This is a genomic window from Tolypothrix tenuis PCC 7101 (assembly GCF_963874875.1).
Classification (GTDB): domain Bacteria; phylum Cyanobacteriota; class Cyanobacteriia; order Cyanobacteriales; family Nostocaceae; genus Aulosira; species Aulosira tenue.
The window spans coordinates 4,492,171-4,549,841 of the sequence record NZ_CAWNJS010000001.1; the positions used below are offsets into that span (position 1 = coordinate 4,492,171).

39 protein-coding genes and 1 pseudogene (1 of these 40 running past the window's edge) are annotated in these 57,671 nt (G+C 40.2%); 16 read left to right on the forward strand and 24 right to left on the reverse strand.

Going from position 1 to position 57,671, the window contains the following annotated elements:
• Positions 1–528 precede the first annotated feature (528 nt).
• The 3 genes from AACU25_RS18080 to AACU25_RS18090 all read right to left on the reverse strand — a co-directional run bounded on the left by AACU25_RS18080 (position 529) and on the right by AACU25_RS18090 (position 2,183).
• The gene (locus AACU25_RS18080; RefSeq protein ID WP_096577913.1) at positions 529–744 is read right to left on the reverse strand and encodes a hypothetical protein; all 216 of its coding nucleotides are present in this window, start codon (positions 742–744) and stop codon (positions 529–531) included.
• A 314-nt stretch (positions 745–1,058) separates the two neighbouring features.
• Positions 1,059–1,850 carry a Nif3-like dinuclear metal center hexameric protein gene (locus tag AACU25_RS18085; RefSeq protein WP_096577915.1) on the reverse strand — a complete coding sequence of 264 codons (792 nt, stop codon included), beginning with the start codon at positions 1,848–1,850 and terminating at the stop codon, positions 1,059–1,061.
• A 201-nt stretch (positions 1,851–2,051) separates the two neighbouring features.
• Positions 2,052–2,183: a hypothetical protein gene (locus tag AACU25_RS18090; RefSeq protein ID WP_321206825.1), complete on the reverse strand. Its 132-nt coding sequence runs from the start codon at positions 2,181–2,183 to the stop codon at positions 2,052–2,054.
• A gap of 436 nt (positions 2,184–2,619) precedes the next feature.
• On the opposite strand from AACU25_RS18090, the gene AACU25_RS18095 reads away from it, so the two are divergent.
• Positions 2,620–2,862, forward strand: a complete 243-nt coding sequence (locus AACU25_RS18095; RefSeq protein WP_096577917.1) for a hypothetical protein — start codon at positions 2,620–2,622, stop codon at positions 2,860–2,862.
• A 610-nt stretch (positions 2,863–3,472) separates the two neighbouring features.
• Positions 3,473–5,701, forward strand: coding sequence for a photosystem I core protein PsaB (gene psaB / locus AACU25_RS18100; protein ID WP_096577919.1), 2,229 nt, complete (start codon positions 3,473–3,475; stop codon positions 5,699–5,701).
• Positions 5,702–5,825: 124 nt separating this feature from the next.
• On the opposite strand, the gene AACU25_RS18105 is transcribed toward psaB, so the two are convergent.
• The 8 genes from AACU25_RS18105 to AACU25_RS18140 all read right to left on the reverse strand — a co-directional run bounded on the left by AACU25_RS18105 (position 5,826) and on the right by AACU25_RS18140 (position 17,212).
• The gene (locus AACU25_RS18105; RefSeq protein ID WP_096577921.1) at positions 5,826–6,776 is read right to left on the reverse strand and encodes a sensor domain-containing diguanylate cyclase; all 951 of its coding nucleotides are present in this window, start codon (positions 6,774–6,776) and stop codon (positions 5,826–5,828) included.
• A 63-nt stretch (positions 6,777–6,839) separates the two neighbouring features.
• Positions 6,840–9,077 (reverse strand): TOMM precursor leader peptide-binding protein, encoded by a 2,238-nt coding sequence (locus AACU25_RS18110; protein ID WP_096577923.1) that lies wholly within the window; start codon positions 9,075–9,077, stop codon positions 6,840–6,842.
• Positions 9,078–9,488: 411 nt separating this feature from the next.
• Positions 9,489–10,010, reverse strand: coding sequence for a tail fiber domain-containing protein (locus AACU25_RS18115; protein ID WP_096577925.1), 522 nt, complete (start codon positions 10,008–10,010; stop codon positions 9,489–9,491).
• Positions 10,011–10,191: 181 nt separating this feature from the next.
• Positions 10,192–10,731 carry a tail fiber domain-containing protein gene (locus AACU25_RS18120; RefSeq protein WP_096577927.1) on the reverse strand — a complete coding sequence of 180 codons (540 nt, stop codon included), beginning with the start codon at positions 10,729–10,731 and terminating at the stop codon, positions 10,192–10,194.
• Positions 10,732–11,344: 613 nt separating this feature from the next.
• Positions 11,345–14,008 carry a two-partner secretion domain-containing protein gene (locus AACU25_RS18125; protein ID WP_096577929.1) on the reverse strand — a complete coding sequence of 888 codons (2,664 nt, stop codon included), beginning with the start codon at positions 14,006–14,008 and terminating at the stop codon, positions 11,345–11,347.
• A gap of 443 nt (positions 14,009–14,451) precedes the next feature.
• A complete protein-coding gene (locus AACU25_RS18130) occupies positions 14,452–15,561 on the reverse strand; it encodes a precorrin-8X methylmutase (protein ID WP_096577931.1) in 1,110 nt (369 codons plus the stop codon).
• 3 nt (positions 15,562–15,564) lie between these two features.
• Positions 15,565–16,107, reverse strand: coding sequence for a hypothetical protein (locus AACU25_RS18135; RefSeq protein ID WP_096577933.1), 543 nt, complete (start codon positions 16,105–16,107; stop codon positions 15,565–15,567).
• On the reverse strand, positions 16,094–17,212 hold the full coding sequence (locus tag AACU25_RS18140) for an AAA family ATPase (RefSeq protein WP_096577935.1): 1,119 nt from the start codon (positions 17,210–17,212) through the stop codon (positions 16,094–16,096). The genes AACU25_RS18135 and AACU25_RS18140 overlap by 14 nt, the downstream gene beginning before the upstream one ends.
• Positions 17,213–17,466: 254 nt before the next feature.
• Here AACU25_RS18140 and AACU25_RS18145 point away from each other — a divergent pair, with 254 nt between their 5' ends.
• The 7 genes and pseudogenes from AACU25_RS18145 (at position 17,467) to AACU25_RS18175 (ending at position 27,060) form a co-directional block, all read left to right on the forward strand.
• Complete coding sequence (locus tag AACU25_RS18145) at positions 17,467–19,389, forward strand: heavy metal translocating P-type ATPase (RefSeq protein WP_096577937.1); 1,923 nt, start codon at positions 17,467–17,469, stop codon at positions 19,387–19,389.
• A 1,125-nt stretch (positions 19,390–20,514) separates the two neighbouring features.
• Positions 20,515–23,457: a beta-phosphoglucomutase gene (pgmB, locus tag AACU25_RS18150; RefSeq protein ID WP_096577939.1), complete on the forward strand. Its 2,943-nt coding sequence runs from the start codon at positions 20,515–20,517 to the stop codon at positions 23,455–23,457.
• A gap of 328 nt (positions 23,458–23,785) precedes the next feature.
• Complete coding sequence (locus tag AACU25_RS18155; RefSeq protein ID WP_045873910.1) at positions 23,786–24,133, forward strand: slr0373 family blue light stress response protein; 348 nt, start codon at positions 23,786–23,788, stop codon at positions 24,131–24,133.
• Between the two features lie 96 nt (positions 24,134–24,229).
• A complete protein-coding gene (gene ycf46, locus AACU25_RS18160) occupies positions 24,230–25,750 on the forward strand; it encodes a stress-responsive protein Ycf46 (RefSeq protein WP_045873909.1) in 1,521 nt (506 codons plus the stop codon).
• 146 nt (positions 25,751–25,896) lie between these two features.
• Complete coding sequence (locus AACU25_RS18165) at positions 25,897–26,247, forward strand: DUF1257 domain-containing protein (RefSeq protein WP_015136553.1); 351 nt, start codon at positions 25,897–25,899, stop codon at positions 26,245–26,247.
• A gap of 136 nt (positions 26,248–26,383) precedes the next feature.
• Positions 26,384–26,503: pseudogene (locus AACU25_RS18170) on the forward strand (gluconolactonase); the annotation flags it as partial.
• Positions 26,504–26,505: 2 nt separating this feature from the next.
• Positions 26,506–27,060 carry a putative antibiotic biosynthesis monooxygenase gene (locus AACU25_RS18175; RefSeq protein ID WP_190445919.1) on the forward strand — a complete coding sequence of 185 codons (555 nt, stop codon included), beginning with the start codon at positions 26,506–26,508 and terminating at the stop codon, positions 27,058–27,060.
• A gap of 222 nt (positions 27,061–27,282) precedes the next feature.
• Here AACU25_RS18175 and AACU25_RS18180 read toward each other — a convergent pair whose 3' ends face one another.
• The 3 genes from AACU25_RS18180 to AACU25_RS18190 form a co-directional block, all read right to left on the reverse strand.
• Positions 27,283–29,460, reverse strand: a complete 2,178-nt coding sequence (locus tag AACU25_RS18180) for a glycoside hydrolase family 10-like protein (RefSeq protein ID WP_096577943.1) — start codon at positions 29,458–29,460, stop codon at positions 27,283–27,285.
• Positions 29,461–29,664: 204 nt separating this feature from the next.
• Positions 29,665–30,876 (reverse strand): alpha/beta hydrolase fold domain-containing protein, encoded by a 1,212-nt coding sequence (locus tag AACU25_RS18185; RefSeq protein WP_096577946.1) that lies wholly within the window; start codon positions 30,874–30,876, stop codon positions 29,665–29,667.
• Positions 30,877–31,045: 169 nt separating this feature from the next.
• Positions 31,046–31,309 (reverse strand): aldehyde dehydrogenase family protein, encoded by a 264-nt coding sequence (locus AACU25_RS18190; protein ID WP_190445920.1) that lies wholly within the window; start codon positions 31,307–31,309, stop codon positions 31,046–31,048.
• 404 nt (positions 31,310–31,713) lie between these two features.
• On the opposite strand from AACU25_RS18190, the gene AACU25_RS18195 reads away from it, so the two are divergent.
• The 3 genes from AACU25_RS18195 (at position 31,714) to AACU25_RS18205 (ending at position 35,338) form a co-directional block, all read left to right on the forward strand.
• On the forward strand, positions 31,714–32,475 hold the full coding sequence (locus tag AACU25_RS18195) for an LmeA family phospholipid-binding protein (RefSeq protein WP_096577950.1): 762 nt from the start codon (positions 31,714–31,716) through the stop codon (positions 32,473–32,475).
• Between the two features lie 80 nt (positions 32,476–32,555).
• On the forward strand, positions 32,556–34,250 hold the full coding sequence (gene crtO, locus AACU25_RS18200) for a beta-carotene ketolase CrtO (RefSeq protein WP_096577952.1): 1,695 nt from the start codon (positions 32,556–32,558) through the stop codon (positions 34,248–34,250).
• A gap of 362 nt (positions 34,251–34,612) precedes the next feature.
• Positions 34,613–35,338, forward strand: a complete 726-nt coding sequence (locus tag AACU25_RS18205; RefSeq protein WP_096583857.1) for a class I SAM-dependent methyltransferase — start codon at positions 34,613–34,615, stop codon at positions 35,336–35,338.
• Positions 35,339–35,741: 403 nt separating this feature from the next.
• Here the strand turns inward: AACU25_RS18205 and AACU25_RS18210 are convergent, their stop codons facing one another.
• Entirely contained in the window at positions 35,742–36,920 is a 1,179-nt protein-coding gene (locus tag AACU25_RS18210) for an MFS transporter (RefSeq protein WP_096577954.1), read from the reverse strand.
• A gap of 346 nt (positions 36,921–37,266) precedes the next feature.
• Here AACU25_RS18210 and AACU25_RS18215 point away from each other — a divergent pair, with 346 nt between their 5' ends.
• Both AACU25_RS18215 and AACU25_RS18220 read left to right on the forward strand, forming a co-directional pair.
• A complete protein-coding gene (locus AACU25_RS18215) occupies positions 37,267–38,286 on the forward strand; it encodes a hypothetical protein (protein WP_096577958.1) in 1,020 nt (339 codons plus the stop codon).
• Positions 38,287–38,457: 171 nt separating this feature from the next.
• A complete protein-coding gene (locus AACU25_RS18220; protein WP_096577960.1) occupies positions 38,458–39,033 on the forward strand; it encodes a Uma2 family endonuclease in 576 nt (191 codons plus the stop codon).
• 220 nt (positions 39,034–39,253) lie between these two features.
• On the opposite strand, the gene AACU25_RS18225 is transcribed toward AACU25_RS18220, so the two are convergent.
• On the reverse strand, positions 39,254–40,024 hold the full coding sequence (locus AACU25_RS18225; RefSeq protein WP_096577963.1) for a hypothetical protein: 771 nt from the start codon (positions 40,022–40,024) through the stop codon (positions 39,254–39,256).
• A 148-nt stretch (positions 40,025–40,172) separates the two neighbouring features.
• On the opposite strand from AACU25_RS18225, the gene AACU25_RS18230 reads away from it, so the two are divergent.
• Positions 40,173–40,499 carry a hypothetical protein gene (locus AACU25_RS18230; protein ID WP_096577965.1) on the forward strand — a complete coding sequence of 109 codons (327 nt, stop codon included), beginning with the start codon at positions 40,173–40,175 and terminating at the stop codon, positions 40,497–40,499.
• A gap of 226 nt (positions 40,500–40,725) precedes the next feature.
• Here AACU25_RS18230 and AACU25_RS18235 read toward each other — a convergent pair whose 3' ends face one another.
• The 5 genes from AACU25_RS18235 to AACU25_RS18255 all read right to left on the reverse strand — a co-directional run bounded on the left by AACU25_RS18235 (position 40,726) and on the right by AACU25_RS18255 (position 46,726).
• On the reverse strand, positions 40,726–42,099 hold the full coding sequence (locus AACU25_RS18235) for an alkaline phosphatase family protein (protein WP_096577967.1): 1,374 nt from the start codon (positions 42,097–42,099) through the stop codon (positions 40,726–40,728).
• Between the two features lie 15 nt (positions 42,100–42,114).
• On the reverse strand, positions 42,115–43,341 hold the full coding sequence (eboE, locus tag AACU25_RS18240; protein ID WP_096583859.1) for a metabolite traffic protein EboE: 1,227 nt from the start codon (positions 43,339–43,341) through the stop codon (positions 42,115–42,117).
• Positions 43,342–43,768: 427 nt separating this feature from the next.
• Positions 43,769–44,704 carry a UbiA-like protein EboC gene (gene eboC, locus AACU25_RS18245; RefSeq protein ID WP_321206765.1) on the reverse strand — a complete coding sequence of 312 codons (936 nt, stop codon included), beginning with the start codon at positions 44,702–44,704 and terminating at the stop codon, positions 43,769–43,771.
• Positions 44,705–44,808: 104 nt separating this feature from the next.
• Positions 44,809–45,717 carry a TatD family hydrolase gene (locus tag AACU25_RS18250; RefSeq protein ID WP_096577969.1) on the reverse strand — a complete coding sequence of 303 codons (909 nt, stop codon included), beginning with the start codon at positions 45,715–45,717 and terminating at the stop codon, positions 44,809–44,811.
• Positions 45,718–45,844: 127 nt separating this feature from the next.
• A complete protein-coding gene (locus tag AACU25_RS18255; protein WP_096577971.1) occupies positions 45,845–46,726 on the reverse strand; it encodes an EboA family metabolite traffic protein in 882 nt (293 codons plus the stop codon).
• Positions 46,727–47,252: 526 nt separating this feature from the next.
• On the opposite strand from AACU25_RS18255, the gene AACU25_RS18260 reads away from it, so the two are divergent.
• Positions 47,253–48,458 carry a 3-dehydroquinate synthase gene (locus AACU25_RS18260; RefSeq protein ID WP_096577973.1) on the forward strand — a complete coding sequence of 402 codons (1,206 nt, stop codon included), beginning with the start codon at positions 47,253–47,255 and terminating at the stop codon, positions 48,456–48,458.
• 363 nt (positions 48,459–48,821) lie between these two features.
• Here the strand turns inward: AACU25_RS18260 and AACU25_RS18265 are convergent, their stop codons facing one another.
• The 3 genes from AACU25_RS18265 to AACU25_RS18275 form a co-directional block, all read right to left on the reverse strand.
• Entirely contained in the window at positions 48,822–53,090 is a 4,269-nt protein-coding gene (locus AACU25_RS18265) for a non-ribosomal peptide synthetase (RefSeq protein WP_096577975.1), read from the reverse strand.
• 110 nt (positions 53,091–53,200) lie between these two features.
• The gene (locus AACU25_RS18270; protein WP_096577977.1) at positions 53,201–56,482 is read right to left on the reverse strand and encodes a non-ribosomal peptide synthetase; all 3,282 of its coding nucleotides are present in this window, start codon (positions 56,480–56,482) and stop codon (positions 53,201–53,203) included.
• 63 nt (positions 56,483–56,545) lie between these two features.
• On the reverse strand, positions 56,546–57,671 hold the 3' portion of the coding sequence (locus AACU25_RS18275; RefSeq protein ID WP_096577979.1) for an acyltransferase family protein. It continues 20 nt past the right edge of the window; only the last 1,126 of its 1,146 coding nucleotides appear in the window; its start codon lies beyond the right edge, outside the window; the stop codon is at positions 56,546–56,548.

The following is a 57,671-nucleotide window of genomic DNA, read 5'->3' on the forward strand; positions in this document are numbered from 1 at the left end:
CCTTTTTAAACAACGTAGTTAAACCTTTCAAAATCTGGGTGTGCCCCCAGTGCATAATACCCGAAAGAGCTAGTTTGACGGTTTCGCTTTTCTACCTGTGTTAACCCCAAGCAAAGGGAATTTTGGGTAATCAACTAGTAGTGACTGCGCTGGTGAAACTAAAACTCTATCAGGGGAATTCAGCAAATGTATTCTTCATAGAAGTCATACAATTCGGGATTTATCCTCACTAGGTTAATCCTTGCTGATGAGTTCTTTCTACCATTATGTAATAATAGATACTCCGAAACAAACATTGATTGCGGTTGTTTGAGTTGCCTACTTGTAGTCATTGGCATTGCTGGGAAGTCCGGGAACTCGGCTGTACTTTTACCCCTATGTATTTGATCTTAACTCATTCTCTTGCTGACCTGAACGGTTTTAGACAACAACAGCCCAAGAGTTTTTGAGTTTAGGGCTTTTTGACTGAGGTGACGTGTCCCGCTTTGGAGCAACTATGCAACGCCAAAGTCAACTGTTGCAAGAGTATCAGCAAGATTGATTCCCTAAGGGAATTTCTATGAGTAATTTTGAGGATGCTTCTCGTTTAACTCTACCCCCACGAACTGCATCATATAAAGCGGCAAGGGCTACCAAATCATCCGACTGATAAGACTTTGTCGCTAGCACTTGATGGAGTAGACCTTCAGATTCAACACTAAGGTATCCAGTTTGGAAAGCAGATTCAACAAGTGTGCGAATCATAATAATTAGGTCATATTATGCAATTTGTTACCTCCAGTATGGAATATTTGCTGATTTTACTAATTGATATCTGACAGCAGGTATTGTGATTATAATTACATAAAAATGTGATCTCCGTCATCGAGAATCTGCATCTTGTCCGATTCTGTGACAGCCGATTTTATTAATAAAAGTACGGATTAGAATACATACTTCTGTTGTACTCAACTGGCAACCGGACAAAAACTTATGATAGTTAAATATACATGATTTTTCAGTATTTGCCACATGAAAGCTAACAAGCTTAATTATATTAAGGAATAATAATATACATATTATTCAGGGAAAAATTCGCGGAAATCCTCATCATGTTGGCTTAACTCTACCCAATCGAGATTCAAAGACCGTAATTTCTGGGTCAAGCGATCGCAAGCTGGGCGTTCAGTCGCGTAATGTCCCGCATCAATTAAAATGAGGCCGCGATCGCGACTTTCTTGAAATTGATGAAATTTACAATCGGAAGTGAGATAAGCTTGGGCATGAGTTTTCAGCACAGCCGAAATATAGCTAGCACCCGAACCCCCCAAAACCGCTACCCGGGAGATTTCTTGGTGTAAATCAGCAGTTGGGGAAACAATCAAGCTTTTGGGAGCAAGTTGGTGGTGGATTACTGTCAGTAATTTTTCTAAGGTGATTACAGGCTGGAGATTTCCGACTCGACCGTACCCTAAACCATTTTGCGTAGGTACTATAGGGGTTGAATCTTGGAGTTCGAGAATTTGAGCCAAAACATCAGCAGTCCCATCCTGTACTTGATCAAAATTGGTATGGGCGCTGTAAATGCCAATATTATGCAGAAAAGCTAATCGCACCATATCCGCGATCGCTTCTCCAATACGAAAAGATTTAGGCGGGCTAAAAATTAGGGGATGATGGGCAAAAATCAGATTAGCATTACTGGCGATCGCTTCTTGCATGACCGCCAAAGTTGGCGTTAAACATACCAAAACCCTAGCGGGTTCTTGTAAAATTCCAGGTTCAACCTGCCAACCACAATTATCCCAACTTTCGCACCAAGCAGGATTTGCCCATTCTTCAAACCAAGTAATTAAGTCAGCAATTCTCATTAAATCTTAGTAGCCACAAAGTGAGCTAATTATTTTATGCCTAATTAAGACACCATAAAACTGTGCCTTAAATAATATTTAATGATTAGCCAACCCTGGAAAACTTCGATAAATCATAAAAAAAACCTCAGCTACCAAGCTGAGGTGATGGGGAGAAAACCAAATAACGATGAGAGATGATGATACCGAGGTCAAAAAATATTAGCTGACACCCAAAGCCACCAATATTAAGGTACTGACAAGCAATGTAACGAATCCTGCTTTTAGTGCATAGCGGCGTTGTTTCTCTGGATCGCAGTCAGCAGTGTCTTCTCCATTACTGTTGGTATACATAAGATTTTTATAAATATTAACTTATGTAAATAAATCTAACTGGATTGTTACAATCAGTCAACAGTACATAACATTAAATAAATTAATATTATATATAAGTATTACTTATGTATAATAAAGTTCAAAGTCCAATTTTTGACCGTTGACTCTGGAGGGACAGTTCACTCAACTCAGGAAACCTCCCTTCCTTCGGATACTAGAGTGCCACTCCCGAAGATATTTGTGCTAGTTGCGTCAGTCGGGATATCAGCTAGAGAAATAGCGCGCAAACTGACAGTAAAAATGTTCTTCCAGAACCTCTTCACTTCACATTGATTCATCCCTTAAGAGTAACTCCATATTAACTTAAGGTAATTCTTCGGATTGATGTTCTTATAGGTAAATATTTGGAAATATGGCAGGAGATTTAGTCACAAATTCATAGTGAAAAAAATTTATGAAATCTCAAGAAAATCCATCAATCAGGGCGGAAAATAACTATTCATCGCTTGAGAATACACCTGACTATATGAATAGCCAAAAGCCAAGTAAATCTGAGCCTATAACTCAGGTACAAAAAGAAAATGTCATTACTAGTGAAGATTTACCTAACCGTCGGTTTCGTTATGGTTTTCCTTTGATTATATTGGCGATTCTAATATTTGTTGCTGCTCTTTACTACGGAATTATCAACCCATAGTTGAACAAGTTTTAAGCAGTGCTGGAATAGGGAATAGGGAATAAAAAATCCTGTTTGCTATTCCTTAATGCTTGCAAAGATGGCTGAAAACTACAATGCAGCAAGTTTCTAATAAATACCAATTCACAAAACTGTTAATTTTGCGCTCAATACTTGTTGCATTGAGGAGCAAGATAAAGAAAAATTTTGTACATTTTCTCTGAAATCTTTGCTGCAACAAAATTTACAATTCATAACGCCATTCTAGCGTGGCTATAGTTGTCAAACGATTGTTACAAATCGTTAGAGTTAGCTGCATAAAATGGTGACATTTCAGTTGTATTGGAAACTACAAATCGATGTAATGTTAATCTCCTCCCATAGTGTGATGGAAATAACCGCTAATAATTTTTTGATTACTCCTATGTGCAGTAATTGCATCACACTGCCCAGGGATTTAAACCTGGGGATGACACTTGTTTGCTCCTGATGTTCGCCAGCTTTTCTATTCGATCAACCTCCAATTGAAGGCAGAAAGAATGAAAGGATGTCTATTCAATTACTTCTGTATTGCTGACTTGGTAGAAGCAGCAATTTGAAAGAGAGTTTAGGGAGGAAGTGATTAAGGTACATGGCAAGAAAATATCCTAAATTTAGCCAGGATCTCGCCCAAGATCCGACTACGCGTCGGATTTGGTATGCGATGGCTCAGGGTAATGACTTTGAAAGCCATGATGGTATGACTGAGGAAAATCTTTACCAAAAGATTTTCGCGACTCACTTCGGTCATGTGGCAATCATATTTCTATGGGCTTCCAGCCTCCTGTTCCACGTAGCCTGGCAAGGTAACTTTGAACAGTGGATTAAAGATCCGCTGCATATTCGCCCGATCGCTCATGCGATTTGGGATCCACACTTTGGTAAAGCAGCAGTAGATGCCTTTACCCAAGGTGGTGCTAGCAATCCAGTAAACATTGCTTATTCTGGGGTATACCACTGGTGGTATACCATCGGGATGCGGACAAACAATGACCTCTACATGGGGTCAGTGTTTTTACTGTTATTAGCAGCATTATTTTTGTTTGCTGGTTGGTTACATCTACAACCAAAGTACCGTCCTAGCCTTGCTTGGTTCAAGAGTGCTGAACCTCGCCTCAATCACCACCTGGCTGGTTTGTTTGGTGTGAGTTCGTTGGCTTGGGCTGGTCACTTAATTCACGTTGCAATTCCCGAATCTCGTGGTGTTCACGTTGGTTGGAGAAATTTCCTCACCACCTTGCCTCATCCTGAGGGTTTGACACCTTTGTGGACAGGTAACTGGGGTGCCTATGCTCAAAATCCAGATACACCTGGGCATTTGTTTGGTACATCCCAAGGTGCAGGAACTGCAATATTGACTTTTTTAGGTGGCTTCCACCCACAGACAGAATCACTGTGGTTGACTGATATGGCTCATCACCATTTAGCGATCGCTGTGATTTTCATCATCGCCGGTCATATGTACCGGACTAACTTTGGACTGGGTCACAGCATCAAAGAGATGCTTAACTCCAGAAATTTCTTTGGTATCGAAACTGAAGGACAATTTAACCTGCCACACCAGGGGCTATATGACACCTACAACAACTCGCTGCACTTCCAGCTGTCTATTCACTTAGCAGCCCTAGGTACAGCAGCTTCGTTGGTGGCGCAGCATATGTACTCCCTGCCTCCGTACACCTTTATAGCGAAGGATTACACCACGCAGGCAGCGTTGTACACCCATCATCAATATATTGCTGGATTCTTGATGATTGGTGCCTTTGCCCATGCCGGCATTTTCTGGATACGGGATTACGATCCAGAGCAAAACAAAGGCAATGTCCTCGATCGCGTACTCCAACATAAAGAGGCGATTATCTCTCACCTTAGTTGGGTATCGTTATTCCTGGGCTTCCATACCCTGGGTTTGTACGTGCATAACGATGTCGTAGTTGCCTTTGGTACTCCAGAAAAGCAAATTCTGATTGAGCCGGTATTTGCTCAGTTCATTCAATCAGCGCATGGTAAAGCACTCTATGGCATGAATGCCTTACTATCTAACCCAGATAGTATTGCTTACACAGCTTGGCCTAACTACGGTAACGTCTGGTTATCAGGCTGGTTGAGTGCGATTAACTCTGGTAAGAACTCCCTCTTTTTGACTATTGGGCCTGGCGATTTCTTGGTTCACCATGCGATCGCTCTCGGTTTGCACACCACTACCCTAATTTGCGTTAAGGGTGCGTTGGATGCGCGCGGTACCAAGCTGATGCCCGATAAAAAGGACTTCGGTTTTACCTTCCCCTGTGATGGCCCCGGTCGTGGTGGTACTTGTCAAACCTCCTCTTGGGAGCAATCTTTCTACCTAGCTACCTTCTGGATGTTGAACCTCCTAGGCTGGCTAACATTCTACTGGCATTGGAAGCATCTCGGAATTTGGCAAGGTAACGTAGCTCAGTTCAACGAGAACTCAACTTACCTCATGGGCTGGTTCCGTGATTATCTCTGGGCTAACTCTGCTCAAGTAATTAACGGGTACAACCCCTACGGCGTAAATAACCAGTCTGTCTGGGATTGGATGTTCCTCTTTGGACATCTTGTTTGGGCGACCGGTTTCATGTTCCTCATCGCCTGGAGAGGTTACTGGCAAGAGTTAATTGAAACTCTAGTATGGGCACACGAACGGACTCCACTCGCTAACCTAGTGCGCTGGAAAGATAAACCTGTGGCGCTTTCCATTGTCCAAGGTTGGTTAGTTGGTCTAGCTCACTTCACAGTTGGCTATGTTCTTACCTTTGCAGCATTCTTGATATCTTCAACTGCTGGTAAATTTGGCTAAAAATTTTTGATATCCTCTGACCTTTTGCAATCCTTCCTCACTATGTTGTCATTATAGTGAGGAGTTTTTTATCAGAATATCTTGATTCCCTATTACCCAATCCCCAATCCCCAATCCCCAGTCCTTAACTAATATGATAACGATTCTTCCCAAAGGCTTTTGCCTGATACATTGCCGCATCTGCCTTGCGTAGTAATTCTTCAGGTAATTTATCGTTTTTTGAGATTGTTGATATACCGATGCTGACAGAGCAAGAGAGGTGATGACCGTTGACTAAAACAGGTTGTTTGAGGGATGCGATTACTTGATTAGCTATCCGAGCTGCATCACGAAAATCTTTGATATCTTCCAACAAAATTACAAATTCATCTCCACCCAGACGGGCGATAAAATCTCCCCATCGCAGTTTAGCTTTTAGCTTTTTGCTAATTTCAATTAAGAATTTATCCCCGGTATCATGACCAAAGTTATCATTAATTGCCTTAAATTCATCTAAGTCTAAAAATAATATCGAATAAAAATAGTTATCATAATGTTGCCGACAGGCGATCGCATAATCTAACTGCTGCATAAAGTAAGCTCGATTTGGTAATCCTGTTAATGGATCATGCATCGCAATTCGGCGTAAATTTTCTTCCAGCGCTTTGCGCTCTGTGATATCACGAATAATATTTAGTAAATAAGTTTTTCCTTGCCATTCTAAAAGTTTTACGGATAATAAACCTATACGCTTTTCACCATTTTTGAGACAAAATTCAATTTCCAAATTCTCAATGGTTTGTTGATTTGTGAGCTTCTTTTGAATTTTTGAGTATGTTGCTGTAGTAAATCCCATATCTAAGACTGTAATCGGGTATCCAATCACATTTTCGCGGCTGTAGCCCGTTACATTGAGAAATGACTGATTAATCTCTACACAATAACCTTGACTGCGTGTAGTGATGATTATTAAATCAGGAAAGTAATCGATAAATTTAAAATAATTATCTGATAATTTGTCAGATTTATGATTTTTTTTAGGCTTTTTATTATCTTGAATTATACCAGCTTTACAACTAGTATCGATAGATTCCATAGGTTAAATATATGCTAAAAAGCAATTCCTGATAATATTTGAATTCTTAGCAGCAACACAGGTCTAAAGAAACATAGGAATTGGATTTAGTTGCTCTTCTGTTAATTTTGCTTTTAACCATCCCAGTTGTACGGGTACATCGTAAAGCCGACCTGGGGCAAACTGTGCCCAAAAATGACGTAAACCAGGAACTACAACTTTAACCACAGCCATTCCCATATCTGGACGTGTTTGCTCGAGAACCAATATTTCTAATCCATGTTTAGCGGCTATATCAACACAAGCCAGCACATCTACTTGCAAATCTTGACTGTGGTAAGCAGGATAGTCTCCGTAAACTTTAGGAATTGCATTGGCATCGGCAGCAAGATAAACTTGGTTATTTAATGTTGCTGTTTGACACCAATTTTGCATATCCTGACGAGTAAATTTGGCAGAAGAATTTGGATTTGCCCCATTAGAAAGAAATATCATTTGATTCATTTCAGTGACAGCACGTAATAGGGCTACTTGGGGATGAAAGTGAGTACCAAAGCCAAAAAGAATATCTTCTGGTTGGTGATTGATGCGGCGAGAAATGGCTGCAAAGGTGGGAATATTTAAATCAGTAGTGAGGTCTAATACCCAAAACTCGCGTCCAATCAATTGATAGTAGCTTTTTAATTTATCTAGATAAGGCTCGTCAAAACTATTTAAATCAACAGCAGGTCTTTGTAAACGGTTGTACCACCAAATTGCTACTGCATCTCGCTCTACTAACTCCATAAATCCTTGGAGAATAGCTTCTTCTTTACAAGTTCCCGCAGCCGTTCCATTGGTATCTGCATAACAAAAGCAAGCATCTTCCGCTAAAGGATAGCCATAATAACAATATGCTGTAGGTAGATATTTGAATTGCTGATTGTTGAGTGACCAAATGGGAGTCCATTCAATTTCTTGATTGTCATCAAAAGGTACAGGTACCCATTGAATAATCTCATGTTGCTGATTCCAGGTTTGGCGATCGCAATATTGATTCGCGCTATAGTGCATACACTCGTAGGGATGAATAGCCTGTTCGCGGAGATTGGTGTAAGCAGCTTTGATCCTGGGTTCTTCTCCCGTATAGCTTCCACAGTAGCGCTCAATTGCTTCCCCAACCGCACTCATTTTTGCTTGGGCGGCTGTTTTTCCTTTACCAAAGCTTTTCAGGCGCGCTGTCTGGCGTAAATCTTCTAACTGTCTACCTTCTCTCGGAAAACTATGTTCTACAACATAAGCATGAATTAAATCGTTCTGGGGAAAAGGTTGAAATAAATTGCTGAGAATTCCCGTAATCGGGCTAATATGATGTTCGTATTTTTGTAAGGCTTTTTCAGGCGCACAACTGCGATACCCACCATCATCACTCAACGGCTGCTGATGATTTAGCACCAATGGTTGAGTTTGGTATTGACTTAGATAAGTCGGCTCACCACAACAATGACATTGCGGACGACGAACTAAGGTATGGCGTTGCAAGTTAAGATGCAGCAAATCAAAAGTTAACAGAGTTCCTTCTAAAGGATGTGGTTTTGGGTTGCTTAACCATTTAGCAATTTCTGTAGCTGCCAGATTTAACCCCGTGTTGACAGTTGAAGGTAAAGCTGCACGGGAAATCACAAACGAGTTGAGAGTTTGTTGTTGCGCTTGTAAAAAAGACTCAACCCCACGATTCATCCGCAGACGTTGTGCTAAACATTCCCAACATCCTGTATGTCCAGGTTTAAAGATGGGGCCAATCCAAATTACGCCACCGACTGGCTTGACTAGCAACCAAGAACGCTTTTCTTGTAAAGCTTCTCGGTTAAAACTTGCCAAATCAGGCTGGAGATAATCATCTGTGAGTACAACAGCAAACTTACCAAAATCCCCAATGGGAATATTGAGGGATTCCAAGATATTACGTAATGGTTCAGAAGTGACATTACCAAATGTGGTAATGCTAACTTTCGATTCTTGAAAACGTTGGCTGACAACGCTAGCATCTTGATTTAGCAGTTCCCAAAAAGCTGATGTTCCCAGTGGGATATGATCTGCGTTGGTAATATATCCCTTACGTTCCAGTTGTTGTAATGCATAGATAATCTCATCCGCAGTGGCTTGTCCTTGTAGCTGTTGAGTGATTTCAGCCACAGAGTAAAGCCCGTTGAGTAGTGGTGCTAGTAGGCAATATAAACGCCCATTTAAAGCGAAATGTCCTTTCTCACTTAATAGGAATACAGTTTTAGGAGGAGATATTTCCACATGGAAGTGTGCTTTGAACTTCGGCTGACTAAGCATAATTCTGGTAGTGAAATAATTCTTGAATTAAGCTGGCTGTGGTAACTGTTTGTTGATGGAGCATAGACATAATGTTAAAAACAACCTTAATTGGATTAATATGGAAAAAATCTTTGTTAATCTCTAATAATTAACACAACTTTGAAAAATAGTTGTAGTGGTTGCCCAAAAAAATCATTTTGGGCTTTATTTAAACTTAAATATTGGCTATGAGATTACTGAATAAATAGAATCGCTTTTGCAATTATTTCAGCAATTTCAGATAGGTTATGTAGCAGCAATGATGATGCAGAACAGTAAAGACACGGAATGGCTACTCTAGGAGTTATATCTTCCCTATCTCAAATTGGCAAAAAGAAGGATTATCTGTAGAGTAGCCGAGAAAACATCACAAAGATGTTCACAAACAATTTAAAATTGCGGTTGTTGCTTTAATTCCAGTAATTGTGTTTGCAATTCATTGATTTGAGATGCTTGCTTTTGCACTACATGGTAAAGTGCTTGAATCGCGGCTAAAGCTACACCATGAGCATCGACAACATTGATAGTGCGATCGCTCTCGCCAAGGTTGAAAGTGGCTGCAAAGTCTTGAGCCATCAGGCCAATATGGCGAATTGTTTCATCTTGGTCTTTGTATTGCCAAGTTGTAATCGGTAACTTAGCGATACCTTGAAGAATTGCGTAGATATCAACCTCAGCTATGGATTCTTTGAGATGGCGATCGCTTTTATAGCGGATAGAACCATTGGGGTCATACACAATATTTGGATTGTTTTGCAGTCCAAGAGCGTTGAGCGTACCATTGTTAGCAATAATTTCCTGGCTTCCGGGATTAATATAGCCACAACCTCCAACACAATTGGCTAAATCAGTATCAGTTAATTCGGTAATCAAACTCTCCTGAATCAGCGATTCTTGATTTTTCCTATCCATAATTTATTAACTCCTATCAATGAACTGTTTGTTAAATCAATATAATATTCTCTATTTTTTACTAATTTATTTTTATAGATATCAAACAAAGCTGTAATGCTGGTTAAAAGAAAATGAAGTCTTTATTTAAAGTCAAAAAAATGCTGGTATATTACTGAGAAATGCTAAAAAATCAATGTAACTACTGAATAATCTGTTGCTTTAACTCTAGTAACTGTGTTTGCAGTTCGTTAATTTGAACATCTTGCTTTTGAATTACTTGGTAAAGTGCCTGAATAGCTGCTAAAGCTACACCATGAGCATCAACAACATTGATAGTGCGATCGCTTTCCCCAACATTGAAAGTAGCTGCAAAGTCTTGAGCCATTGGGCCAATATGGCGAATTGTCTCATCTTGGTCTTTGTATTGCCAAGTGGTAATTGGTAAACTGGCAATACCCTGAAGAATGCTGTGGACATCAGCCTCAACTACCGCTTCTTTGACATTGCGATCGCTTATATAGCGCTTTGAGCCATTAGGATCGTAAGAGATGCCTAAAAAGCCGATTTTGAGCAGGGTTTTTCCTAATAGTGGCAGTTCATATAACGGCACTTGTGCAACTTTATCGTCGTTAACAGTAATCTGAATATCACAGCCACCAACACAATCTGCTAATTGCTCATCACTTAAATCCTCAACTAAAGATTCTGTCAAGCTCAAATTTTGAGGGTTCACATCCATATAATTAATTACCAATGTGTAAATTACATTTGGAACAACAGCGAACTGATTTATCTATCAAGATAAATCACAAAATTATTTACTATTAGTCAAAGATTTAGCTTATATAGTTGCTTATTCAAGCTAAATACTCTGACAATTAGTCAACTTATCTTGTAATTACATTGTTTGCTAAAATCGCTTCAATGTAAATTACATACTAAAAAATTACTTTTAAAAAATATATAGTAATAGTACGCAAATTAGAGTTTAACTAATTCATGCAATCTTTAATAAGAATTACTTATAAAAATCAATTAAACAAAGAATTTTTTGCAAAGATGAGATTTTATAAGGCTATTTGCTAGACTTCAACTGGATTAAAAACTCAAAACTCTCAGCATTTATATAAAAACAATGATTAATCTAGTTTGAGGGAAATAATCAAACAGTGAAAATACTGATTTATGGGCTTGATGACTTTACGGAATCTCTAAAAATTTCTTCTGATACTAATTCAAAAAAACTTTGCAACACATCAATCATCTGTACATCACGTTGGCGTACAATCTCTGTTTGAGAAGTTGCTATCTACTGTCAATCAATCAGCAACACCAATTATTTTGATGAATATCTAATTGCTAGAACAGCTAGCTGAATTGAGTCCAGAACTATGAGGAGTAGTGGCTGGTGCGTTTGCTGTTAATAACATTTCGCCTTGAGGAGTAATCACGAATCCCTGAGCTTCTACAATCTCATTGGCAGTCGGCGATGGTAAATTTATAGGAGTGGTAATCAACCCAGAGCGATCGCTGTTTGTGAGAATCGGAACTGTTTGGATATCTTCTAAAACTGTTTCACTCCCCAATGCTACCTCTGGATTTTGGGGTAAACCACCCCTTCCAGTCACAACGAAACGGCTAGATTGACTGGCTTGATTCCGACCACAGCCTTGAGTAATTAATGATGAAGCATCATTTGGCTGTACTGGTAAGGTAACAATCCCTTTGCTAGGGTCAACAGCTAGAGTTTTAATTTCTACAGCACCATTTAACCCAAACTGAGAACTAGCTGTAATATCGCTTTGAGGTGTGAGTTGCGGACGAAATTCAATACCAAAAATACCTTGAGTTGTAATTTGAACATTCCCCCCTTGACCTTGAATTGCATTAGCTGTGATGTCACTATTTTCTGCAGCTGCTAATAAATTTGCACTAATAGTAATATTGCCACCATTGCCATTACCACCTGTAGCATCAGTAGTAATTTTGCTACCGTTACGCATTAATAAAATATCTTTTATTTGTAAAGTAATATTGCCTCCTTCACCTGATTTAGTCGTGGCTTGAATTCCACCTGCATCCTGTAGCGGGTTACCTGCATTATCAAGCAAGATTGAGTTAGCGTTAATGTTAATGTTGCCACCTTTACCCAATCCTTCATTATCAACACTTACTCTAGCTCCTGCTTGAACTAAGAATTTGCCTGTATTAATTTCTACGTTGCCGGCATCGTTTTTATTATTAATATTTATAACATTCGCAAATAGGCTACTAAATATGAAATTGGCATCAGTTTTGGGGTCTAATGGTTTGTTTTCAGGCAGTCCAGTACCTAATAACTGAATCAAGTTTGTGGCATTAATATTCATTGTGCCCACCTTACCCAACCCCTGTGTGCCTACACTAATTCTGGCTCCATTTTGGACGATTAAATTATTGGTATTAATTGTTAAATTTCCGGCATCGCCTATAGAATGATGATCCCCACTACTAAACACACCTCCTGCATACCTATTAATGGTAGAAACCCCATCGACATTGATATAATCACTGGCATTAAGAATGATATTTCCACCATTTCCCTCAGCCAATGTTCCAGAAAAAATTTGCGCTCCATCACTAATTATTAGCTGTCCAGTATTAACTATTAAATCGCCTGCTTTTCCGCTACCTTCTTGAACTGAAGTATACAAACCACTAGCGAGAATATCAGCAGGTGAAACACCTAATAATTCAACGGATTTTGTGGCATTGACTGTTAAATTGCCGCCTTTGGCATTACTCAAAGTTGCAGCAGATAGTTGTGCTCCATTTTTAACAGTTAACTTACCAGTATTAACAGTTAAATTCCCCCCAGCACCATGACCGAATGTATCTGTTACTAACCCAGTCGCCACAGCTTGATTTAATGAGTCAATACCACTCAGTTCAATTGTATCCGCAGCATTAATAGTTATATCTCCTCCCTTGCCGAAGGAGTCAGGTAAAGTGACTGTCGAGATTCGAGCTTCACCTTCAACCTGAAGTTTGTTAGTATTGATGGTGATTCCTAAGCTATCACCACTGCCATTGTTTTCTGCAAACAACCCATCTGTAAAGGTTTGAGTATTGCGATCGCTTTTGACAATCACCGCATCTGAAGCATTTAAAAGCAAGTTTGCGCCTGAAATTTCACCTAGTGTAAAAGTAGATATGCGAGAGTTCTCAATAGTTAAATTTTTTCCTGTGAGTTGAATACTACCGCCACCACTGCCGCTAGTTGTGACCAAACTATTATTACTAATTAATATATTAGCCCTCGCCAAATCCTGAGGAAAACTCAATTGTGGCTGGCTTCCTGTCAAAGAAAGCTCAACCATTCCTGAATCTGCTACTCCACCTAATTCAATATGACCGCTATTGGCAATTAATTTACTGTTATTGATAGTCAAATCGCCACCAATTAAAGCTAGCATTTGATATTTTGAAATTGTTAGATTAGCGCCATTGACTTCAATAGATGAGGATTTACTGCCATACTGTAATCCTATAGGAACGCTGACAGTTAGTAAGGGCGGATTTGCATCAGTTGATGTATGAAATTCTTTACCATCAGCAAATTTTATACTATTGGCTGTAGTTGCGAAAAATGAACCACCAATGTCTAATTTTGCATGAGAACCAAAGATAATTCCATTAGGATTAATTAAAAAAAGATTAGCTTTACCAAGAGTCCGAATTCTGCCATCGATCAAGGAAGGCTCTAGACTAGTAACACGACTAATAATATTTTGAATCGAGAGATTATTATTAAAATTAGCAGACCCACCAGTTGGTACAGAAAATTGGCTAAAACTATGAAAAAGATTGCCTCCAACTTGGCTACCACCATTAATCGTGAAATTGAGGCTATCCCTAGATTTAACTATTGTAGGTAAAGTACCATCGGCTGCAATCTGAGCATCACAAGTTTGTGCAAATGTGAGACTGCAAATACTAAATATTCCCGCAATACTAATAGCACCATACCAATTCATAAAAGTAAAATTTATTAAAGTCTTGAATTGCCTTTCCCTCAGTATTCCCGGAATACCTGAAACTATTGCAAGCAACAGAGGCAAAAGTAAAAAGACTCTTTTAGGGATTTTATGGCTAATTTTCGCGGAAATCTTGATGATTACGTGATAGAAAGAGCTAAGACTGTAAAAATTGTCCTCAATGATGATTCGAGACAATTTATAAAGCAAATCTTCAGGGTGCGTTGTGCTGTGCGACAACACACCAGTACAGCATCTATAAATTCGTGATGCATTACGCTAACGTACCCTACTCAACTAATAAATTACCGCATCCAAGCTGCAAACGGATAATTACTGTCAGATCAATTGGCTGTTGTTGGCTTTAATTTTGGTGATCAAAGCCGCTTGAAAAATACAAAGACATTGGGTTGTCAAAAACTCTGAGAAGCTGTTCCCCGCGCCTAGCGACTAAGATAACAATGACAATCTGGCTTCTCAATTAGTGATTCTACTAGAGCATTCAGGGCTGTAGCTGCTAACAAACCGCCACCTACAGTCCCTTCTACTGTAATAAAAGGTATCGGTTGTTGCAGCAAAAGCCGCTTGGCTGCGGGAGCATGACTAAAGCCAATAGGCATTCCAATCACTAATGCAGGTTGAATTTGTTGATTATTTATAGCTTCGCAAATTTCCACCAGCACCGAAGGCGCATAACCAATTACCACAATACAACCTGTGGTGAGTTGCTGTAATTTCTCCCGCCATTTTTGCTGTTCCCAAAAAGCCAGTTCTGCTTCTGTGGCTGTTGTAATGTGGGGATTATCAATCAATGTTTCTACTGGACAACCTAAATGGACTAATCTCGTATTATCAAGAGCAGCCGCTACTGTAGGAATATCAACTACAATTTGACAATTTGCAGAGAGAGCTTGACGACTAGCTGCGATCGCATCTTTACTGAGCTTGACAAATGATACCAAACTGACATCACCACAAGCTAATACTAGTTGGGAAATCAGGTGTTGTTCAATCTCGGAACGTTCAGATAAGTCAGGTAACAACCTCTGCAAAGATTCTGCAAAAGCTTCTGGGTGAGTATGAATTTCTGCATCCAAGCCACTCCACAGTTGTTCTAATCCCCCCAATCCCGTTTGGGTTTCAACTTCCAGTAACTTCAGTTGTGCTAAAACTTCCGCTTGGGTATTTTGACAATGCTGATCCCGTCCTAATAAACCTTCCAATGCGGATGCTGTTTGTCGCAGTTGGGAAATTTGCTGCATGACTGCGCGATACTGCTTTTGCAATTGTGCCATCAAGGTTTTTGTGGTGTCTGCTTCTGGTTCTACTTCCAGAATTTGCTGGATGTGGTTGAGTTGAAACCCTTGCTGCTTCAAAGCCACAATCCGTTGCAGCCTAATCACATCCTTCTCAGTATAAAGGCGATAATTGCTAGGCGATCGCACTGGTTGCGGTAGTAATCCTAATTGATGGTAATGACGCACCATCCGCGGAGTAATCCCCCCACCCACAGCATCAGTAAGTTCTTTAATGGTTAAGCAACCAGTATTCATGATTTATTCCAACAACGGCAAAATTCTTTTTAGTTCTCCACAAGCCGCCTGAAGTGATGATGGTGCATTTGCATCCAAGCCTTGGTAACACTGATTTACTAAGCTTTCAACATAGGGCTTACAAGCTGACTCATTTTTGGTAAATTTTGAATATTCTGTTTCTTCGTCAACAGCTTCTCCCTGTAAATAATGTATCCAAGTTTCAATATTTCTTTTAGGTATAAAGATTGCTATGGCTTCTTGAGGCTGGCGAATTTGCTGGGAATCTGCTATTAATGCATCATCTAATTGCTTTAGCCTTTTCTCTATCGTTTCTTTATCAGCATCAATCAATACTACTAATATGACTGAAAGATAGTTCTTACTTCGGTAGGCTTTCACCTCTGCGGCATAACTATCTCTGACAAACTGTTCTCCTGCACCTTTGAGACAAAAATTAGCTCTGATGTTGCCAGTAAAACCACGTTTTTTTAGAAAATGGCGAGCAAAAACTTCTTGTTGCCTATCTTCACATAGAAGAACAATCTGTACTCTACGCTGGTTCATACAGCCATCCCCGTGCAATTAGTTCAGAAATGGGTAATCCAGTATTCTCTGCCATTTCATGACTAATTTTTTTCACTCTTACTGGTGCATTACTTTGACGCTCAAACCAATACCCTACCGGTGATGCTAAAAGATAATTAATTAGTTCTGGATGATGAGAAATTAGCAAAGCCTGCAATTTTTGCTCACTACAAAAGTCATAAAGTTGTACTAGCCAAGGTTGGATTTCTGGAAGCGCTAAAAAATTTTCCGGTTCATCTATACAGAGTGTATAATCTTGGGATTGAGTACAGTACAAAAAAGAATAAAGAGCAAAAAGTGCTTTTTGTCCATCTGATAATTCACTCAAACGATACTCAATAACTTCTTTCTCATCTTTACTGGTTAAAAATTGCAATTTTAAAATTACATATTCTTCACTAATTTTTTCAAATCTAAAACCTATAAATCCATCTATTATTTTTTTTAGCGAATCAATTAATTCCGGCAGTTTATCTTTGTCATGAGTAATATAGCGATACCAAGAAACAAAGTTTTCCATTCTCCAATCTAGTTCAATTTCCTCTTGCCTACTGCCATTTTTCATATTGATTGGAATAATCTGAACAATAATTAATCGTTTTATTCTATTTTGAAACCACTTCAATTTTGTATTGCCACTTTCTATTAGTAAAAGTATGGCGGAATGGGAGGTAGGAAATGGAAATTCAGACAAGGATGAATTATCATCTCTAACAAGTTGACCTTTGCCATTTTCAATATTTAATAAAAGTTGATTATTAAAGTATAGACGCTCATGCTGAACATAACAATTATGCTGAGTATAATGTTCAATAGCCAGTTCATATTTATAATTACCACCATTTCCAGAAACTTCTAACTCAAAACGTTGAATTAGTAAATTCTGCCAGCGTGTACAGTCAGAAGATTTAAACACCTCTCCTGCATCACAATGAATTGTTAAAAATGCTTGAATTTTTCTCAAAGATTCAAAAACAGTGGACTTACCTGAACCATTACCACCAAGAAACAGATTAATTGAGTCAAAATTAAGCTCAAAATTTACTAAGCCTCGAAAGTTATCAATATAGATTCGCTTTAACATAAATCGTTTTCATCCCAATGCAACAACAACAATAAACTTTCTGGGCGACTGCAAGCCATGCGTCACTTGTTACAAGTTAGGGAATGCTTACACAGACAAAATCTATGTGTAATTTGTTTGTACAAGTCCCGTAATTTCTCATCACTAGGGCTAGACGCAAAATATGAGACTCGCCATAGTCAACTCCCACACTGTTGACATTAACATTAATGTCAACGTTTAGTGTGAGATAGTCCGCTTAGTTTCTCAATCTCATGCTCTACCCACAGCATTTAACCAAATTCACCAAAGAACATGGAGATACCTTAGCAGCCTTAGTTTGTGGAGTGCTGTTATTTCTGGGCTGGTTCACCTTGCATCTTGGCTGGCTGGGATGGGCAATGTTGTTATTAACCGCAGCTTACGTGATTGGTGGTTATGAAAGCGCCCGTGAGGGGTTAACTACCCTAGTCAAGGAAAAACAACTGGATGTAGATTTGCTGATGATTGTGGCAGCGCTTGGTGCTGCTAGCTTGGGCTTATGGCGCAGGGAATACCACTTAATTATTGATGGGGCTATTTTAATTTTGATTTTTGCGATTAGTGGCGCATTAGAAGGCTACGCGATGCGGCGAACTGAACGCAGTATTCGCAGTTTGATGAGTCTGACTCCAGATACAGCTAGGATTTTACGTCAAGGAAGAGAAGAGTTAGTTCCCATTCACCAGTTACAGGTAGGGGATGAAATTATTGTCAAGCCAGGGGAGTTAATTCCTACTGATGCTTTAATTGTCTCTGGCTATAGCACCCTCAATCAGGCGGCGATTACAGGCGAGTCTTTACCTGTAGAGAAGACAGTCAACGATGAAGTTTTTGCGGGGACAATCAACGGCTATGGGGCGCTGAAGCTAAAGTTACATAAGCCAGCCAGCAGCAGTTTGATTCAACGGGTGATTCGGTTAGTCGAACAAGCACAAACAGAAGCACCGCCTTCCCAAGAATTTATTGAGCGATTTGAACGGAAATATGCGCTAATAATTGTCACTTTGGGCGTATTTCTGGCAATTATGCCGCCATTTATTTGGGGTTGGGATTGGGAAACCACAATTTACCGGGCGCTGACATTTTTGGTAGTAGCTTCTCCCTGCGCTTTGATGGCTGCTATTATGCCTACACTGCTGTCAGCAATCGCCAATGGTGCCAGACAGGGGATTTTGTTTAAAAATGGTGCCCAATTAGAAAAGATTGGCCAAGTAAGAGCGATCGCATTCGATAAAACTGGTACTTTGACAACAGGGGAGTTACAAGTCTGTGAAGTAATACCTTATGGTAAATACTCGCAAACTGATGTGTTAACAGCCGCCGCCTCTCTAGAATCATACTCAGAACATCCTATTGGTAAAGCTATTGTGCAGGCAGCAGCAAATATAGATTGGGTGGGCGCACTGGAAGTGCAAGCTATCCCAGGAAAGGGAATTAGCGGTATTATTCAAGACCAACAGGTAATGGTGGGAAATGCTGCTTTTATTGGGGAGTATGTGCCAGAATTACCCCAGGATTTGCAGAATTTAACTCAATTTTGGGAACAAGAAGGTAAGACAGTTGTGTGGGTAGCCCAAACCAGAAGAGAAGATGGTTATGAGATTGTGGGTGCCCTCGCTATTGCAGATATGGTACGTACAGAAGCAGCCGAAACAATTAAACGCTTAAGAAAGTTGGGTGTTGCCGAGATTGTGATGATTACCGGGGATAATCAGCGAACTGCCCATAGTGTTGCACAAGCTGTGGGTATTGATCGCGTGTATGCTGAACTGTTACCAGAAGACAAGCTATCTGTAATTAGTGATTTACAGCAAAAATATCAAACAGTGGCAATGGTAGGCGATGGGATCAATGATGCACCAGCCCTCGCCCAGGCTTCTGTGGGTATTGCAATGGGTGTGGCTGGTAGTGATGTGGCACTAGAAACAGCCGATGTTGTCCTCATGGCCGATAAATTAGAGAAAATTGCTGTAGCTATGCATTTAGGTAGGCGATCGCAAAGTATAGTCAAACAAAATATCGTCGTCGCCTTGGGTTTTATTCTGCTGCTACTCATCGGTAACTTTCTCGGCAATATTAACTTACCCATCGGCGTGATTGGGCATGAAGGCTCTACAGTATTAGTAACTTTAAGCGGCTTAAGACTTTTGAAGTAATCCGTAATGGAGCGATCGCAATTAGTAGTAGTAGTGTGGGCAATGCCCACTACATCAGAATCATCTGCAATTGAAAGGTAGAGAATGGCTATTCTATACTCATTTCAGCGGTTTTAAACTGCTTTAATGAGTGTAGATTTTACTTTTACGCACTATTCAAAAGCTAAACGCCAAAACTACTGTCTTGATGGCTATTTTGCTGTTGAAAATTGAGAATATAAGGTTAATTTACGTTAATATGTATTATTCGATATTAGGAGTCAAAAATATTTTTGTTACCTAGTCAATATTACTGTTGTATTGCTTTAATCATCGCCCTAATATTTGGCAAATATCCTAATAAATTATCAATGAATTAACGAGGAGGCTGGTATCACATTTTATCGGTAGAAAATATAAATTAAAAGCCAAAATTATTTATCAGGTCAATTAATCATGAATATCTATATAACCTTACAGTTAAAAAGGTAAATTATATAGCAGAGAGCCATATACTGAACTGTCACAAGACCACTAACCCAAAAGCTCAAGACGAACATATAATACACACCTTAGATACGTTTTCAGCTATTTTTACTCCTAGCCGCCCACAATGGACTTTTAAATATATTTTAGTTAGTTCATTTTATATAAAATAAACAAATATATAATTTTGTGGTTAGTCAATAGCGGCTTGAAACCGTTGATTCATCAGGTTTTAGATAAAAATTGCTGAAATGAACAGCAATTAAAAAAACTCACCAGTTCGCTATGATATCTAAAATTTAATAATTATTACCTTTTTTGATGTCCAGGCTACTAAGTGAGCTTTTTAGTATTATTACTCAGTGAGCATTTTCTTGATTTAAAGTTGCATATTTATATTGTTGTGTTACGCTATTCAACCAAATCTATAGATTCGTGAAATTTGTATTATTAATGACTCATAACATGAGTTATTAAAAACACCTAACTATAGACAGATGAAATTGGGAACGTTGCTATTAGCAACAACGTCAATCCGCCCGTTAAGACTACAACCAAGTCTAGGCAATAAAGCTAGAGCGCAATTGCTCATTGAACTCTTGAAAATTGCATTTCATCCTGCCCCAACCTAACCTCTAAAAAACTTAGGTATGATTACTCATGGTCAACTTATCCGTTCGCGATTCCCAACAAAATCAGACACTGACTGAAGCTACAGACTGGAACGTTATTGAAACAGTCTTTGATCCCACCCAACTGCATCATAAAGAAACTGTTTTTACTATTAGTAATGGTTATTTAGGAACGAGGGGTACTTTTGAAGAAGGCTATCCCGGAGATTCCACGGCTACATTAATTAATGGCCTATACGATAAGGTTGTAATTTCCCATACAGAATTAGTTAATTGTCCCAGCTGGCTGCCCTTAGAGGTGCACGTGGCAGGCGATCGCTTTAGTATGGATAGTGGTGAAATTCTCAATTACGAACGCCGCCTAGATTTGCGTTTGGGGATACTGAGTCGTGATGTGCGCTGGCGTTCCCCCAAAGGACACACCTTAGATTTCCACTTTGAGCGTTTCACAAGTTTAGCAGATCAACATGTGTTAGCGATTCGCGCTCAGGTAACATCCATAGATTTTACAGGCGAAATTTCTTTTAGCGTAGGCTTAGATTCAGAACCCCAGACCCAAGGAGTCCCACACTGGAAAGTTTTGAATCAAGGTGGTGTTGAGCAAATTATTTGGTTGTATAACCAAACTCGCCACTCAGAAATTCAATTGGGAATGGCTACTAAGTTAGTGGTAGAAGGCGAAAATGCACCACCTGTATGCTTAGAGAATGCGAATACTGCCCCAACTTTAACCACAACCTTTCAAGCGACACCCGGTAAAGCTGCTACTGTCGAAAAGATTGTCACCGTCTTTACTTCCCGGGAAACAGACATTCCCATCGCTGCCGCGCTACAACGTTTAGCAGATGAACCCCGTTACGCAACTCTGTTGGCAGCACATATCGCCGCATGGGAGCAAGTATGGCAAGACAGTGACATAATCATTGAAGGCGATCGCTATGCTCAGTTAGTTGTCCGCTACAATCTCTTTCAAATATTAGCTGTTGCACCCCGCCACGATGACCGTGTAAGTATTCCACCCAAAACCCTCTCCGGTTTTGCCTATCGTGGACATATATTTTGGGATACAGAAATTTTTATTCTTCCCTTTTTGACTTTAACCCAACCAGCCTTAGCCCGGAACTTACTGACCTATCGCTACCATACTTTACCAGGTGCGCGACGCAAAGCCCAAGAAGCAGGATTTCAAGGCGCTATGTATGCTTGGGAAAGTGCCGATACAGGTGATGAAGTTACACCTCGCTGGGTACCCCATGCCAGTGGTAACGGTGAGTTAGTGCGGATTTGGTGTGGTGATATCGAAGTACATATCAACACTGATGTCGCTTATGCAGTTTGGCACTATTGGCAAACCACATCAGATGATGATTGGATGCATGATTACGGTGCAGAAATTATCTTAGATACAGCCGTATTCTGGGAAAGCCGAGTTAATTGGAATGCCGAGCGTCAATCCTACGATATTTTAGATGTGATTGGCCCTGATGAAAATCACGATCGCGTCGATAATAACGCCTTCACCAATTTAATGGTGCGCTGGCATTTACAATCAGCCTTAGCGCTTTGGGATTGGATGAAGCAAGCCTATCCAGAAAAATCTGCACAATTAGCCCAACAACTCAACTTAACCACAGAGCGTTTGCATAAGTGGGCTGATATCCAAGAGCGTATATTTGTCAATCAGGATCAGTCAACTGGCTTAATTGAGCAATTTGAAGGATTTTATCAACTCGAAGAAATCAACTTTGCCGATTACGAACCCCGTACCACATCTTTACAAGGTTTACTGGGAATTGAAGCCACCAGCCAAAAGCAAATTCTCAAACAGCCAGATGTTTTGATGCTGATTTATTTGTTAAGGGAACAGTATGACTACAAAACCTTAGCAACCAACTGGGATTACTACACCAAGCGCACCGACCATACCTATGGTTCCTCCCTAGGCCCAGCAATTCATGCCATCTTAGCTTGCGACCTCAACCAACCCACCCACGCCTATACACATTTTCTCCGTTCCGCATTGGTAGACTTGGAAGATGTCAGGCGGAATGCAGCCGAAGGAATTCACGCCGCCAGCGCGGGAGGAGTTTGGCAAGCAGTGGTATTTGGGTTTGCCGGCATTAAAATGACGGAATTTGGCCCAGTTGCTTCCCCACATTTACCTCCCACTTGGCAACGTTTAAAATTTAGGCTGCAATGGCGCAATCAGTGGTACGACTTCGACCTGCGACAAGAAACAGACATGGAAATTGCTAACCAACCAGCAGATGAGAATTTGCCAAGTTCCCAGCCAGAAATTCAAGGCGTAATCTTTGATTTAGATGGTGTTTTAACTGATACGTCAGAATTACATTATTTAGGCTGGAAGCGAGTAGCCGATGAAGAAGGCATTCCCTTTGACCGCGAAGCCAACGACGCAATCAGGGGATTACCCAGAAGAGAAACCCTCATGCAAATTTTAGGCGATCGCCCCGTGACTGAAGCCAAAATTCAGGAAATGATGGAGCGCAAAAACAACTACTTTTTGCAATTAATCGAGGAAATCACTGCAGCCGATTTACTTCCCGGAGTTGAAAACCTCTTAAAGGAACTACGCGCAGCTGGGATTAAAGTTGCCTTAGGTTCATCCAGCAAAAATGCTCAAACCGTCATTCAACGCTTAGGTATCGGCAATAAATTTGATGCCATAGCCGATGGTTACAGCGTCTCCCAACCCAAACCCGCACCAGACCTCTTCCTATTTGCTGCCGAACAAATTGGTGTTGCACCAGCCAAATGTTTAGTTGTAGAAGATGCCAGTGCTGGCATTGAAGCAGCTAGGTCTGCTGGTATGTGGTCTGTAGGACTAGGGCCAGTAGAAAGATTAGGTATAGCTAATGTAGTCTTACCCAGTCTAGAAAAAATCAGCTGGCAAGACTTGCAACAGCAACTAGCCAACAACCAAAAGTCAGCCGTATTGCAAGAGGCGTAAGGGGGAAGGGGGAAAGGGTAAAGGTGAAAGGGTTAAAGGTTTTTTCCCTTCGCCCAACTTGATTGAGACACTGCCCAATAAATATTAAGCAGCCCCCGCTTTACACCAAATTCCTCTTTTCTCATTTCATCCCACTCTTAGTAAAGAGTGGGATTTCCCTTATATATCAACAGTTTCCCCCTTTTTATCCCAATGCCCAATGCCCCATCCCCCATGCCCATTATTAAGCAATGTAACAATATTGCCGTCAAAACGTTTTGCTGTCTTGACAACCCCAAAGAGAACCGATAACGTTATATACATACCCGGGTAAGGCCGCCAAAGAGTTATGCAAACTAAGCAAAAGGTTACTTTATATTTGTCGCCAGAACTGCACAGGAAATTGAAGATTCGATCAGCAGTAGATTCTGAACCAATGTCAGAACTTGCCGAGCGTGCTTTATTTTTCTACTTATCTAATTCTGAATTAGTTGAAGAAGTAGAAGCTTCTGTTTATGGCAGAACTCACAGAGTATATTCTTGTCCCAACTGTGAAAGTTCCCTGGTGCTACGTGATGGAGAGCTGATTACTTTAGGAAGTCAACCAGGAGTAATTGGTCAAGAATCCATCTCCATTGATGAAATGGATGAAGCTAAAACCCATCCCCAGGATGAGGAAGAGTTAGTCCCCTGTTAGATATGAATTATGAATAGCTAAATTCATAATTCATTCGGTTGTCGTCACCAAAAAAACGATGTCTGTACTGTACTTAGGTCTCAAGTAGGTCGATGTATGAAAGAAGAGCTCAATATTCTAATTCAAGCTCAATACCCTTTAATCTACCTTGTGACCTCCGAGGAAGAGCGGGCCGAGCAATCAATCTCCACCATCGCCCAGTTGTTAAAGCCTCAACGCCGAGTATTTGTTTGGACAGTAACTCACGGCATCGTGGAGTATGGTCAACCCCGGAATGTCACCCAGCATAATACTGTTTCTCCTGAAGCAGCAATTGAGTGGATTATCCGGCATAAAGAACCTGGTATTTTTATTCTTAAAGATTTACATCCTTTTATAGATGCGCCTGCAACAACTAGATCGTTAAGAGATGCGATCGCAAGTTTTAAAGGCGCGCATAATATACCGAAAAACATTATTTTAATGTCGCCCGTCCAGCAAGTGCCTATCGAACTGGAAAAAGAAGTTGTAGTTCTCGACTTCCAATTGCCAGACATGGCCGAGCTGAACAAAGTTTTAACTCACCATTTAGATCAAAATCGTGGGCGCAGGCTAACAACAGAGGCGAGAGAAAAGCTTCTTAGAGCCGCCTTGGGTTTAACCAAAGATGAAGCCGAAAAAGTCTATCGCAAGGCACAGGTAACTACAGGGCGTTTGACAGAAGATGAAGTAGATATAGTTTTATCGGAGAAGAAGCAACTAATTCGGCGCAATGGTATATTAGAATACATCGAGGAAGATGAAACCATTGAAGCTGTAGGTGGCTTAGAAGAGTTGAAAAAGTGGCTTAAGCAACGCTCTAATGCTTTCACAGAAAAAGCTAGAGAGTATGGTCTACCTCAACCTAAAGGGATGTTAATTCTAGGTGTTCCTGGTTGTGGAAAGTCGTTAATTGCTAAAACTACTTCCAGACTTTGGGGGTTACCAATATTACGTCTAGATATGGGTAGAGTTTACGACGGCTCAATGGTGGGTCGAAGTGAAGCCAACCTGCGTAATGCCCTCAAAACAGCAGAATCAATTTCTCCCACGATTCTGTTCATTGACGAGTTAGATAAATCCTTTGCTGGTAGTGCTGGTTCTGGTGATTCAGACGGTGGTACTTCTAGCCGGATCTTCGGCTCATTCTTGACCTGGATGCAAGAAAAGAAATCTCCTGTGTTCGTGATGGCAACCGCTAACAGAGTGGAAAGATTGCCTGGAGAGTTCTTAAGAAAAGGTCGTTTTGATGAAATTTTCTTTGTGGATCTGCCCACACCTGAAGAACGGGAAGATATATATAATATTCACCTAACAAAGCGTCGTGAAGACATCACTAGATTTGATCTAGGACAACTAGCTAAGATGTCCGACGGCTTTTCTGGGGCAGAAATTGAACAAGCGATCGTTGCGGCAATGTACGAAGCTTTTGCCCAAGAACGCGAGTTCACCCAACTAGATATTATTGCTGCACTAAAGGCAACCCTGCCGCTGTCTCGTACTATGCAAGAACAGGTCACAGCGTTGAGAGACTGGGCCAGACAGCGCGCCAGACCCGCAGCATCCTCCGTTGCTGAATATCAGCGAATGGAGTTCTAAAAGCTTTCTCCTGCTAACCCAGGGGGAAAGGCTAGCATTTACTGCTAGCAGTTGATAGAAAAAAAGCCGCTTCTCATTTAAGTGCGGCTTCCCCAAAAACAAACCGTTGTCGTTGTTCTCAATCTTCTCTATTGGAGGAAACCCAAATGTCTCACTTTAGCACTCTTCGCACCAAGATCACCGATGCAGAAATCCTCAAAGCATCCTTGCGCGACCTGGGTATCAGCGTAAAGACTGAAGCTGATGTTCGTGGTTATAACGGTCAGCGCGTCCGTTCCGACATCGTTGCTGTGCTGGAAGGCGAATATGACCTAGGTTGGTCTCGCAACAGTGATGGTTCCTTTGACCTCATCGCTGACTTGTGGGGTGTTGCTAAGAAGCACAACCAAACTGAGTTAATCAACTCCATTAACCAAAAGTATGCTGTTAACAAGACCTTGGCTGAAGTAAAACAGCGCGGTCTACAAAACGCCAATGTGAAGTTGGTATTGCAATAACAATTTCTCTGCGCGTTCCCAAAGCTGAACGGGTTAACCATGTTCCTAGCGGTTAGCCCGCTTTTTTATCGGGATTGAGATTTATCTCTCAGTCCCGATTTTTGCTGTTCGGGTGGAATTTGGTAAACAGGAAAACGACAACACGGCCATCTATGTGGTGATGAATGGTGGAATGTTTTTACCTCCGCCCACAGGGATTGTATCGGCAAATGTTGTGCGCTTGGAAGTAGGAAAAGTTGGTTATCCCTTGGGTTGAAAATGCAAATACAACAAGAAGAGCAATTTGTCACCGTAGTCATTTCACAACTGGTTAAGCCAGGATGCGAACAAGATTACGAGATTTGGATGAAAGAAATTATCGGTGCAGCCAAAACCTATTTTGGCTATTTGGGCACAAATTTGATTCGTCCCCAACCAGGTGGAAGACCAGAATATGTGATTATCCTGCGGTTTAACAACTATGAAAACTTAAAAGCCTGGATGACATCACGCGATCGCGAATATTGGTTAAAGAAAGGCAAACATTTAGTAGAATCTGAACCTCATGTTCAAGAAATTTGTGGTTTGGAAGCTTGGTTTTCTCTACCTGGTCAACCGTTAAAAACTCCACCTCGCTATAAAATGGCATTGCTAACTTGGGGATCTGTATTTGTGTTGATTAATTTGTTGAATACTTTCTTAGTCCCCCTGATTCGCGGCTTACCACCTTTGATGATTTCGCTGGTGATCACCGTAACTATGGTTTTACTGTTGACCTACGTTGTGATGCCGAGAGTTAGCCGTTTGTTTAGTAAGTGGCTGTATGCCAAGTAAATAGCATAAAGCAGAGAACAAGCAAGAATCATGAAAATCCTGCCTCAATACTGAATCACGAGTCTCTAAATTTCAAACATTTTAACCAACAGCGAACTCAATATTTATTGGTGAAAGGGAAAAGGGGAAAGGGAAAAGGGGCAAGAAAACACCTTTAACCTTTACCCCTTCAGCTTTTCCCCAAACCAAAATTAAGAGTTGACAATCCTTAACCGAGCAGTATCAAGTACGACTACGAAAACCCTGTTGTCCGTTAACTGGATCGAGTAGGACATCGTATTTATCAAAAAATCCCATCCCACTATTTACTAATACAGGATTTTCCGCCTTTGCAGAGACATTGAGGTTCCATACATTAATGCCATCACGGTTTCCTGGTGTGACGCTGTAGTCAAAAACTCCAGGGATTCCTACTTTCAGCGCATTTTCTGGGCGTAACCTGCCAGGTTTGAGTTTACCCATTAAAGCAGCAGATTTAACTTCGGTAAAACCGCTGTTGCTTCCACTATCAACAACCATTTTTGCGTTACAGGTATTTTTCAAGGAAGTACCGGAGATAGTTACACAAACACCATTCAGCAGAGAATCCCACCTGTTACCGGGTATATCATTAATTGCAGGTTGCGGGCTTAAGGATACCATCTTGAAAGCATTTTGATTATTGGCTGTTAAACCCAGGATGAGACTAGCTTTATTGCTACTACTAGTAATAATCAAGCCATTACTCAGGTTTCCTGGTAGTTTTCGCAAAGGGTTATAAGGAAGTGACTTTTCTGAATAGTTGACACCAATAATACCGGAGAACGGTGTACCACTTTTTGCAGAGCAATTAGGCTTTTGGGGGAGACATTGGCGGCTAGTAACAATCTGCACAGGAACAGGTTCGTCTGTGGAAATTAGACCAATCTGCATAGTGGCGTAAACTAATTCTCCTTCTAGGACAGTACCGTCACTTAAAACTTCTTTGATAATTTGACCTGTTTTGTTGATAGGAGCATTGCCTAAAAATTCTTTCGGAACTCTTAAACCAGCCGAGCCTGTATCTAATAAAACCCGTTTTGGCTGACCACCTGCGATCGCTAATTCCATAAAATAGCCGCGCGATCGCTGACCGACTGAACCTTTAGCATATAAAGGAACTGATATGGTATTAAAAGTAGGTTTACGGGCTGTAAATTGCAAGCGATCGCGCACAGCCGGATTCGCAAACACTTCTTGAAATCCAGCTTGGCGCTGTGCGGCTGGTTCTTGTCCATAGTCCCACAGGCTTTCGTAATAGAAGAAAGTCACACCTAAACCTTGTTGTTGAGCCGCCCGCACTTGAGATTGAATTTGTTGGATGGAAACAGGGCGATTTCTCAACCCAGCCATGATTCCTACACCTGTGGGGATGATTTGTTTGGTTTCGATGAGTTCTGGGCTGGTGAGTTTACTGTTAAAACTGTCCAAATCATTCCGGTAAAGCTGGACAATCAACTCATCTACAGCACCCAAGCGTACCCAGGTGAGCCAGTCTTGCAATTGATATTTATAAGCAAAATCGTAGTAATTGGGAGATACAGAGAAAATTGCATTGGGTTTTTTGGCTTTCACAGCTCGGTTTAACTGGAACATAAAGGCTGTGATTTTATCTGTACGCCATTGCTTCCATGCTTGAGCGTGAGGATTTGGTGGTGGAGGGCTGCCAGTTTCTTGAGTATATAGGTTAATTGTGTACTTGTCGTAGCCAAAATCAACCGGTAAACTCATGTGGTCGTCAAATTGAATGCCATCAGCATCATATTGAGTGATGATTTCTAAGACGAGGTCAGTAATAAACTTTTGGACTTCTGGGTGAAAGGGATTCAGCCAAGCCACTTCACCCGCAGCGCTAATAGAAGTTTGGGTTCCATCCTGCTTTTGCGTCAGCCAATCGGGATGGTTGGATGCGAGTTCGGAAGTCAGGGGAGCCATAAAGCCAAACTCAAACCAAGGGATGGCGAGTACTCCTTGACGACGGGCTTGAGCAACGATGTCTGCAATGATGTCTTGGCCTTCTTTTCCTTTGAAGTAAAAGGGGATACCAGCGCGTTGTGCTACAGCACTGGGATACTTGGTATAGCCATCATTCCAGACTAAGGGATAAATGGTGTTAAAGTTCAAGCTGCGGAGTTGACCAATAGTCTCTTGAAGTTTAGCGCGATCGCTCAAAATCTCAAAGTCATTATTCGTCATCCAAACCCCGCGAATTTCCGTAGCAGGTACTTGTGATACCTGAGCGGTTGCAGGGGTTAGGTTATGTAGGAGTAAGACTGTAGCAAATGATATTGCACATATTAATGGGAAAAGGCGCTTAATTGAGCGCAAACCCTTATTAAATAAAGGAAATTGTCTAAAGATGGATATGATTTTAGTGAGCATAATTGTAATTTTTATACTTCTGAACATAAATTGGTTGCCATTACTCCCTACATATTTATGCTGAAAATTGAAGTTAATTTATAACAGTCCATATAATACAAACATAAAATTACTGCACCAGTAAAACTGATGCAGATTGATCTGAGTGAGATAATAGACGCAAATCAGAAGGATTAGTGCCAAAATCTGATATCTTGTCAGAGTCTATTCAGACTTGGGACTAAACAATGCCCAAGCCAAAAACCTCTCGGTGTAATATAGGGCTAATTGATTGCTCACACCGTTGAAAACAGCATCAAAAGCGTGTTCCGCCCAAGGTATTTCTAAGAAAACCGCAGTTGCACCAGCTTTGTGTAAAGTTTCATACATTCGCCTACCAAACTTTGCTTGGACGACATGGTCGCGGCTACCGTAAATTAATAATGTTGGTGGTAAAGGGCGAGTTACGTAATTAATTGGAGAAGCAATTTTATACTCATCAGGTAATTCTTGTGGGGAACCACCAAGAAAAGTTGTGAGAATCGCACGAGTATTTAGCGGATCTGGTTGTGGCGGATCATTATAGCCTTCAGTCAAGTTTGTCGGCCCGTAATAACTGACTACAGCACGAATCGGTGGCGCATCTGGTTGATAAGCCGCTAGCATGGCGAGGTGTGCGCCAGAAGAACGTCCCAAGAGTATCATGTTTTCGGGGTCGGCTTCATATTCTGCGGCTTGTTGGCGAATAAAATTGAGCGCTGTACGCACATCATCCAACTGTGCGGGAAACTGATATTTGGGCGCGTGTCGGTAATCAATGGCAAATACTGTATATCCACGAGCTGCTAAATATTGATTGAATTTATAATTGGCGTGAGGATTACCACTTTGCCAAGCTCCACCATAAATTACTACTAATGCTGGATATTTTCCTACTTCTTCTGGTTGATAAACTTCCATTTTTAAAGGAACTCCCCCAGGTGTAGCGAATAAAATATCTTTTTTGTGGCGGATTTTTTCTAGGGGAATACCACGGAAGCTGTTCGCTAACGAGAAGGGTTGAGGTTGCATTTTAGCACTTACTTGAAGAGGAATTTGTGCTAAATAATTCTCGCCTAATTCTTGTTGTATTGCTGCCGACATTTGCATTTGAGTTGGTGCAATTTTGACTAAAACTGAACCACAAAGCATTAATCCAATTAAGCTGAAAATGCAAGTGATAATTTGTATTTGTGGTTGATAGATACATAAAAGAGCTGTTAATAAAGAGATGATATTTAATATAAATAACCAAGGGCTAACTTCTGGCGCTCCTACTCCTAAAATCTGCAACAAACGATTAGGAGCCGGAATTATAATCCAAGAACTGAGAAATAAACTGGTAATGCTCAGTATTATTGCCAGCCAAGGTAAAATTATTTGATATATAGAGAACATCATGATGAAAATAAGACGCGTTATGACTTTCAATACTACTCGGTTTAGCGTTTTGAACTCAAAATTGGTTTTGGGGAAAGGTTAAGGGTTTTTTACTTCCCTTTTCCTATTCCCCTTTTTCGCCTTAACCGACAAGTATTGTTATGTCTTTAGCCTAACTGGCTTTTGTTTATAAATACTCTTCTAAACCATTCTTGCCTACTTCGCGACCAATTCCGCTTTGTTTGTAAGCACCATAAGGTATAGTTGGTTCTAAGCCAGAAGTATGATAAGAGTTAACCCAAACTGTACCAGCACGAATTCCTTTAGCCATTTTGAAGGCTGTATCAAGATTTTTAGCCCAGACGGCTGCTGTTAAACCGTACATAGTTTGATTGGCGATTTCTAGCAGAAGTCGAAAAAAGGGAGAAAGATTTGGGATTTCCCCTTTCACCTTTCCCCATCTCTTTAACCCACACCCATAGCCGCAAAAAGCTGTGCTAATGACTGTGGTTGCATAAAATTGGTGAAACCGATATTTTTCACAAATCAAATAGGATTGCTATAAAGAAATATTTTTCAACTTAAAATATCTATCAAATTGTAGATATTTTAATTATTTATTTTCATACTAATGATATATTCTATTACTATAAAACAGATTTTTTGTAAATTCATATATAATCTGCAGAAGACAATTGACTGTTTCATTTCTTTGCTATTAATTTCCCCACACAAATCTAATTTTTATATATTGTTTTTCATCTTCCTAGATGTATATACCATACTATAGATACCTTCCTGACTCTGCAAAGATTAAATTGAGTAGGTAAGAGGATAGTAGGAGTATAAGAACTCATGCCAGACAAGGAAAGGTTAGAGGAGCATATATTATCACAGGCGGCAGAAAATACTCTATCCAACCAGTTGGACGAAGTAGAACAAATAGATGTAGATGTGCGAACCGATCTACTCAAAATTGTTCAGGGACAGGTAGATGAAGTTTCCCTAACTGGTCAAGGTCTGGTGTTCCAAAAAGATATCCGTGTACAGGAAATAAAAGTCAAAACAGATAGCGTTGCTGTCAATCCTTTAAATGCAATTTTTGGACAAATTGAACTAAACGAGCCAGTAAATGCGCTCGCTCGAATTGTCATGACAGTAGCAGATATTAATCATGCTTTATCTTCAGACTTAATTCGCAGTCAATCACAAAAATGGGATTTGAATGTAGATGGCGAAATTGTCAATTTTAATCTGCAAGAAATTCAAGTATCGCTACCTGATAGCGATAAAATAGAATTTAGGGGAAAAGTGCTGCTCAATGAACTGGGAAACAGCCGCTTACTAGATTTTACCGCGAGACTTAAGCCATTTACCCATTCACAACCATTCCTCTTAGAGAGCTTCAACTGTCATCAGGGAGATGGTTTGTCAGTCAATCTCATGGCAGCATTAATGCAAAAGGTAAAAGAAATGCTGCAATTACCATATTTTGAATGGCAAAATATGCTATTAAGCATTAAAGATATGAAAGTACAGGCAGACAATATCATTATGCTAGTCAAAGCCCATGTTAAGCAAATTCCCTCAACAGATTCTATGCTTTCTCCTCAATAAAAAGAAAGCTGCTAACTGAGGTTTTTTTCACTATTAGTGTTGTAAATTTATTCAAGCTACGCCATTTCTAAATTACAAATATGCAAGAGTACGATGTTGTGATTATTGGTGCAGGACATAACGGTTTAGTATGTGCTGCATATTTACTAAAAGCTGGCTATAGTGTCCTGCTATTAGAAAAGCGTTCTGTTCCTGGTGGTGCAGCTACCACTGAAGAATGTTTACCCCAAGAAGCACCTGGATTTAAATTTAATTTATGTGCTATTGACCACGAATTTATCCATTTGGGGCCAGTTGTTGAAGAATTAGAATTAGAAAAATATGGTTTGGAATATCTGGAATGCGATCCAGTAGTTTTCTGCCCCCATCCAGATGGTAAATATTTTTTAGCTCATAAATCTCTCGAAAAAACCTGTGCAGAAATCGCGCGTTACAACGAACGTGATGCTAAAAAATACGCCGAATTTACCGACTATTGGCAACGAGCATTAGGTGCTATGATTCCCATGTTTAATGCTCCTCCAAAGTCGATTATTGATATTGCTGGTAATTACGACATCACAAAAATCAAAGATTTATTTTCTGTCATTGGTTCCCCGAATAAAACGCTGGACTTTATTCGCAACATGATGACCAGTGCAGAAGATTTACTTAACGAATGGTTTGATGAAGAGTTTCTCAAAGCACCCTTAGCAAGGCTAGCAGCAGAACTGGGTGCGCCACCATCGCAAAAAACCATTGCGATTGGTGCAATCATGATGGCAATGCGCCACAATCCAGGTATGGCTAGACCTCGCGGTGGTACTGGCGCACTTGTCAAAGCTTTGGTGAATTTAGTTACAAGTAAAGGCGGCGTAATTCTCACAGACCAGCACGTAGAAAAAGTGTTGATTGATGATAAAAAAGCAGTGGGTGTACGCGTTGCTGGCGGTAAAGAATATCGCGCTAAATATGGGGTAATTTCTAATATTGATGCCAAACGTTTATTCTTGCAAATGACTGATAAAACTGATATTGATGCAGTCGATCCAGATTTGTGGGAAAGATTAGAACGCCGCATTGTTAACAATAACGAAACTATTCTCAAAATAGATTTAGCCTTAGATGAACCCCTGCGTTTTCCTTATCATGAACACAAAGATGAATATCTCATTGGTTCTATCTTAATTGCCGATTCTGTAGCTCATGTTGAACAAGCCCATAGCAAATGTACTTTAGGAGAAATCCCAGATTCTGACCCATCAATGTATGTAGTCATGCCTAGCGCTTTAGATCCCACATTAGCACCACCAGGTAAGCATACAGTATGGATTGAATTTTTTGCTCCCTATCAAATTGCTGGTGCAGAAGGTACAGGTTTAAGAGGTACAGGTTGGACTGATGAATTAAAAAATCAAGTAGCAGATAGGGTAGTTGATAAGTTAGCAACCTATGCCCCAAATGTCAAAACAGCAACTATCGCCCGTCGTGTAGAAAGTCCTGCAGAATTAGGAGAAAGGCTAGGTGCTTATAAAGGGAATTATTACCACATTGATATGACACTCGATCAAATGGTATTTTTCCGTCCTTTACCAGAAATAGCCAACTACAAAACACCAATTGATAATCTCTTTTTAACTGGTGCTGGCACACATCCAGGTGGTTCAATTTCTGGTATGCCAGGACGTAATTGTGCGCGGGTATTCTTGCAAACCAAACATCCTATTGCTCAGACTTTGAAGGACGCAAGGGATTCAATTAAGTCTACTGTCGGCTCAGTATTTGGAATTATTTAGAGAAGATTCAAAATAAATTTTTCCATCCTCGTAGGGTGCGTTAACGCAGTGTGACGCACCTTGTTTATTTAATTGGTAGTGCGACAAAATTCTTGAAATTATCCCCCTTTGTAAATAGACGTACTACTAATACCATTTCACTTTAAAAATGATACACATGGACAAGCAGAGGGAGCAGAGGAAGCAGAGGAGGCAGTGCGGTCTTGGGGTTTCCCCAAGTAGAGCAACTGCCGTTGAGCAGAGGAAGTAATTTGTATCAGTAATTTCGTGAATTGGTATAACGCCAAATAAGTGCGATCGCAAATATTATCATTGTGGTGTCGAAGATTCTCTATTTCTCACAAACAATTAGTGCCAGCGATATGCAACAACTATTTCCCGGTGAAGTATTTGCCAACACTGCTGATTTTGATACAGGGATTCGTCAGCTATTACCGCGCTATGACGAGATGCTGGAGGTAATTACCCGTTGTCTGCCTTCTACTACTCTTCGCATTTTAGAATTAGGCTGTGGCACAGGTGAACTGAGCTTAAAAATACTCCAACGCTGTCCAGATGCTCAAGTTATTGCCTTAGATTACTCACCCCGGATGTTGCAATTTGCTCAAAGTAAAATTGTCGCAGCCGGATATCAAAATCGGTGGAGTTGTATAGAAGCGGATTTTGGCGAATGGGCAAATAATCCAGAAAAATTTGCTACAGGTAAGGAATTTGATGTATGTGTTTCTTCTTTGGCAATTCATCATCTCCAAGATGAGATGAAATTCAAGTTATTTCAGCAAATCGCTGCTAGCTTGAGTCCTCATGGTTGTTTTTGGAATGCTGACCCTATCCTACCGGAATCACCTGCCTTGGTGGAAGTATACAAAGCAGCGCGAGAGGAATGGGCTAACCAACAGGGTAAAACGCTAGCAGAGGTTCGTGCTAAGGTAGGTACAACTACTACACAGGGCTACTCAAGCCAAGACCAATTAGCTTCTGTGGATACTCATTTACAAATGCTCAGACAAGCAGGGTTTTTAACAGTCGCAGTACCTTGGAAGTACTATGGTTTAGCTGTTTTTGGCGGTTGGTTAGGCAAATTTTAGCTCTTTAACTCGTCCATACATCGTTTTTTAGGTAAATAAAATACATAGCTAAAGGCACAACAATGTTGTGCCTTTAGAGGTTATTTATAAAGTAATACCAATTTGAAAAAAGAATGCGACAGATTGTAGGGGCAAGGCAGTGCCCATACGTATCAACTTAAGCTAAAAGCTATATACGGCGAGTGTTGTACAAATCCCTCGTGCCCTCATCCCCTAACCCCTTCTCCCTCAGGGAGAAGGGGAATTAAATATCTTGCTCCCCTCTCCTGGTGGGAGAGGGGCTGGGGGTGAGGGCAAAACCTTTGCACAAAGCGAGTTTCACGTTAAGTTGACACCAATGGGTACTGCCTTGCCCGCTAGAATATATTGATGTGTCGCAAACATTTGTTTTTGGTATGCAAAATTAAACAGCAAATAGTGCAATGAGTAAGGTTATAGGTGCTGCGAGTAACAACCACATAGTGGTTTGTAAACCATAATATTGAGCAACTAAACCCAACACCAAGGGTATTAAACCACCAACTAAACCAAATAAATTATTTAGCGTCATTACTGTACCACTTTGTCCTGGCATGGCTGTGTATAATTGTCCTTGCAGAATTGAATACCAACCAGCATTAAAGAAACCCAATAAACCGAGAATTACTAATTTGATATTTGTGTTTGGTACCAGCAAAAAAATTGGGTAAAGACACAAAACAATTGTGGCGCTGAGTTTTAAATAATGCAATCCCCGCAATTTTTCTAGTAAGGGGATGAGTAAGAAATCTCCCAGTAAGCCAAACCCTAACCAAACAGTGACAGCAAAACTTGCTTGGGTATTATCTGCACCAACTATATCAACAAAGTACAGTGCTAAAAAGCTACGCAAAATATCTAGCATTAAATCTGAAAATTGCAATAAAGTTAACCACAGGAGAACTTTACGCCGTTTTAATGCTGTCAGGGTATTAGCTATTCCATCCTGGAAGCTATACAGTGGTTCATCAATGTGAGAAGGTAAAGTTTTTATGGGAAATTGCCATAGCATTCCCACAAGTAACAGCGTCAACAGCGCCAATGCCAAAAACGCACTTCGCCAACTTTGATTTAATGCTACAGCGCCAGCTAAAATTAAGGGGCCAATTACATTTCCCACAGAACCAGCTAACGCCCAACGTGCCATATTTTGTTCGTGGCGCGTCGGTTCAATATCCATGAGAGTGGCTTGAGAAAGACTGACAAAACAACCAGAGGCGGGATAAAACAGCACAAAGGCTGCTAATAATAATGAAAAATTATAACTCTGGCTTAAAAGGAGGAGTGCGATCGCAAAACTCACTCCTCCACCCAAAATTAATTGTCGTCGCTTCCCAATATCCCCCCATATACCTACTATCGGCTCAATTAAGCTACTGATAGTACTCGGTATTGTCAGTAACATTCCTACTTGCACGTAATGAAGATTTAGGTCATGGCGAATTAACGGCCAAGCCGCACCGCACAAGCCATCAATCACCTCATCTAAGAATTCAATCGCGAGAAAGGTGATGGTTAATAAAATTACATTTTTTGCAGTTCTGTTCCTACCATGCAATGGCATGATTTAATTCTCCCGTCTTCAACATTTGATTACCAACGCAAACTCTTCACAGCGTTGGCTGTTGGCGGGGGAATCCACGAACAAAACTGTACAGGTTGTAAAAGGAATCGCTGGTGCGATAACTTTTTAGCGGCTTACCAAGGTGGGAACTTCATAAAAACCAGAAAATGATGACCTAGATAAACATTAGCTCATTTCATTGAAAAGGGCGGCGAAATCTATCTGACATTCAAAAGCGATGATAAAGTCAAAAAAGTGGTTCCTGCGTTAAAATCAGCCAATACCAGTCACTTTTTTGAAGGTATGTATAGTAGGCTTCACTCCCGACAGAAGGCAACATTGACCAATGCCCAACGATTTTAAACCCAGTACCAAAAAGCTTTTCAAATTGCTTGGATGGTATGACCGACAGCATTTTCGAGATGAAAATGATGAAGTTTCCCGCGTTTATGAGGTGTGCATAGAGCTTTCAAATCGCGCTTACAAAGAACATAGCGAAGAAATTTACAAGCATGGTACCTGGACAGCAGACCAAGATCTTGTCGATGCTTTGAGAGAAGCTTTAGTGGATCATTCCACTGACTATGCTGCACACTTTCTAGCCTACACCCTACTGAAATATGGTTGTAGAAGACCAGAAACATTAGCGCAATCGCATCCCTGGCATCATCTTATGTTTAGATGGCATGAAGAGGGACATACAGCTACTCATGTTTCGCAAATGCTGCAAGAAGCTGGAATTGTTGAGCAATTACCACCAGAGTCTATCGAAAAAATCAACTCGTGGATTCAGAACCCAGCCTTTATACTGGATGACCATATCAGCATTATTTTTGAACTATTTGGGCCACGGGTGGCCTTCGCAAATCTGCGTGATATAGGTTTTGAACCTCGGCATGATGAGCTTTTCAGGGATCTTGCTACCTCAGCAATTCCTCCCATTTCTCTGAACAGCATTTCACAAGGTATCGAAACAGAAGAGCGGTTTAAGGATGTGAGCGAAACAACTCAACTCTCCATACGAAATCACGACGGAACAACGGTGAAATACTTAATCTCCGATCAACGCGCCGAAGGAATTGGCATCTTCAGCGATCAGGATTCCCATTGGGTTGTGCAGTATATGCTCAATGGCGAAACGTATCAGTTTCTAGCAGATTGCAGTGGTACTTGGATGGATGTTGAGGCAGTAATTAATCACTTCAATCAGTTAATGGACAGACTCAACCGACGAGAGCAAGCCTTCCGCTTTGGCATGGGTTATCACGAAAATGGGGAATGGGGTTTTTTCATCGTTGCGGATCGTGACCGATTCCCAGAACTTGCTCGACAACTCTATATTCCCCTGCACCTTCATTTTAAATAAAAAAAAGGTTTGGCTCATCACCAAACTCTATATAAATCCAGTGCATAACAACATCCCGCATTAATGTACTCTTTCTGTTTTTAATTGGTCATCATCCCATAGAAATAGAAATAATATGGCAATCATTGACTAAATTGAGAATTTTAAATTTTGAACTTGGAGCAAAGCGACGTGACATCACTTACATTAAAGCTCGATTCTGTAATTAAACTAACTTCAGAAGAGTTTTATCAACTATGTCAAGATAACCCCGATTTGAAGTTAGAACGTAATGGTGAAGGAGAATTAATTATCATGCCACCTACAGGAGGAGAAACAGGGAAACGCAATGTTAATTTAATATTGCAAGTAGCACAATGGAATGAACAAAATCAACTAGGAGAAGTGTTTGACTCTTCTACAGGATTTGCATTACCAAATGGTGCTGACCGTTCTCCTGATGTGTCTTGGGTAGAAAAAAGTCGCTGGAATGCTTTGACTGCAGAACAAAGAGAAAAATTTATTCCTCTATGTCCTGACTTTGTTATTGAAATACTTTCACCATCAGATAGACTGCAAAAAGTTCAAGAAAAAATGCAAGAGTATCTTGCTAATGGCTGTCGTTTAGGTTTTTTGATTAATCGGAAACAACAAGAGTTAGAAATTTATCGTCCTCAGCAACAAGTAGAGATTCTCAAAGCACCTTTAACTGTTTCTGGAGAAGATGTATTACCGGGATTTATCTTAAATTTGCAGAAAATTTGGTAATGGGTAATGGGTAATGGGTAATGGGTAATTGGTAATGGGTAATTGGTAATGGGTAATTGGTAATTGGTAATTGGTAATTGGGGAGATGAAAAATCCAAAATCCGTCTTAAAAAGTTTGCTCAACGGGGGTTCCCCCCGTTGAGCAACTTTTGTCTTCTCTACGAGAGGCTGCGCCAACGACACGCTACGCGAACGCAAAATCTAAAATTCGTTGACTTCATTAAAAAAACAGCTTAAATCTTGCTAACTGGGCTGTAATCGCTACTGTCAGAACTTTATTCAGTTCTTTAGCATCTTGAAATTGCAGAATTTGCTGCTTTGGTAAGTCGAAAGGAAACTCGCCTTCTAATTCTGGGCGTTGCATTTGCGCTAGTAAAATTTGTTCTGATCGCTTACTTTGCATCGCATAGCCAAGTTCAATACAGACATTGGGGCTGGGGATTAGTTGTGTAGTTTCTTTACCAGCGATGTTAGCAATGGGTGTAGTATCTGCAATAAACAATAAACTCTTGCGGATTTTTCGCAGAATACCAGTAGAAAGCCGTAAGGGGCCGTTACTTGGACGATAGGATTCTACTAAAGTTAAAGGTAGACGCGATCGCTTATTCAAATTTTCTAGACTAGTTTGTATCCCGGCGCGCAAAGCCTCACTCGCTTCGCCATACTCGGTTTGATAGCATAAAAAAATTGTCGGATCTAACTGTGCTAACAGCGCTTGCTTGGTGAAATAGATTTCATGACTAATCAAGTCAATATTAGCTACCGCATAGCCACCGCTACCTTCAATATAAAATTCAATATTTTCGCCTTCCAAATAGCGCCCAAACCAAGTTGACTGCTTTACCTCGTCACTATCTTCCAAAAAATCCGCACGTAAACCCGATCGCAGTAAACTTTTTTTACTGAGGCGAATGTCTGGCTGACGCTTTTCTAGTTCCGCGATCGGCTCATAATCTTGTATATACCATGCCCTGAGCGCAATAATTGACATAAGGCGCTATTCTTTGCTATTCAACTTCGTACCAGCTTATACCAATTTTGGATTTTGGGAGAGATGATTATATTGTTTCTTTGTTAATTTCTCTAGAGAGGGAACATAGGTACAGACAAGCAGCCTCCTTGAGGAGTTCACTCTACAATTGGCAAATGAGTTCTCAAAAGCAGCAATTGTAGTATCAAAAGCAGCAATTGTATTATCAAAAGCAGCAATTGTAGTATTAAAAGCAGCAATTGTATTATCAAAAGCAGCAATTGTAGTATTAAAAGCAGCAATTGTATTATCAAAAGCAGCAATTGTATTATCAAAAGCAGCAATTGTAGTCTCCGAAACAGCAATTGGGGGTATCTTTTGCGATAACAGCTTATATTTTTATGTAATTACTTCAGCCAAACTTACAAAAGCCCACATCATTGCAATAAGTATTTGTAGGGACACAATATTGCTCAGAGGTGTAAACTTAAGCTAAAAGCTATATACGGCGGGTGTTGTACAAATCCCTCGCCCTCATCCCCTAACCCCTTCTCCCTGAGGGAGAAGGGGAATTGAATCTCTTGCTCCCTTCTCCCTGAGGGAGAGGGGCTGGGGGTGAGGGCAAAACCTTTGAACAAAGCGGGTTTGGTGTTAAGTTGACACCAATGAACATTGTTTGTCCCCTGAAGAATAATTTATGTGTCGCCTGATTCTTAGATAATTTACATTGTTAAATGCTGGAGAATCAAAGAACAAACATCTGTTGCAGGAATTACATCTTGATTCATGAGGTGAGTTTGATGGCTAATAAACATCGGCCCCTCGCTGGGGGAAGTTGTCACACAAGCGTGAGAACCACGAACTAGGGAAGCATCGAGAGGAATGACATCCATCAAGTAACGAAAACCTAATTTTTTCTGCAACAGCTTGGAAGCAATTTTGAGTTGGGGAAATTTCAGTTGCGGATCGAGGAAAAGTTCTACAGGATCGTAACCTGGTTTGCGGTGAATATCCACAGTTCTAGCAAAATCAGGCGCTTTTGCATCATCCAGCCAGTAGTAATAGGTAAACCAAGCATCAGATTGTGCGATCGCCACTAACTCTCCAGAACGAGGATGATTAAGATGGTAAGCTTTTTTCCCTTCTTCATCCAATACCTGCGCTACCCCTGCAGTTGACTCTAGCAAATCGCGCACTTTGGGAATATACGCCGCATCGTTAACATATACATGAGCTACCTGATGATCAGCGACAGCAAAAGCAATACTAGCACCTGGATCTAACAATTCTCGCCCTAACTCTTCTCTAACAGCAATTAAACCATGTTTCCTGAGTATACGGTTCAAATCTACCGCCTGAGATACTGGCGTAATACCATATTCTGAAAGAATAATTACTTGAGTATTTCTGGCTTGATAATAATTAATTAAATCACCACAAACCGCATCAATTTCTTGTAAATCTTTTTGTATCTGCTGTTTATCTTGACCGAATTTTTGTAAACAATAATCTAAATGTGGCAAATATACTAATGTTAATGTCGGGCTATAGTGTTCCTCAACCCACTTAGCAGAATTAGCAATCCATTGACTAGAAACAATTGATGTATTCGGCCCCCAAAAATTAAACAGAGGAAACTGACCTAAATCTGATTGAATTGACTCGCGAATATTACTAGGATATGTATAAATATCAGGTAACTTTCTGCCATCTGCGGGATACATTGGGCGCGGAGTAATCGCATAATCTACAGCAGAATACATGTTGTACCACCAAAAAAGGTTAGCACAAGTAAAATTAGGGTCAATAGATTTAGCCATTTCCCAAATTTTAGGTGACTGGACTAATTTATTAGACTGTCGCCAGAATTTAATTTCACAATCATCACGAAAATACCAACCATTAGCAACAATGCCATGTTCATCTGGTAATTTTCCTGTTAAATAAGTAGCTTGAACAGAGCAAGTTACAGCAGGTAATACTGGCGTAATTGGTACTACTTGACCTTTAGCAGCCCAAGCAGATAAAAATGGCGTGTTTTCTCCTAGTAAACTAGGTGTTAAGCCGACAACATTGAGAACAACAGTTTTCTGCATAAATTTAATATCCTATTAATTACCAGAAAAATTTGTTAATACCCACTCATATTCTCGCTGAATAGAAGTGAGCAAATCTATTTTCATTTCTGATGGCAATACATCCCATGTATAAGTCTCAATTTCCAGATGTTGACAAGCATGATTTTGCTGCAGCAAATGTAAGATTGTCACAATATCATCTTGTGTAGACTGCAAAATTTGATAATCTCGAATGAAAATTGGCACATGAAAATGAGTACGCCATTCTTCAGCTAGGGATTGCTGCAGTTGCGGTAAAGCCGTAATTAAATCAGGATAATGATGTAACGTTCCATCAGCACGACGTTCTATGACTTGATGCAAATAAGTCGATTCAGCAAAAGGTTGTAAGCGCTCAACTATTAAACTACGTTGCTCAACTTCAGATGGTATCTTTACTTGAATTGCGGCACTAATTTGCATCTTGCCAATTTTAATTCCTGCTGATGCCAAGCGTGCAAATACAGACTCAGGTTGCTCATATTCTACTGAAAAATGGCAAGTGTCATAGCAAATTCGCACATGGTCTAGCAATTTACTTTCCGCTAAACTAGGCTCAATATCTAATTGTTCAGCTAAATAATTACCAGCTATAGGCAATAACCAATTTTGATAAAATTCAATTACTTCTGAGGTATTTTCAATTAACCCGTCAGGTTCAGGTTCTAAATCAATGTGCAACAACTTACCTGTAGTTTCCTGAATTCGCATCATTTCAGCAACAACTGCTGCAATATTCAAACAGCTAGTCTTGAAAACTATCTCCTTTTGTTCTTCTTTATCTAACCACCAAGGTTTATATGATAAAGGTAATGTAGAAATTCCCCCATCTAAACCATCAGGTAATAAAATCGCTAAAATTTCTGTCAAATTTAATGTATATTCTACTCGTTCGTGATTTGACCAATCTGGTGCATAAACTTGGTCTTTCACAACTTGGCGATGAAATCCTCCGTAAGGAAAACCATTTAAGGTGAAAACATATAAATCTTTTTCTGTTAGCCAAGTTTGAAACTGAGCTAAATTTTCACCTACTAAAAGTTGCTTTGCGGCTGTATCTGCTAACCGCAAACCAATACCAAAAGGTGCTTCAGGCGATAAACGAGATTTGAGTTCAGGAATATATTGTTTTAAATTAGCAAAAACTTCTTCCCAACTTTCACCAGGATGGATATTTGAACAATAAGTTAGGTAAAAGTTGCTATTAGCGGCAATTTTCATGAGATAAATACCTGATTTTTTAAATGTAATTTTTTTGTGTGGTATGTTATGCCTTTGCATCTTTAATTTGCTTGCGGTGCGTTGCGCTGCGCGACAACACACCCTACACTTGGAATTTTGATAAGATAAATACCTTTATTTTTATGTAAAAATATTTTTTCCGTAGGGTGGTTACGCCGTAGGCTAAGAGGTTTTTTGAAAAGTTTTTCCCTGTGATTTTAATTGCACTGTTACCCCCCTTAATCCCCCCTTGTCAAGGGGGGAGACCGGAAAATCCAGTTCCCTCCCCTTTCTAAGGGGAGGGCTAGGGTGGGGTAAAAATATTTGATACACTACTACAGACTTTTCAAACATCCTCTAACGCACCTTGCATTTTTAATCTGGCTGCGTTGCGCTTGGCGACAACACACCCTACATTCTTGCAACTTCAAGTAACAGCAAACATTTTGGCAAATGACATAGAAATTGGTAGCAAAATTAATACTAATAAGCCATATGCTAAACCAGTAAAACCAGCTGCAATGCTTGCATCTAAGATTATTAAAGACAACACACCAACTTTCACAGCATTGCGGATTTTTTCTGGTACTGGCTCACGTGCAGCTTGGATAAAATTAGGTAATACTCGTACTGCTAATAAAGCTGCGAATGGTAACGCTGCAATTACTGTATATTCTGCGAAAAATCCTAAGCTTAAAACTGCTGTCAATACTATTGCAATCAGAATTAACGCTACTACTCCCGTAATTCTTTTACCACCGTGAACTTCTCCTTGACTAATTGCGGTGATCGCTGCAATGTAAAGTACAGGAATGAGCGCTAAATACCAGCGTTCCCCAACCATAGCAGGTAAAGCACTGACACCCAATAACAAGTTACTACCACGGCACACACCCATATTTAAAGGGCCAAAAAAGGGGTGATGCTTCCCTACAGAGTCATATAAAAGCGCTGCAAAAGTAATGAAAATGGCAATGGTGACACTCAACAAAGATACTTGAGTAGCCGCAAAAATTGCGATCGCAAATAATATCATCCCCAATAATGCCGCATTCTCGCGAGACACACGACCGCTAGGAATTGGTCTTGATGGGCGTTCTTGCTGATCTAATTCGGCATCAAAAACATCATTAAAAACTATACCACCGCCATATAATCCAGTGGTAGCTAGTAACAACCAGGCTAAGGGTATGAAACCATCAGCCGTTGGTTGTCCATTCATTAATTGAGTAAAAATTACCCCAGAACCAGAAGCCGAAAAACCAACTAAAATATCAGCCCAAGCTGTCACAATATTCGCTGGGCGCATCAACTCTAAATACCCGCGCCACTTTGGTAAATTTAAACTTGCAACAATATTCACTTGTATGTCCTTATTTATTTGGTGTTTGTCATTAGGTAATTGGTAATTGGTAATTGGGTGTTTGTTATTCTTCTCCCTCATCCCCAGTCCCCAGTCCCCAATCCCTACTCAATCAACACATAATCTGCAACAGACTTAATCCCCGGTTCTTGTCCCCGCAATACTGAGTTACCATTGAACATTTGACGCTGGTCAGCAGATGGCGCATCTAGCCAGTCTGAAGCTTTCATTTGTCCTGTTTGTCCGTAAGCTGCTAGGGCGTTTTCGTAGCAAACAGCTTGTACGTGTTTCTCCGATATCCCTGTGTCTAACATTAACTGTGCTGTTTTCGGAACTGCTAAGGGATCGCTCACACCCCAATCGGCGCTACTATCTACAATGATGCGATTACTTCCATATTGACGAACAATATCTGCCATCCTAGCGTTACCCATCTTGGTTTTCGGGTAAATTGTGAAAGCTGCCCAAAAGCCTCGGTTTAAAACTTCTTCAACGGTTTCTTCGTTGTTGTGGTCAATAATTACTTGTGATGGATCTAGTCCATATTCAATGCAACGATCCATGCTGCGGCTAGCCCCTGCTTTTTTATTACGATGAGGGGTATGAATCATTACTAGCATATCCAGTTCTTTAGCTAGGGCTAATTGTTCGCAAAAGTATTTATCTTCTGCTTCTGTCATGTCGTCATAGCCAATTTCCCCAATCGCCACCACGCCTTCTTTACAAGCAAACAGTGGTAGCAATTCCATCACTTCTGCGGCTAAGGCTTCGTTATTAGCTTCTTTGGGGTTGAGTCCGATAGTACAGTAATGTTGAATGCCAAATTGACTAGCCCGAAAGCGTTCCCACCCAACTAAGCTACTAAAGTAATCTTTAAAGGAACCAGCAGTTGTGCGGAGTTGTCCCAACCAGAAAGATGGCTCAATTACTGCGACAATACCATGTTCCCGCATGATCAGGTAATCATAGGTGGTACGGGAACACATATGAATGTGGGGATCGATAAACATCATAAATAATTCAAAATTCCTAATTCAAAATGAATAACGCAGTATTAATCGCTGGGCTGAAACCTGGCGTAAGAGAGACGCGATTCATCGCGTCTCTACCCTGTGCTGATATTTTTTAGGGGGAAGCTTTTTATTTGCAGACTGCTACGCGATCGCGGCTAAAATTACTCCAGGTCAATTCGCCTTCTGCAATGGCTGACTGCAAGTCTGGATAAAGAGATAGTAGTGCTTGTGCTTCTAATAAAGGAGATTGCGAACAAGCTAAGGCTGCTGCTTGTTTTTCGGCAATGCTGCCTTCTGCCAATACTTTGGCTAAATCTGCAATGATTGCATTATCGGCAAATTTTCCTACTGGCCGCCACAATTCTGGTGATACTGGACGTTTAGCAGCCCAACGTTCATGAGCATAGTTTACCAACATCCTTGCTAATTCAGGGTTAGCACGTTGGTCTAGACCCCAAATTTGATGCAAAGGACTACCCACAAATAAAGCCTTCAGCACCATCTGATTCCAAGCAATATTATCTAAATAATTTGCTGGATAGGGGTTGTTAAGTGCGATCGCCTGGAATACATTAGTCATATTACTGCGAATCCCTTCAGCCGCACGTTGGCGATGTAATTCTGGATGCGGCAGTAAAGGTAGACTTTGATACAGGGCAATTAACTCCCCCAGATCCGCAACACTGAAAACTTTATCGAGCGATCGCAGATAATCCTCAGTGCGATCGTGGGGTAAAGCTAGAACTAAGAGTATTCTACCAGCTTGATCTACAGTCCAATTACCAGGAGACCAACCAGGGACTAAGTCATCAGCTGCTGCTAAGTCCTGGGATGTTAGCTGTAAATTCTTTTTACCGAGATAACGCGGTACAGCACTAAAAGAAGTATAAAATATCTTCTCGGGCGCACCGTTAGCAATCTGTGTTTGCTTTTGTTCCAACCAAGCCAGTGCTTCTGGAGACACAGACTGTATTAGCCAATGATGTAACAACTGGTTTACGTTACTCATGATTAATGCACAATAATTCCTTAAGTTTTTTGTATGGCAAACTAATTTCCCACTTTTTCCTACGTAAAGATATTTAAGTCACTCGCAATAATTGCAATCATATTTTTTCTACTATAAGAAAATTACTGAGATGTATAAAAAAATTCATCTCTAACTTTACTAAATCTATAAAATTCTGGAGATTTTAAATAAGATAATGTAAAGATAGGGCTGTCAAGTGCTGAATTATAAGGGCAAATTATATAGAATAAGTCTACTCTGAAATTTAATAATCTCCCTCAAAATGCACCTTTAAATAAAGGTTAAAGCCTAAAGCAAATTGCAGTCGGAATGTGAATTTTGCACAGATTTATCTAGGAAATTAAGCTAGTTACATTCACTTACTTACTTAGTAAGAATCTATCTTCTATTAAACATTTCAGTATTGAAATCATGAAATGCCTTCTTAAGGATGGATACTGGTCAATTACTAGCGACAAAAAATCCCATATTGGGATAGCAATACTTAAAAAATTCTTCACTAAAAATGCTCATTACACACAAGCCATCTACTAGCCTGCAACCAATTCAGCAATCTGTCTGTGTTAACTTTAACTACGATGTTTACTTTACCAATGGACTGTTTCAATTAGACAATTCTTTACTAGCGCAAGTGATTGCCGCAGATGGAGAAATAACGGCAAAAAAAGTTCTAGCAATAGTAGATGGAGGACTGTTAAAACATCAGCATGGACTATTAAAACAAATATCAGTTTATGCAGATTTTTATTCAGATGTCATCAACTTAAGTGAGCCTCCAATCATCATTCCCGGTGGAGAAATAGTTAAGAACGAGCCAAGATTTGTAGAACAAATTCATCAGATGATTGATGCTGCAGGATTATGCCGCCACTCTTACGTATTAGCCATTGGGGGTGGAGCATTATTAGACATGGTAGGATACGCAGCAGCAACAGCGCACCGAGGGATTCGATTAATACGAGTACCAACCACAGTGTTAGCGCAAAACGATTCTGGTATAGGTGTAAAAAATGGCATCAATGCCTACGGTAAGAAAAACTTCCTCGGCACATTTATGCCACCTTATGCAGTATTGAATGACTTTGATTTTCTCACCAGTCTGAGCGATCGCGATTGGCGATCGGGCATTGCAGAAGCCGTCAAGGTAGCATTGATCAAAGATGCAGATTTCTTCGAGTTTATTATGAAATCTGCTGAGAAATTAGCTGCTCGTGATATGAAAGCTATGGAACAGCTAATTTATCGTTGTGCCCAATTGCATTTAGCACATATTGCCAATAGCGGCGATCCCTTTGAAAAGGGTTCATCCCGCCCCTTAGATTTTGGGCATTGGGCGGCTCATAAATTGGAAGACATCACCTACTACAAATTACGCCACGGTGAAGCTGTGGCGATTGGGATAGCCTTAGATAGCACCTATTCCTATTTAACAGGGCTACTATCGCAATCAGAATGGCAAAAGATTTTAGGCACACTTGAAACATTAGGCTTCACTTTGTACCTATCTGCATTAAGAGAGCAATTACATCAGCCAGAGCATCCTCATTATCTATTTAGAGGACTGAGCGAGTTCCGCGAACACTTAGGTGGAAAATTAACAATTACCCTACTCCAAGGACTTGGGCAGAAAATAGAAGTTAATCAAGTAGATATCTCTGTGTATAAACAAGCTATTTTGATGCTGCAAGATTGGGAACTTTCACACCCTTAAACATCTATTAGGGATTCTATATAAATGTTGAAAATAAAAGTAGAGTGGGCATGACACACTCTACTTTTTTCTTAAGCTATTTCTATCTAATTATCTTAATAAATTTAACAACAATAAGACATCTCAATAAAGCCTATTCTAGCTATCTTAATTTGTAATAATTTTACTTAATAGAACATATTGATTTATTGACTATCTACGAACATTTTATCATTAAAAATATGTTTACTAGTTAATTGATAAAAATATTGATGCAACTTCGAGATGCAATAATATTTTATGTTAAAAATGATAGGAAATAAAATCTACTTCCTATCATTTTTATGTTTGAGTGATATTTTGAATTAGCCTAGAGGGCAAATTTTAGTTATTTTCCACAGATTGATTGATCAAAGCCTTTATTATTGCAGACACAGATTGTACTTGGGGTTCTTTAAAAACAGAATTATGAATGCCAGAAATATCATAAATATTGACACCGCCTAATGCTAATTTACCCCAACCCATTTGCCGATCACCTACCTGTTCTTCAATTACGCGACCTTCTTCAGTTCGGAATACAATTACACGACCTGAATAAGCTTGGAGAACATACTCTCTGAGTGCTTTTCTAGTGGATTCTTCCACCATGAATTTTCGATTCGAGTAAGGTAAAGGTTGTCCAAAGCTCAGATGAAATTGAAAGACAACTCGCCAAAGCATCTTTTTAATCTGATACTTAAGCTCTTCTCTATGTCTTTGTAACTTCTCAAAAACATAGTTAGATGCAATTTTTAAACTATTCTTCCACTTATGAGAAGCTGGCTGTTGCAATGGTTCTGATTTGATATCTTTTGAACCGAAGGTGTCAAATAAAACTAGCAAAGCTACTTCTTTACCTTGCATCAGTAATTGTCGAGCAATTTCATAAGCAATTATACCTCCAGATGAGTATCCACCGATAAAATAAGGCTCATGAGGTTGAATACTCTGAATTTTTTGAATGTAGTGTGCTGCCATGTCTTCAATACGATTATAGGGAATCTTTTTCCCATCTAATCCTTGTGGTTGTAGTCCATAAAATGGCTGATCGGTTCCTAAATGCACTGCCAATTCACGGAAACGCAGAACTTCTCCACCCAAACCATGTACACAGAAGAAAGGAGGCTTAGAACCATTAGGCTGAATAGCTACTAAAGATGACCAAGGAATTGATTCATCAGAGTTTATATCAGCTTTTACTTTTAGCAAAACCCCAGGATTAGATCTGATTTCGTGTTCAATAATATTAGCTAATTGCTCAATAGTTGGAGCTTGCAAGAGCATAGATAGAGCTAGGTTTTTGCCAACTACCTTTTCAATCTGAGAAAATAGACGTACTGCTACTAATGAATGCCCACCTAAATCAAAAAAATTATCTTTTATGCCAATTGGGTGAACTCCTAAAATATTTTCCCAAATTTCTGTTAATTGCAGTTGTAATGGAGTTTCAGCTTTAGCAAAAGTTTTTTCTGTTTTATTTTTAGTTAAACTAAGAGCAAGTAAAGCTTTGCGATCTACATCTCCCTGAGCGTTTAATGGTAGAGAATCTAGGAAAATAAAAGCAGTAGGCAACATCTGTTTAGGTAACTTTTGCTGGAGAAAACTCAGCAGTTGATCGCTAGAAATAATCTCTCCTGCGTGAGCAACCAAATAAACAACTAAATGTTTATCACTAGGGATATCTTCTCTGAGGATGACTACAGTATTCTCTATACCTGGGTATTGAGCCAAAATGGTTTCAATTTCTGACAATTCAAAGCGATAACCGTGAATTTTGGCTTGATTATCTGAACGGCCTAAAAACTCAACATTGCCATCACTTAAGTAGCGTCCTAAGTCACCAGTTTTGTAAAGATATGCTCCTGATTCTTTGCTAAAGGGATGAGAAATAAATTTCTCAAATGTTAACTCAGGACGGTTAAAGTAGCCTTGAGCAACACCGATACCACCGATGTAGATTTCCCCAGTCACGCCGATGGGTACAAGTTGCGATCGCTTGTCGAGGATGTAGACTTGGGTATTAGCGATCGCTTTTCCTAAAGGAATTTCTGAGCGTGTTTCACTGGCTTCTGTTGCAGTCTCTGGATCGTAAACTGTGGCGGTTAAAGTTGTTTCTAGGGTTCCATAAGCATTTAACCAGCGTACTTGCTGACCAACCTTTTCTACCCAAGTTAAATAACCATTGCGGGAGACTTTTTCGCCACCAACCATCACCAAGCGCAAGCTAGCTGGTAACGTTGAGGAGGATGCAGATAACTCCTTGACTAACTCATACCAAAAAGCAGTAGCTAAATTAACAACGGTAATTTGTTGTTGAGCAACGAATGAGAAAAACTGCGCCGCTGAGTTTTGTACTTCCTGAGAATGCAGGATTGCAGTAGCACCTGTAACCCAAGTAGGGAATAGTGATTCAATAAAAGTATCGCCGTTGAGACTAGGTAGAAGTAAAACGCGATCGCTTTCCGCCAAATCCCAAGTTTCGCTGATTGCAAGGCTGTGGGTAACAAGATTGCGGTGTGTAATCGCTACACCATTGACACCAGAAACATAAATCACACAGGCGAGATTCTGCTCTGTGACTTGACAAACTGGATTATCATTTGAGTGTAGAGAGATACCCGCTAATTCAGTATCTATACAGATGACTTTTGCCTGATGCTCAGGAAGTTTCTCAACTAAGGAACTTTGAGTTAAGAGAAAAGATACTTGAGCATCTGCTAAAATCTCAGCCCCAAATGTAGGTGCGATCGCAACAGATGTGCCGCCAGCTTTTAAAATACCCAATAGCCCCACAATCGTTTCTAGAGAAGGCTCTAAATATAAACCGACGTTTACTCCGGCTCCTACGCCTAAAGTTTGCAAATAGTGAGCTAGCTGGTTTGCGCGGTGATTGAGTTCTAGATAGGTGAACTGCTGATTTGCAAAACTGACTGCAATATTATTAGGAGTTCGTTCAACTTGATTCTCAAAGTACTGATGGATACAAATATCTTGAGGATAATCAGCCTGTTTGCCATGCCAATCCACTAATAATTGCTGTTCCCCGGCTGTTAATAGAGGTAATTCTGAAATCGGCCGATCTGGGTTGGCAACAATACCTTCGAGTAAAGTTTTGTAATGTCCCAGCATACGTTCTACAGTGCTGGTGTCAAACATCTCGGCATTGTAGTCGAATACCATGCCCAGACCATTATCCTGTTCCCGCAATACTAATGTCAGATCGTATTTGGTTTTACCATGATAGATGTAGCCAAATAAAGAAGCGATCGTCAAATCAGGCAGTTCCACCGCCGCCATACCACGACCATTTGACCAAGGCGGATTCAGGGAGAATTTTACTTGAAATAGTGAGGAAGTATTACGGCTTTGTTGTTCTGGTTTAAGTTCTTCAATAAGTCTTTCAAAAGGTAAGTCTTGATGGCTATAAGCTTCTAAACAATCCTTACGTACTCTGTCTAATAATTCTCGGAAAGTGGGATTACCTGCTAAGTTACTCCGCAGTACCAAAGTATTCGAGAAAAATCCAATTAGTCTTTCGGTTTCAACTTGTCCGCGTCCAGCACTGGCAAAGCTAACTAGTAAATCTTCTTGCCCAGAATAGCGATAAAGTAATAACTCAAATACTGTTAATAGAGTCATAAACAGGGTGGCTCCCCATTTTTGACTCAAGTCTGTCAGCGCATGATTGAGCGTCTTTGGTAATAATAAAGCAGCGCGATCGCCTCGGTATGTTTGCGCTCCTTGCGGACGAGGATGATCGTAAGGTAAATCAATGATCGGTAAATTGCCTTCTAGCTTTTGCTTCCAGTAGTTTACCTGTGACTCTAAAACCTCACCTTGCAGCCATTGATGTTGCCAATGGGTAAAATCAGCGTACTGCACTGGTAAGGGTGGTAAAGGCGAAGGCTGACCTGCTGACAGTGCTTTGTAAATGGTAGTGAAGTCTTGATAGAACACATCAGAAGAAGCACCATCGCAAACTATACTGTGCATATTCCAAATCAGCAGATGTTCGCGATCGCTCAACCGCAGCAGCAGCACTCGCAAAACTGGCCCATTGGCTAAATCAAAGGGTTGATGAGCTTCTTTGGTGGCTAATATATGAGCTTCTGTCTCTCTTTGTTCCTCTGGTACTTGCTGTAAGTCAATAACTGGTAGCTTTAAGGAAACATCCGTGGCGATGACTTGAGTCGGCTTACCATTCACAGCCGGAAAAGTTGTCCGCAATACTTCATGGCGACGGACAACTTCTCGCAAACTTTCCTCCAACACAGTAACATTGAGATTTCCCGTAAACCGTACCACAACGGGCATATTATTGGAGGAACTATTCGGTTCAAATTGATGCAGAAACCATAAGCGTTGCTGTCCAAAAGAAACGGGTAAATTACCAGTTCGCTCACAAGCAACAATTGGCGGAATTTGAGAAGTGGCGTTTGTGGTAACTTGACGCAGAAAGTTGATAATTTCGGCTTTTTGCGTTTTTAACTCGTTCAGCAATTCTGGTGTCAGGCTATCTTTTGCTGCGCGATAACGCAAGCGTTCTCCCTCTAACCAAAGTTTGACATTGCGCTGACGTAGCTCAGATAGTAGTTCATCCAATGTTTTCATAAAACCTCGCGGAAAATTTGGCTGTGTGGGGAATGGGTAATTGGTAATGGGCAATGGGGATTTCTCCTCTTGTCCCCTTACCTCACCAAACCGTATTAGCTATGGGAATATCAAAGCTCACCTTCTTCGTAATCATCTGCTGAATGACTCTCAGCAGCTTGAATACCTTGAGTAGCCCAACGCAGAGTTTCCACTCGTTCAGCCAAATCTGCTACCGTGGGTAATTCAAATAAATTGGACATCAAAATTTCTACTTGCAAAGCCTGTCTCAGACGAGAAATTACTTGAATTCCTAACAGAGAATATCCACCCAATTCAAAAAAGTTGTCATAAATTCCAACTTGCTTGACATTTAAAACCTGTGTCCAGATATCTGCAATTTGCTGCTCAATGGGAGTACGAGGTGCAACATAATTTGCTTCTAGTTCTGGACTATAAGCATCAGGCTTTGGCAAGGCACGGCGATCTACTTTGCCGTTCGCATTCAGAGGTAAAGCTTCTAGTGCCACAAAAATCTTTGGCACCATATACTCAGGCAATTGTTGTTTTAAGAATCGCCGTAATTCTGAAATAATTTGCGAACTATCTTCATTAGTTTCAGCTACAAAATAACCAACTAGCAATTTCTCACCAGGAGAATCTTCCCGCACAATCACCACAGCTTCTTTTACTAGCGGAGATTGCAAAAGTGCGATTTCAATTTCGCCCAATTCTATGCGGAAACCGCTAACTTTTACTTGATTATCAATCCGTCCAAGGTATTCAATCTCGCCATTGGGCAAATAGCGCGCCAAGTCACCACTCTTATATAAGCGTGATTGAGAATCTGCGCTCAAGGGGTTAGCAATAAATCTCTCAGCAGTTAAATCTGGGCGATTGAAATATTCCCGTGCTAAACCATCGCCACCAATATACAACTCACCTGTAATCCCAATGGGGACTTGTTGTAAATGGGAGTCCAAAATATAAACTTGGGTATTAGCAATTGGACGACCGATAGGAATAGAAGCCCCTGGCTTTAATGGTGCTGTGATTTCATAACAGGAAGTAAAAGTTGTACTTTCTGTAGGGCCGTAACCATTAATTAATTTACAGTTTTCTACTGTATTGAGAAATTTCTGAACGTGAGGAACAGATAAAACATCACCACCAGCTAACAGTTGACGCAAGGGTTTTAAAGCCTCAATTTTTTCATCAACTATCAAGTGGAATAACCCTGCTGTCAGCCACAGAGTTGTTACTTGGTATTGCTGAATAATTCCCCCTAATTCATCTAAAGATGGAGTATGAGGAGGAAAGATAACTAATTTGCCACCGTTAAGCAAACAACCCCAAATTTCAAAAGTGGAAGCATCGAAAGAAACAGGACTAATTTGTAGAAAAACTTCTTTGTCGGTAAGGCTGACATAGTTAGTTTCTTTCACTAACCTCACTACACCTTGATGAATAACACTAACACCTTTGGGTGTACCTGTAGAACCAGAGGTGTACATTACATAAGCCAAGTTATAAGGCTTGACATTAGTAATTAAATTCTCTGTTGCTTGTTGGCTGATAGTCTGCCAATCTGCATCCAAGCAAATGATATTTGCAGTATGAGTAGGTAGTTTTTCAACTAGTCTTTTTTGGGTGACTAATAATTTGATTTGGGTATCCGCAAGCATGAACGCCAAACGTTCTTGAGGATAACCCGGATCTAAAGGTACATAAGCTCCGCCAGCTTTCAGGATACCTAATAGACCTACTATCATTTCTAAAGAGCGTTCCACGCAGATTCCCACCAGCACATCTGCGCCTACTCCTAATGTTTGTAGGTATTGTGCTAATTGATTGGCGCGAGTATTCAACTCTTGATAAGTGAGTTGCTGTCCTGGAAATACCAAAGCCACAGCATCAGGAGTACGCGCTACCTGTTCCTCAAATAACTGATGGATAGATTTATCTTGAGGATAGTTGGTTTGAGTTTGGTTCCAGGTTGCTAATAACTGTTGCTCAACTGCTGGTAAAATTGGCAATTTCGCAATAGTTTGATTGGGATTTACAACTATACCCTGCAACAAAGTTTCAAACTCTGCCATCCGACGACGAATAGTGTCAGCATCAAATAAGTTAGTGTTGTACTGACATTCCAGAGTTAGTTGACCGCGTAATTCTGTAGCATTAATAAATATTTCAAAGTTCTCAAAGGAACGAGGATTAGAGAAAAACTCTACTTCTAACCCTGCAAAGGGGAGTTTATCACTATCTAAACCTTGATCGATATTAAATGTAATGGGAACCAAGGGAATCCGGCTAGAATCCCGAGGAATACTTAATTTTTTAACTAGACTCCCAAAGGTAAATTGTTGATGATCGTAAGCATCTAAAACAGTAGAACGACGGCTTTGCAAATATTCACTGAAAGATTGTGCGCCATTAACTTGGCTACGCAATGGTAGTAAATTTACACAATGACCTACAAGATTATACTGTCCTAAAGCAGCTTGTCCGGCGGCGGGAATACCCACAACCAAGTCATTTTGTCCGGTAATACGGTGTAGCCAAGCCTCAAATCCTGCCAGGATAGTAGTCATAAAACTACAACCAAATTTTGTCCCTAGCTGTTTGAGATCTGCAACTAATTCGGGATTTAATTGCCAATCTTCGCGCGCGGCGTTAAAAGTTCTGATATGTGGGCGAGGGCGATCGCAGGGGAAATCTAGTACAGGTACAGAGTCAGCGAATTGTTCTAGCCAATATTGTTCTGTGGCGAGCGCTTCTGGGCTACCTACCTCTTCTTCTTGCAAAACAGCATAATCACTGAGGCGATCGCTTTCGTCTAATTCGGGAACAATACCTTCTAGCAAGCCAGAATACAGTTTACCCAAATCTGGAATCAGCACAGCCCAAGACCAACCATCACAAATAATATGATGAGCAGTCAAAATCGCTATATGTTCTTGCGGCTGCAATTTGATAATTTGCGCCCGGAATAAGGGGCCATGTTCCAAATCAAAGGGCTTTTCTACTTCTTGTTGTCTGATACTAGCTAATTTTTCCTGTTGTTCCTGTTTTTCTAGGCTAGAAATATCAATAATTGGGATTTCAATTTGCAAAGAATCAACAATGCAGAGTGTATTACCATCTGTGCTAAAAGTTGTCCTGAGTGCTTCATGACGTAGCACTAACTCTTGCAGTGCAGATTGGAAAACTTTAACATCAAGTTCACCTTTGAGCCGCAGAGATTGGGACTCGTTATAAGCACAATTAGCAGCATCACCCATTTGCACAGAAGCCCAAATTTCCTTTTGAGATTCAGTAGCAGGAGCAGTTAATAGTAATTCTCCCTCGGCAAATGGGTCAAACTCAACAGCAGTTAATCCAGACTGGAAATTTACAGGTGATAAAGTCATAAAAATCTCTTTTTCTCTCAAGTTATTTAATGGTTTTGAATGGATTTTTGGTTTAATAACCTGCTACTCATTAATATTGGTTAGCAAGAGTTTTGACTTTAAATAATGCCGCATAGGGACTTCTACGAATTTATATGTTAGTGATGCGACTAATAAAGTAATCATCAAAAATACTCCTAGAGCGAGAAAGTTTTCCAATCTAGTAAAACTTTGTCCGAAAATCCCGTTAAATCTATAAACCCAAGAAAATTTAATTACATCTTGAATAAACCAATGAACCAGATAAACTGAGTAAGATCTTGTCCCGAGATAGAGCATTGGCTGTGAATTTAAAAATTTTGATATCATGCCCTTGTTATTGACAGATACAGCCAAAATTAGTAGAGAAAAACCTGGTAAAATCAGCCAATCATGAAGGCTACGCCAATAATGCCAGTAATTATGCATAATCAGCATTATCCAAGTTATAGCTATAATTGCCAGTAAATTCAGATTAAAATACTTTTGATAATGACCTCGACGATAGACTTTGTAAGTGATAATTCCAAGTACACATTCTAGTCCGCATCTAGCTATCGCAGGTACACCGATAATACTATCTAAATTCCCACGAGTTAAAGTAACTAATAATAATATACCCAAGAGGCTAGAAACATACATCAGTAAATCATGCTTATAATTGTTTCTTAACAAGAAAAATAATAAAAATGGAAATACACAGTAAATCACAAACTCTACACTAATTGACCAAGCTGGTTCATTCCAATAAGTATTACACCAAAATAGAGGTGGGCAATTGAGGTCAAAAGCTTGGAGAAGAAAAACATTGGCAAACAAGGCTGTTAAGTTAAACTTTCCCGTGAATGCAGAATGATGAATTAAAAATGTTTTTAAAATTTCTAATCCCACAAATAAAGCCAAAATAAATATATGTAGAGGATAAATTCTGGCAAACCGCGAAAGTAAGTATGAGCGATAGTTATCTGAAGTCAATTTTGCAGAAAAATCTCTAGCATAAACGTGGGTCATGATGAAACCACTTAAGATAAAGAAAAAGTCTACCCACAAATATCCATTATGAAAAAAACTGCTATATGTTGATAACGTGGCACCAGTTTTAGGTAATGTGTAGTAAGAGAAATGATGGATAACAACAACTAAAGCTGCAATACCCCGCAGAGAAGTAAGT

Bases quoted from the DNA above. Each gene is read 5' to 3' on its own strand.
- AACU25_RS18080 (WP_096577913.1), bottom strand. From the start codon at position 744: ATGATTCGCACACTTGTTGAATCTGCTTTCCAAACTGGATACCTTAGT.
- AACU25_RS18085 (WP_096577915.1), bottom strand. From the start codon at position 1,850: ATGAGAATTGCTGACTTAATTACTTGGTTTGAAGAATGGGCAAATCCT.
- AACU25_RS18090 (WP_321206825.1), bottom strand. From the start codon at position 2,183: ATGTATACCAACAGTAATGGAGAAGACACTGCTGACTGCGATCCAGAG.
- AACU25_RS18095 (WP_096577917.1), top strand. From the start codon at position 2,620: ATGAAATCTCAAGAAAATCCATCAATCAGGGCGGAAAATAACTATTCA.
- psaB (WP_096577919.1), top strand. From the start codon at position 3,473: ATGGCAAGAAAATATCCTAAATTTAGCCAGGATCTCGCCCAAGATCCG.
- AACU25_RS18105 (WP_096577921.1), bottom strand. From the start codon at position 6,776: ATGGAATCTATCGATACTAGTTGTAAAGCTGGTATAATTCAAGATAAT.
- AACU25_RS18110 (WP_096577923.1), bottom strand. From the start codon at position 9,077: ATGCTTAGTCAGCCGAAGTTCAAAGCACACTTCCATGTGGAAATATCT.
- AACU25_RS18115 (WP_096577925.1), bottom strand. From the start codon at position 10,010: ATGGATAGGAAAAATCAAGAATCGCTGATTCAGGAGAGTTTGATTACC.
- AACU25_RS18120 (WP_096577927.1), bottom strand. From the start codon at position 10,731: ATGGATGTGAACCCTCAAAATTTGAGCTTGACAGAATCTTTAGTTGAG.
- AACU25_RS18125 (WP_096577929.1), bottom strand. From the start codon at position 14,008: ATGAATTGGTATGGTGCTATTAGTATTGCGGGAATATTTAGTATTTGC.
- AACU25_RS18130 (WP_096577931.1), bottom strand. From the start codon at position 15,561: ATGAATACTGGTTGCTTAACCATTAAAGAACTTACTGATGCTGTGGGT.
- AACU25_RS18135 (WP_096577933.1), bottom strand. From the start codon at position 16,107: ATGAACCAGCGTAGAGTACAGATTGTTCTTCTATGTGAAGATAGGCAA.
- AACU25_RS18140 (WP_096577935.1), bottom strand. From the start codon at position 17,212: ATGTTAAAGCGAATCTATATTGATAACTTTCGAGGCTTAGTAAATTTT.
- AACU25_RS18145 (WP_096577937.1), top strand. From the start codon at position 17,467: ATGCTCTACCCACAGCATTTAACCAAATTCACCAAAGAACATGGAGAT.
- pgmB (WP_096577939.1), top strand. From the start codon at position 20,515: ATGGTCAACTTATCCGTTCGCGATTCCCAACAAAATCAGACACTGACT.
- AACU25_RS18155 (WP_045873910.1), top strand. From the start codon at position 23,786: ATGCAAACTAAGCAAAAGGTTACTTTATATTTGTCGCCAGAACTGCAC.
- ycf46 (WP_045873909.1), top strand. From the start codon at position 24,230: ATGAAAGAAGAGCTCAATATTCTAATTCAAGCTCAATACCCTTTAATC.
- AACU25_RS18165 (WP_015136553.1), top strand. From the start codon at position 25,897: ATGTCTCACTTTAGCACTCTTCGCACCAAGATCACCGATGCAGAAATC.
- AACU25_RS18175 (WP_190445919.1), top strand. From the start codon at position 26,506: ATGCAAATACAACAAGAAGAGCAATTTGTCACCGTAGTCATTTCACAA.
- AACU25_RS18180 (WP_096577943.1), bottom strand. From the start codon at position 29,460: ATGCTCACTAAAATCATATCCATCTTTAGACAATTTCCTTTATTTAAT.
- AACU25_RS18185 (WP_096577946.1), bottom strand. From the start codon at position 30,876: ATGTTCTCTATATATCAAATAATTTTACCTTGGCTGGCAATAATACTG.
- AACU25_RS18195 (WP_096577950.1), top strand. From the start codon at position 31,714: ATGCCAGACAAGGAAAGGTTAGAGGAGCATATATTATCACAGGCGGCA.
- crtO (WP_096577952.1), top strand. From the start codon at position 32,556: ATGCAAGAGTACGATGTTGTGATTATTGGTGCAGGACATAACGGTTTA.
- AACU25_RS18205 (WP_096583857.1), top strand. From the start codon at position 34,613: ATGCAACAACTATTTCCCGGTGAAGTATTTGCCAACACTGCTGATTTT.
- AACU25_RS18210 (WP_096577954.1), bottom strand. From the start codon at position 36,920: ATGCCATTGCATGGTAGGAACAGAACTGCAAAAAATGTAATTTTATTA.
- AACU25_RS18215 (WP_096577958.1), top strand. From the start codon at position 37,267: ATGCCCAACGATTTTAAACCCAGTACCAAAAAGCTTTTCAAATTGCTT.
- AACU25_RS18225 (WP_096577963.1), bottom strand. From the start codon at position 40,024: ATGTCAATTATTGCGCTCAGGGCATGGTATATACAAGATTATGAGCCG.
- AACU25_RS18235 (WP_096577967.1), bottom strand. From the start codon at position 42,099: ATGCAGAAAACTGTTGTTCTCAATGTTGTCGGCTTAACACCTAGTTTA.
- eboE (WP_096583859.1), bottom strand. From the start codon at position 43,341: ATGAAAATTGCCGCTAATAGCAACTTTTACCTAACTTATTGTTCAAAT.
- AACU25_RS18250 (WP_096577969.1), bottom strand. From the start codon at position 45,717: ATGATGTTTATCGATCCCCACATTCATATGTGTTCCCGTACCACCTAT.
- AACU25_RS18255 (WP_096577971.1), bottom strand. From the start codon at position 46,726: ATGAGTAACGTAAACCAGTTGTTACATCATTGGCTAATACAGTCTGTG.
- AACU25_RS18260 (WP_096577973.1), top strand. From the start codon at position 47,253: ATGCTCATTACACACAAGCCATCTACTAGCCTGCAACCAATTCAGCAA.
- AACU25_RS18265 (WP_096577975.1), bottom strand. From the start codon at position 53,090: ATGAAAACATTGGATGAACTACTATCTGAGCTACGTCAGCGCAATGTC.
- AACU25_RS18270 (WP_096577977.1), bottom strand. From the start codon at position 56,482: ATGACTTTATCACCTGTAAATTTCCAGTCTGGATTAACTGCTGTTGAG.